At 71.8% G+C, this 57,398-nt stretch carries 50 protein-coding genes, 1 pseudogene and 1 riboswitch (1 of these 52 cut by a window edge); of the genes and pseudogenes, 27 read left to right on the top strand and 24 right to left on the bottom strand.

Annotated features, from left to right (window positions below):
• From ACIPFH_RS32525 to ACIPFH_RS32455, 15 genes and pseudogenes are all read left to right on the top strand, one after another.
• On the top strand, nt 1-173 hold the 3' portion of the coding sequence (locus ACIPFH_RS32525) for a carbohydrate ABC transporter permease (protein WP_401832135.1). 727 nt of this gene lie to the left of the window's left edge; 173 of the gene's 900 nt are visible here — the last part of the coding sequence; the start codon falls outside the window, past its left edge; its stop codon occupies nt 171-173.
• Nucleotides 173-1,459 (top strand): polysaccharide lyase family 1 protein, encoded by a 1,287-nt coding sequence (locus tag ACIPFH_RS32520; protein WP_401832134.1) that lies wholly within the window; start codon nt 173-175, stop codon nt 1,457-1,459. The genes ACIPFH_RS32525 and ACIPFH_RS32520 overlap by 1 nt, the downstream gene beginning before the upstream one ends.
• The gene (locus ACIPFH_RS32515) at nt 1,456-2,634 is read left to right on the top strand and encodes a Gfo/Idh/MocA family protein (RefSeq protein WP_401832132.1); all 1,179 of its coding nucleotides are present in this window, start codon (nt 1,456-1,458) and stop codon (nt 2,632-2,634) included. The genes ACIPFH_RS32520 and ACIPFH_RS32515 overlap by 4 nt, the downstream gene beginning before the upstream one ends.
• Complete coding sequence (locus ACIPFH_RS32510) at nt 2,634-3,524, top strand: PmoA family protein (protein ID WP_401832129.1); 891 nt, start codon at nt 2,634-2,636, stop codon at nt 3,522-3,524. Before ACIPFH_RS32515 ends, ACIPFH_RS32510 begins: the two co-directional genes overlap by 1 nt.
• Nucleotides 3,521-5,032 carry a family 43 glycosylhydrolase gene (locus ACIPFH_RS32505; RefSeq protein ID WP_401832127.1) on the top strand — a complete coding sequence of 504 codons (1,512 nt, stop codon included), beginning with the start codon at nt 3,521-3,523 and terminating at the stop codon, nt 5,030-5,032. The genes ACIPFH_RS32510 and ACIPFH_RS32505 overlap by 4 nt, the downstream gene beginning before the upstream one ends.
• A 41-nt stretch (nt 5,033-5,073) precedes the next feature.
• Nucleotides 5,074-6,132: pseudogene (locus ACIPFH_RS32500) on the top strand (polysaccharide lyase family 1 protein); the annotation flags it as partial.
• Between the two features lie 88 nt (nt 6,133-6,220).
• Entirely contained in the window at nt 6,221-7,558 is a 1,338-nt protein-coding gene (locus ACIPFH_RS32495) for a sugar ABC transporter substrate-binding protein (RefSeq protein ID WP_356254262.1), read from the top strand.
• Between the two features lie 102 nt (nt 7,559-7,660).
• Nucleotides 7,661-8,455 (top strand): rhamnogalacturonan acetylesterase, encoded by a 795-nt coding sequence (locus ACIPFH_RS32490; protein WP_401832125.1) that lies wholly within the window; start codon nt 7,661-7,663, stop codon nt 8,453-8,455.
• A gap of 60 nt (nt 8,456-8,515) precedes the next feature.
• Nucleotides 8,516-9,841: a polysaccharide lyase family 1 protein gene (locus ACIPFH_RS32485; RefSeq protein ID WP_401832123.1), complete on the top strand. Its 1,326-nt coding sequence runs from the start codon at nt 8,516-8,518 to the stop codon at nt 9,839-9,841.
• An 83-nt stretch (nt 9,842-9,924) separates the two neighbouring features.
• Complete coding sequence (locus ACIPFH_RS32480; RefSeq protein ID WP_401832121.1) at nt 9,925-11,073, top strand: pectinesterase family protein; 1,149 nt, start codon at nt 9,925-9,927, stop codon at nt 11,071-11,073.
• A 4-nt stretch (nt 11,074-11,077) separates the two neighbouring features.
• Nucleotides 11,078-12,106: a pectinesterase family protein gene (locus ACIPFH_RS32475; RefSeq protein ID WP_401832631.1), complete on the top strand. Its 1,029-nt coding sequence runs from the start codon at nt 11,078-11,080 to the stop codon at nt 12,104-12,106.
• Nucleotides 12,093-13,298, top strand: a complete 1,206-nt coding sequence (locus ACIPFH_RS32470; protein WP_401832120.1) for a dienelactone hydrolase family protein — start codon at nt 12,093-12,095, stop codon at nt 13,296-13,298. The genes ACIPFH_RS32475 and ACIPFH_RS32470 overlap by 14 nt, the downstream gene beginning before the upstream one ends.
• Nucleotides 13,299-13,419: 121 nt before the next feature.
• A complete protein-coding gene (locus tag ACIPFH_RS32465; RefSeq protein WP_401832117.1) occupies nt 13,420-14,532 on the top strand; it encodes a chondroitinase-B domain-containing protein in 1,113 nt (370 codons plus the stop codon).
• Between the two features lie 134 nt (nt 14,533-14,666).
• The gene (locus tag ACIPFH_RS32460) at nt 14,667-15,464 is read left to right on the top strand and encodes an HAD family acid phosphatase (protein WP_401832115.1); all 798 of its coding nucleotides are present in this window, start codon (nt 14,667-14,669) and stop codon (nt 15,462-15,464) included.
• A gap of 240 nt (nt 15,465-15,704) precedes the next feature.
• On the top strand, nt 15,705-16,859 hold the full coding sequence (locus ACIPFH_RS32455; protein ID WP_401832114.1) for a right-handed parallel beta-helix repeat-containing protein: 1,155 nt from the start codon (nt 15,705-15,707) through the stop codon (nt 16,857-16,859).
• A 22-nt stretch (nt 16,860-16,881) separates the two neighbouring features.
• Here ACIPFH_RS32455 and ACIPFH_RS32450 read toward each other — a convergent pair whose 3' ends face one another.
• Nucleotides 16,882-17,754: a hypothetical protein gene (locus ACIPFH_RS32450; protein ID WP_401832112.1), complete on the bottom strand. Its 873-nt coding sequence runs from the start codon at nt 17,752-17,754 to the stop codon at nt 16,882-16,884.
• Nucleotides 17,751-18,320, bottom strand: a complete 570-nt coding sequence (locus tag ACIPFH_RS32445; RefSeq protein ID WP_401832110.1) for a SigE family RNA polymerase sigma factor — start codon at nt 18,318-18,320, stop codon at nt 17,751-17,753. Before ACIPFH_RS32445 ends, ACIPFH_RS32450 begins: the two co-directional genes overlap by 4 nt.
• Before the next feature lie 310 nt (nt 18,321-18,630).
• Here ACIPFH_RS32445 and ACIPFH_RS32440 point away from each other — a divergent pair, with 310 nt between their 5' ends.
• Nucleotides 18,631-20,082 carry an NCS2 family permease gene (locus ACIPFH_RS32440; RefSeq protein WP_401832108.1) on the top strand — a complete coding sequence of 484 codons (1,452 nt, stop codon included), beginning with the start codon at nt 18,631-18,633 and terminating at the stop codon, nt 20,080-20,082.
• Between the two features lie 63 nt (nt 20,083-20,145).
• Here ACIPFH_RS32440 and ACIPFH_RS32435 read toward each other — a convergent pair whose 3' ends face one another.
• The 3 genes from ACIPFH_RS32435 to ACIPFH_RS32425 form a co-directional block, all read right to left on the bottom strand.
• Nucleotides 20,146-21,603, bottom strand: coding sequence for a peptidoglycan D,D-transpeptidase FtsI family protein (locus ACIPFH_RS32435; protein WP_401832106.1), 1,458 nt, complete (start codon nt 21,601-21,603; stop codon nt 20,146-20,148).
• Between the two features lie 175 nt (nt 21,604-21,778).
• Nucleotides 21,779-22,249, bottom strand: a complete 471-nt coding sequence (locus ACIPFH_RS32430; protein WP_401832104.1) for a GNAT family N-acetyltransferase — start codon at nt 22,247-22,249, stop codon at nt 21,779-21,781.
• Between the two features lie 3 nt (nt 22,250-22,252).
• The gene (locus ACIPFH_RS32425; RefSeq protein WP_328482671.1) at nt 22,253-23,026 is read right to left on the bottom strand and encodes an IclR family transcriptional regulator; all 774 of its coding nucleotides are present in this window, start codon (nt 23,024-23,026) and stop codon (nt 22,253-22,255) included.
• A 139-nt stretch (nt 23,027-23,165) separates the two neighbouring features.
• On the opposite strand from ACIPFH_RS32425, the gene ACIPFH_RS32420 reads away from it, so the two are divergent.
• The 5 genes from ACIPFH_RS32420 (at nt 23,166) to ACIPFH_RS32400 (ending at nt 28,046) form a co-directional block, all read left to right on the top strand.
• Entirely contained in the window at nt 23,166-24,695 is a 1,530-nt protein-coding gene (locus ACIPFH_RS32420; RefSeq protein ID WP_401832102.1) for an aldehyde dehydrogenase (NADP(+)), read from the top strand.
• A gap of 141 nt (nt 24,696-24,836) precedes the next feature.
• Nucleotides 24,837-25,445, top strand: a complete 609-nt coding sequence (locus tag ACIPFH_RS32415; protein WP_356254221.1) for a DUF1349 domain-containing protein — start codon at nt 24,837-24,839, stop codon at nt 25,443-25,445.
• A gap of 128 nt (nt 25,446-25,573) precedes the next feature.
• Nucleotides 25,574-26,077, top strand: coding sequence for a GNAT family N-acetyltransferase (locus ACIPFH_RS32410; protein WP_401832099.1), 504 nt, complete (start codon nt 25,574-25,576; stop codon nt 26,075-26,077).
• Between the two features lie 103 nt (nt 26,078-26,180).
• Nucleotides 26,181-26,897 (top strand): DsbA family oxidoreductase, encoded by a 717-nt coding sequence (locus tag ACIPFH_RS32405; RefSeq protein ID WP_401832096.1) that lies wholly within the window; start codon nt 26,181-26,183, stop codon nt 26,895-26,897.
• 96 nt (nt 26,898-26,993) lie between these two features.
• Nucleotides 26,994-28,046: an aminotransferase class V-fold PLP-dependent enzyme gene (locus tag ACIPFH_RS32400; protein WP_401832094.1), complete on the top strand. Its 1,053-nt coding sequence runs from the start codon at nt 26,994-26,996 to the stop codon at nt 28,044-28,046.
• A gap of 91 nt (nt 28,047-28,137) precedes the next feature.
• On the opposite strand, the gene thpD is transcribed toward ACIPFH_RS32400, so the two are convergent.
• The 6 genes from thpD to ACIPFH_RS32370 all read right to left on the bottom strand — a co-directional run bounded on the left by thpD (nt 28,138) and on the right by ACIPFH_RS32370 (nt 33,579).
• Nucleotides 28,138-29,025, bottom strand: coding sequence for an ectoine hydroxylase (thpD, locus tag ACIPFH_RS32395; RefSeq protein WP_401832091.1), 888 nt, complete (start codon nt 29,023-29,025; stop codon nt 28,138-28,140).
• A 5-nt stretch (nt 29,026-29,030) separates the two neighbouring features.
• The gene (locus ACIPFH_RS32390) at nt 29,031-29,435 is read right to left on the bottom strand and encodes an ectoine synthase (RefSeq protein WP_356254206.1); all 405 of its coding nucleotides are present in this window, start codon (nt 29,433-29,435) and stop codon (nt 29,031-29,033) included.
• A 45-nt stretch (nt 29,436-29,480) separates the two neighbouring features.
• A complete protein-coding gene (gene ectB, locus ACIPFH_RS32385) occupies nt 29,481-30,752 on the bottom strand; it encodes a diaminobutyrate--2-oxoglutarate transaminase (RefSeq protein WP_401832088.1) in 1,272 nt (423 codons plus the stop codon).
• 111 nt (nt 30,753-30,863) lie between these two features.
• Nucleotides 30,864-31,370: a diaminobutyrate acetyltransferase gene (gene ectA / locus ACIPFH_RS32380; protein WP_401832086.1), complete on the bottom strand. Its 507-nt coding sequence runs from the start codon at nt 31,368-31,370 to the stop codon at nt 30,864-30,866.
• 258 nt (nt 31,371-31,628) lie between these two features.
• Nucleotides 31,629-32,156, bottom strand: coding sequence for a DinB family protein (locus ACIPFH_RS32375; RefSeq protein WP_401832084.1), 528 nt, complete (start codon nt 32,154-32,156; stop codon nt 31,629-31,631).
• 301 nt (nt 32,157-32,457) lie between these two features.
• Nucleotides 32,458-33,579, bottom strand: a complete 1,122-nt coding sequence (locus ACIPFH_RS32370) for a pyridoxal-phosphate-dependent aminotransferase family protein (protein ID WP_401832081.1) — start codon at nt 33,577-33,579, stop codon at nt 32,458-32,460.
• A gap of 162 nt (nt 33,580-33,741) precedes the next feature.
• Here ACIPFH_RS32370 and ACIPFH_RS32365 point away from each other — a divergent pair, with 162 nt between their 5' ends.
• From ACIPFH_RS32365 to ACIPFH_RS32345, 5 genes are all read left to right on the top strand, one after another.
• Complete coding sequence (locus tag ACIPFH_RS32365) at nt 33,742-34,605, top strand: transporter substrate-binding domain-containing protein (protein ID WP_401832079.1); 864 nt, start codon at nt 33,742-33,744, stop codon at nt 34,603-34,605.
• A 4-nt stretch (nt 34,606-34,609) separates the two neighbouring features.
• Nucleotides 34,610-35,443, top strand: coding sequence for an amino acid ABC transporter permease (locus ACIPFH_RS32360; protein ID WP_356257310.1), 834 nt, complete (start codon nt 34,610-34,612; stop codon nt 35,441-35,443).
• Complete coding sequence (locus ACIPFH_RS32355) at nt 35,440-36,234, top strand: amino acid ABC transporter ATP-binding protein (RefSeq protein WP_401832076.1); 795 nt, start codon at nt 35,440-35,442, stop codon at nt 36,232-36,234. The genes ACIPFH_RS32360 and ACIPFH_RS32355 overlap by 4 nt, the downstream gene beginning before the upstream one ends.
• Nucleotides 36,235-36,260: 26 nt before the next feature.
• The gene (locus ACIPFH_RS32350) at nt 36,261-37,352 is read left to right on the top strand and encodes an amidohydrolase family protein (protein WP_401832073.1); all 1,092 of its coding nucleotides are present in this window, start codon (nt 36,261-36,263) and stop codon (nt 37,350-37,352) included.
• Between the two features lie 166 nt (nt 37,353-37,518).
• Nucleotides 37,519-38,544: an SCO1860 family LAETG-anchored protein gene (locus ACIPFH_RS32345; RefSeq protein ID WP_401832070.1), complete on the top strand. Its 1,026-nt coding sequence runs from the start codon at nt 37,519-37,521 to the stop codon at nt 38,542-38,544.
• A 126-nt stretch (nt 38,545-38,670) separates the two neighbouring features.
• Here the strand turns inward: ACIPFH_RS32345 and cobC are convergent, their stop codons facing one another.
• From cobC to cobM, 6 genes are read right to left on the bottom strand one after another with little or no spacing between them, the layout of a single operon-like run.
• Nucleotides 38,671-39,777, bottom strand: a complete 1,107-nt coding sequence (gene cobC / locus ACIPFH_RS32340; protein WP_401832068.1) for an Rv2231c family pyridoxal phosphate-dependent protein CobC — start codon at nt 39,775-39,777, stop codon at nt 38,671-38,673.
• Nucleotides 39,767-40,693 carry a sirohydrochlorin chelatase gene (locus ACIPFH_RS32335; protein WP_401832065.1) on the bottom strand — a complete coding sequence of 309 codons (927 nt, stop codon included), beginning with the start codon at nt 40,691-40,693 and terminating at the stop codon, nt 39,767-39,769. Before ACIPFH_RS32335 ends, cobC begins: the two co-directional genes overlap by 11 nt.
• Nucleotides 40,690-41,292, bottom strand: a complete 603-nt coding sequence (locus ACIPFH_RS32330; RefSeq protein ID WP_356257295.1) for a precorrin-8X methylmutase — start codon at nt 41,290-41,292, stop codon at nt 40,690-40,692. Before ACIPFH_RS32330 ends, ACIPFH_RS32335 begins: the two co-directional genes overlap by 4 nt.
• Nucleotides 41,289-42,998 (bottom strand): precorrin-3B C(17)-methyltransferase, encoded by a 1,710-nt coding sequence (cobJ, locus tag ACIPFH_RS32325; RefSeq protein ID WP_401832062.1) that lies wholly within the window; start codon nt 42,996-42,998, stop codon nt 41,289-41,291. Before cobJ ends, ACIPFH_RS32330 begins: the two co-directional genes overlap by 4 nt.
• Nucleotides 42,995-44,245, bottom strand: coding sequence for a precorrin-6y C5,15-methyltransferase (decarboxylating) subunit CbiE (cbiE, locus tag ACIPFH_RS32320; RefSeq protein ID WP_401832059.1), 1,251 nt, complete (start codon nt 44,243-44,245; stop codon nt 42,995-42,997). The genes cobJ and cbiE overlap by 4 nt, the downstream gene beginning before the upstream one ends.
• Nucleotides 44,242-45,060, bottom strand: a complete 819-nt coding sequence (gene cobM, locus ACIPFH_RS32315; protein WP_401832057.1) for a precorrin-4 C(11)-methyltransferase — start codon at nt 45,058-45,060, stop codon at nt 44,242-44,244. The genes cbiE and cobM overlap by 4 nt, the downstream gene beginning before the upstream one ends.
• A 99-nt stretch (nt 45,061-45,159) precedes the next feature.
• Here cobM and ACIPFH_RS32310 point away from each other — a divergent pair, with 99 nt between their 5' ends.
• Nucleotides 45,160-45,933 (top strand): ZIP family metal transporter, encoded by a 774-nt coding sequence (locus ACIPFH_RS32310; RefSeq protein WP_401832056.1) that lies wholly within the window; start codon nt 45,160-45,162, stop codon nt 45,931-45,933.
• Between the two features lie 17 nt (nt 45,934-45,950).
• On the opposite strand, the gene cobI is transcribed toward ACIPFH_RS32310, so the two are convergent.
• The 7 genes from cobI to ACIPFH_RS32275 are packed head-to-tail and all read right to left on the bottom strand — an operon-like array spanning nt 45,951 to nt 56,944.
• Complete coding sequence (cobI, locus tag ACIPFH_RS32305; protein WP_401832054.1) at nt 45,951-46,682, bottom strand: precorrin-2 C(20)-methyltransferase; 732 nt, start codon at nt 46,680-46,682, stop codon at nt 45,951-45,953.
• Nucleotides 46,679-48,151: a cobyrinate a,c-diamide synthase gene (locus tag ACIPFH_RS32300; RefSeq protein WP_401832053.1), complete on the bottom strand. Its 1,473-nt coding sequence runs from the start codon at nt 48,149-48,151 to the stop codon at nt 46,679-46,681. Before ACIPFH_RS32300 ends, cobI begins: the two co-directional genes overlap by 4 nt.
• Before the next feature lie 4 nt (nt 48,152-48,155).
• Nucleotides 48,156-48,755, bottom strand: coding sequence for a cob(I)yrinic acid a,c-diamide adenosyltransferase (gene cobO, locus ACIPFH_RS32295; protein ID WP_401832051.1), 600 nt, complete (start codon nt 48,753-48,755; stop codon nt 48,156-48,158).
• Nucleotides 48,755-50,794, bottom strand: coding sequence for a putative cobaltochelatase (locus ACIPFH_RS32290; protein ID WP_401832049.1), 2,040 nt, complete (start codon nt 50,792-50,794; stop codon nt 48,755-48,757). Before ACIPFH_RS32290 ends, cobO begins: the two co-directional genes overlap by 1 nt.
• Nucleotides 50,791-54,447 (bottom strand): cobaltochelatase subunit CobN, encoded by a 3,657-nt coding sequence (cobN, locus tag ACIPFH_RS32285; RefSeq protein WP_401832048.1) that lies wholly within the window; start codon nt 54,445-54,447, stop codon nt 50,791-50,793. The genes ACIPFH_RS32290 and cobN overlap by 4 nt, the downstream gene beginning before the upstream one ends.
• Nucleotides 54,444-55,976: a cobyric acid synthase gene (locus ACIPFH_RS32280; protein WP_401832045.1), complete on the bottom strand. Its 1,533-nt coding sequence runs from the start codon at nt 55,974-55,976 to the stop codon at nt 54,444-54,446. The genes cobN and ACIPFH_RS32280 overlap by 4 nt, the downstream gene beginning before the upstream one ends.
• The gene (locus ACIPFH_RS32275; RefSeq protein ID WP_401832042.1) at nt 55,973-56,944 is read right to left on the bottom strand and encodes a cobalamin biosynthesis protein; all 972 of its coding nucleotides are present in this window, start codon (nt 56,942-56,944) and stop codon (nt 55,973-55,975) included. The genes ACIPFH_RS32280 and ACIPFH_RS32275 overlap by 4 nt, the downstream gene beginning before the upstream one ends.
• Nucleotides 56,945-57,041: 97 nt before the next feature.
• A riboswitch (cobalamin riboswitch) is annotated at nt 57,042-57,185 on the bottom strand.
• Nucleotides 57,186-57,398 lie beyond the last annotated feature (213 nt).

Here is a 57,398-nt window from a genome sequence, read left to right as displayed (position 1 = left end):
AGACCAAGCAGACGATCCCCGTCGGCCTCAACACCCTGATGAGCGCGGACAGCGTCGACCTGGGCGCGCTGGCCGCGGGCGGCATCATCGCCGCCGTCCCCGTGGTGATCGTCTTCGCCTTCATCCAGAAGTGGCTGATCACCGGCTTCAGCGCGGGGGCGGTGAAGGGGTGATGATCCGTCGGATCACGGTGGTCGCGGCCGCGCTGGGACTGCTCTGCGCCTCCGCGCGGGCCGAGGCCCGGGACATCTCCCGCGACACCCTCGCCGCCGACGACGGCTGGGCGGCGTACGGCACCGGCACCACCGGAGGCGCGGCCGCCGACGACGCCCACGTGTACACCGTCACCGACCGCGCCGGACTGGTCCGCGCCCTCGACGGCGGCAGCGACACCCCGAAGATCATCAGGATCGCCGGGACGATCGACGCCAACACCGACGACGACGGCGACCACCTGGACTGCGCCGACTACGCCACCGACGGCTACGGCCTGAAGAAGTACCTCGCCGCCTACGACCCCCGCACCTGGGGCGCCGCCAGGCCGAGCGGTGCGCAGGAAGAGGCCCGCCAGGCGTCGGCGGCCGCGCAGGCCGAGCGGATCGTGCTGCCCGTCGGCTCCCACACCACCCTCGTGGGCCTCGGCGACGGAGCCGTCCTGAAGGGCGCGAGCCTCCAGGTCAGGAACGCCGACAACGTCATTCTGCGCAACCTCGACCTGCGCGACGCCTACGACTGCTTCCCCGTCTGGCAGCCCAACACCGGCGGCCTCGGCGACTGGAAGACGGCCTACGACAACATCTGGCTGACCGGCGCGACACACGTCTGGGTCGACCACGTCACGGCCTCCGACAAGGGCCACCCGGACTCCGCCGAGCCCACCTACTTCGCCCGCAACTACCTCCGCCACGACGGTCTGCTCGACATCACCAACGGCTCCGACCTGGTCACCGTCTCCTGGAGCCGGTTCGCCGGGCACGACAAGGCGATGCTCATCGGCAGCGGCGACACCGCCACCGGCGACCGCGGCAGGCTCCGGGTCACCCTGCACCACAACCAGTTCGAGTCGGTCGTGCAGCGCGCGCCGCGCGTCCGCTTCGGACAGGTGCACCTCTACGACAACCGGTACGTCGTCCCCGAGGGAGCCGAGTACCGCTACTCGTTCGGCGTGTCGACCGAGTCGGCCGTCCACGCCGAGAACAACGCCTTCCACACCCCCGGCCACGTGGAGGTCGCCGACCTGGTCAAGAGCTGGAACGGCACCGCCCTGCACCAGAGCGGCACCCTCTTCAACGGCTGGCCCGTGGACCTCCTCGCGATCCACAACGCCTACAACAGCGGCAGCGAGCGCGATCTCACGGCGGACGTCGGCTGGACGCCTACCCTGCACGGAAAGATCGACAGCGCCGCGGTGGCCGACCGCGAGGTGGCACGCGGCGCGGGCGCAGGGAGGATCCCATGAGCACCGCCGAACCGATGAGCAGCCCGGTCCCGATCGTCCTCGCGGGCGCGCGCGGCCACGGCCGCTGGCACCTGGACAACATCCGCCGGCTCCAGGACAAGGGCATCGTCCGCCTGGCGGGCGTCTGCGAGCTGACCCCGCTGACCGCGGCGGAGCTCCCCGAGGGCCTCGGCGCGCCCGAGCAGTCCGCCGACTTCGGCGCGCTGCTGGACACCACCGGCGCCCGGATCGCCGTCATCTGCACTCCGATCCCCACCCACACCAACCTGGCCCTGACCGCCGCGCGCAGGGGGGTGCACCTGCTCCTGGAGAAGCCGCCCGCGCCGTCGTACGCCGAGTTCCGCCGGATGGCCGACGGGGTCGCCGAGGCGGGTGTGGTCTGCCAGATCGGCTTCCAGTCGCTGGGATCGCACGCCGTGCCCGCGATCCGCGAACTGATCCGCGACGGTGTGATCGGTGAGGTCGCCGGGGTCGGCGGCGCCGGCGCCTGGGCCCGCGCCGAGGCGTACTACCGGCGGGCTCCCTGGGCGGGCAGGCGGCGGCTGAACGGCGTCGACGTGATCGACGGGGCGCTTACCAACCCCCTCGCGCACGCCGTCACCACCGCCCTCGCGCTGGCCGGCGCCACCCGCGCCGACGACGTCACGGGCATCGAGACCGAGCTGGCGCACGCCAACGCCATCGAGTCCGACGACACCTCCTGCGTCCGCGTCAGCACGGCCGACGGCCGCGAGATCGTCGTCGCGGCCACGCTGTGCGCCGAGGACCCGGACGACCCGTACGTCGTCGTGCACGGCAGCCGCGGCCGGATCACCTACTGGTACAAGCAGGATCGCGTCCTGCTCCAGCGGGCCGGCCACGGCCCCGAGGAGTCCGAGTACGGCCGCACCGACCTGCTGGAGAACCTCGTCGAGCACCTCACCGACGGGACGGAACTGCTGGTCCCGCCCGCCGTGACCGAATCGTTCATGCGGGTCGTGGAGGCGATCCGGGTCGCCCCCGACCCGGTACAGGTGCCCGACGACGCCTGGCGCCTGCTGCCCGACGAGGAACGGCGGGTCGTCCCCGGCATCGACGGCCTCGTCGCGGCCGCCGCCGACACCCTCGCCCTCTACTCCGAACTGGGCGCCCCCTGGGCGTTCACGACCGCGCATCCGAAAGAGGTGAGCCCCTGATGACCGCAACCGCACCCGACGCACCGGTCGTCCTGCGTGTCGCCGGCCGCCCGGTCGCCCGCTACGTCACCCGGCCCGAGCTGCCCGCCCGGCTCTCCCCACGCCCCTACCTGCACCCGGTCACCACCCTGGCCGGCACGGCGGTCACCGAACTGAGCCCTGCCGACCACGCACACCACCTCGGCGTCGGTGTAGCCGTACCCGACGTCGAGGGGCACAACTTCTGGGGCGGACGCACCTACGTCCGGGACCGGGGACCGACCGAGCTCGACAACCACGGAGCCCAGCGGCACAGCTCCTTCCAGCTCCGCGACCCGGACGGCTTCGTGGAGGAGCTGCGCTGGATCGCCTCGGGAACGGAACTGCTGCGCGAGCGCCGTACGGTCGCGGCCACCGAACTCACCGACACCGCATGGGCGCTGGACTTCACCTTCTCGCTGACCAACGTCACGTCCGGCCCGCTGACCATCGGCAGCCCGGCGACGAACGGTCGCCCCGGAGCGGCCTACGGCGGCTTCTTCTGGCGGGCCCGCAAGGAGCACACGCCCCCCGAGGTCTTCACCGCCGGCACGGAGGGCGAGGCCTCGGCGCACGGCGCCCGCGCCGACTGGCTCGCCCTGGCCGGACAGGGGTCCTCCCGCTCGGGCGGGGCCGGGAGCGGGGGAGACTGGACGCTCGTCTTCGCGGGGGCCACCGGCACCACCCGGCACGACCCCTGGTTCGTCCGCACCGCCGAGTACCCGGGCGTCGGCTCCTCACTGGCTTCGGAGGCGAGGCTGCCGGTTCCGCCCGGCGAGACGGCCGTACGCCGGATCGTCACCGTCGTCGCCGACGGCCGCCTGGACCGGGACGAGGCGGCGGCACTCGTGCGGAAGGCGGTCAGCCAGTGACGTACGAGACGTACACCAACCCCGTCCTGAACGCGGACTGGTCCGACCCGGACGTCGTGCGGGTCGGCGACGACTTCTACCTCACGGCCTCCAGCTTCGGCCGCGTCCCCGGCCTGCCGCTGCTGCACTCGCGCGACCTGGTCAACTGGACGCTGGTCGGTCACGCCCTCGACCGCCTCGAGCCGGCGGACGAGTTCAGGTCTCCGCGGCACGACTGCGGGGTGTGGGCTCCTTCCCTGCGACACCACGACGACCGCTTCTGGATCTTCTGGGGCGACCCCGACCAGGGCATCTTCCAGATCAACGCCCCGCAGATCAGAGGCCCCTGGTCCCGCCCGCTGCTGGTGAAGGAGGGCAAGGGCCTCATCGATCCGTGCCCCCTCTGGGACGAGGAGACGGGCGAGGCCTATCTCGTGCACGCCTGGGCCAAGTCCCGGGCGGGCGTGAAGAACCGGCTCACCGGTCACCGTATGCATCCCGAGGGGACGGCCGTCCTCGACGAGGGCAAGGCGATCGTCGAAGGGGACCGGATACCCGGCTGGTTCACGATCGAAGGGCCGAAGCTCTACCGGCACGACGGCTGGTTCTGGATCCTGGCGCCCGCCGGGGGAGTGGAGACCGGCTGGCAGGGCGCCTTCCGGGCCCGGGACTTCTTCGGCCCGTACGAGGAGCGGATCGTCCTGGAACAGAAGGACACCGAGGTCAACGGCCCGCACCAGGGCGGCTGGGTCCGCACCGCGGCAGGCGAGGACTGGTTCCTGCACTTCCAGCAGCGCGGCGCCTACGGCCGTGTCGTCCACCTCCAGCCGATGCGCTGGGACGACGGGGGCGGCTGGCCGGTGATCGGCGACGACGGCGCCCCCGTACCGGAGCACAGGCGTCCCGGTCTGCCGGCGGGGCCGCCCGCCGCGCCCGCCACCGACGACGACTTCCCCGGCGGACGCTTCGGCCGCCAGTGGTCGTGGACGGCCAACCCCCAGGACGGTTGGGCGACACAGCACTCCGCCGACGGACTGCGCCTGACCTGCGTGCGGACGGCCGACGCGCACGATCTGCGCACCCTGCCGAGCATCCTCACGCAACGGCTGCCCGGGCTCCCGTCCGTCGTGGAGGCGGAGCTGGAGCTGCACAGCGAGGAGCCGGGAGCACGCGCCGGACTCGCGGTCCTCGGCGACGCCTTCGGCTGGATCGGGCTCCAGCGGGGCGCCGACGGAGCCGTCCACCTGGTGCACCGGTTCGCGGAACCGGTCGCCGAGAGGGAACGGGACGCGGCCCACCCGCGGCTCGCCCCCCGGGGACGAGCGCGGCTGCGGATCGAGATCGGCACCGGGGCACGCTGCCGTTTCGCGTACGACATCGGCGACGGCCTGCGCTACTCCGGTCCTGTCTTCGCCGCCACGCCCTGGCGCTGGGTCGGTGCCCTGCTCGGCCTCTTCGCCCTCGCGCCCACCGGAACGGGCCACGCGGGGGCGGCCACGTTCAGCGAGTTCCGCGTCAGACCGCTCTGACGCTCCGCCTCATCACTTCCGTACGCCTGTTGGGAGCCGCAATGACGCACTTCCCTAGCAAGCGCTTGCCAAGACCGGGTGCGGTCCTGGCGGCCGTCGCCGGCCTGCTGGCGGCGCTCGGCCTCGGTTCCGTCGGACAGGCGAAGGCCGCCGACGAACCGGGGACGGCCGTCACCCGGGCCGCTGCGGCAGCCCGCTGGACCGACCGCGCCCACGGGTTCGCCTCCCTCGCCGGCGGCACCACCGGAGGCGCCGGCGGCAGGGTCGTCACCGTCACCGACCAGGCCTCGCTCGCGAGGTACGCGGCCGCCGAGGAGCCGTACGTCATCCGGGTCGAGGGCGCGGTGGCGGTCGAACCCTTCGGCTCCGACATCGTCGTGACCTCGAACAAGACGATCATCGGCGTCGGCGACACCGGCGAGATCGTGCACGGGGAACTGCACCTGAACCCCGGTACGCACAACGTGATCATCCGCAACCTGACGATCCGCGACTCCTACGTCGAGGGCGACTGGGACGGCAAGACCACCGACTTCGACGCCGTCCAGATGGACACCGCCGACCACGTGTGGATCGACCACAACCGCTTCACGCACATGGGCGACGGACTGCTCGACATCCGCAAGGACAGTCAGTACGTCACCGTCTCCTACAACCGCTTCGACACCCACAACAAGGCGTTCGGCATCGGCTGGACGACCAACGTGCTCACCCAGATCACCATCGACCACAACTGGTTCACGGGCACGAAGCAGCGCAACCCCTCCGCGGACAACTGCGCGTACGCCCACCTCTACAACAACTACCTCTCGGCCCAGGTGGCCGACGGGGACCCGGTGTGGACGTACGGGAACTGGTCGAGGGGCCGCACGAAGATGGTCATCGAGAACAGCTACTTCGACGGGGTCCAGCACCCCTACCAGGCCGACGCCACCGCCGAGTTGGTGCAGCGCGGGTCGATCCTGCGGAACACGGGCGGACGCACCGACGAATGGGGCGCGGCCTTCGACCCGCGCGCGTTCTACGCGTACCGCCTGGACCCCGCGGCCGCCGTTCCCGCGCTGGTCACCCGGTTCTCCGGACCGCAGAAGCGGATCGGCGGCACACCGTGAGCCCGTGCCGGCCCCACCCACCGACCCCCCACAACTTCATATCTCCGTCGGGATCCAGAAGAAGAGAGCCGAACACATGAAGAGCAGCATCCGCAGAAGCAGGCGCGTCGCCCTGGCCGTCGCGCTGGGCTCCGTGCTCGCGCTGACCGCCACCGCCTGCGGCGACGACGGCAGCGGCGGCGCGGGGGACAAGGGAGGCGAGGGCTCCGGCAAGGGGGAGATCACCTTCTGGGACAACAACGGCGGTGTGCGTACCGACGTCTGGAAGGAGATCATCGCCGACTTCGAGAAGGCCAACCCCGACATCAAGGTCAACTACGTCGGTGTGCCGTCAGACAGCGTCCAGTCCAAGTACGACACCGCCATCCAGGGCGGCGGGCTGCCCGACGTCGGCGGGGTGGGCACCGCGATGCTCGCCGAGGTCGCCGCGCAGGGCGCCCTCGAACCGCTGGACAGCCGGATCTCCAAGAGCACGCTGAACGGCAAGCTCAACCAGAAGTTCCTGGACGGCGTCAAGGCGGCGGGGATCGACGGCAAGACGTACTCGGTGCCGACCTCCGCGAACAACGGCACCCTCTGGTACCGGACCGACCTGTTCCAGCAGGCCGGTCTCGACGCCCCGACGACCTGGACGAAGTTCTACGCGGCCGCCGACAAGCTCACGAACAAGAAGAAGAACGCGTTCGGGTACACCATCCGCGGTGGCGCGGGGTCCATCGCCCAGGCGCTGGACGCCACCTACGGGCAGAGCGGGATCACCGAGTTCTGGAGCGGCGACAAGACCACGGTCAACGACCCGAAGAACGTGGCCGCGCTGGAGAAGTACGTCGGCCTGTTCAAGAAGGACACCCCGTCCGCCGACGTCAACAACGACTTCACCAAGATGGTCGCCCAGTGGGACTCCGGCACCATCGGCATGCTGAGCCACAACCTGGGCTCCTACGGCGACCACCAGAAGGCGCTGGCCGGCAAGTTCAAGGGCATCCCGGCGCCGACACAGGACGACGGCACGCGGGTCCAGGTGTCCAACCCCGTCGACGGACTCGGCCTGTTCAAGGCGAGCAAGAACAAGACCGCCGCCTGGAAGTTCATCGAGTTCGCCGCGTCGCACGAGTCCAACAGCAAGTGGAACAAGACGGCCGGGCAGGTGCCGGCGAACTCCGAGGCGGCGCAGGACAGCTGGGTGCAGGAGTCGGAGCCGACGAAGCTGGCCGCCGAGGCGCTGGCGGGCACCACCACGAAGATCGTGCAGCTGCCCTACTACCTGCCCGACTGGAACACGATCTCCAAGGCGGACAACGAGCCGAACTTCCAGAAGGTGCTGCTCGGGAAGCTGAGCCCGAAGGACTTCCTGGACACGTTGGCCGAGCAGCTGAACACCGCTCAGGCCGACTGGAAGAAGAACCACGGATAACACGGGTGGTCTGGGGCGTGGGGCGGCCGCCGGTCCGCCTCGGCTGATCGCGCGGTCCCCCGCGCCCCCTCAAGGACAGAAGACTTCGAGAGGTGCACGTTCGTGTCACTTACCCGCAGGCAGGTCACCTCGGCGGCACTCGCCGCCGTCCCCCTCGGCGTCGCGGCGGCCGGTACCGCCCAAGCCCAGGGACGCAAGCGGACGATCTACATCGCCGGTGATTCCACCGCTGCCCAGAAGTACTCCGACGCCGCTCCCGAGACCGGCTGGGGCATGGCGCTGCCCTTCTTCCTGCACGGGGACCGGCCCGTCGCCAACCACGCCGTGAACGGGCGGAGTTCGAAGAGCTTCGTCGACGAAGGCCGGCTGGACGCGGTGCTCGCCGCCATCCGGCCGGGTGACTTCCTGCTGATCCAGTTCGCCCACAACGACGAGAAGACCACGGACCCGGCCCGGTACACGGAGCCCTGGACCACGTACCAGGACTACTTGCGGCAGTACATCGGCGGCGCCCGCGCCAAGGGGGCGCGGCCCGTGCTCGCCACGCCCGTCGAGCGGCGCAGGTTCGACGCCGGGGGGAACGCGCTGCCCACGCACGGCGAGTACCCGGCCGCCATGCGCGCGCTCGCCGCCCAGGAGCGGGTGGCGTTGCTCGACCTTCAGGCCCTGTCGCTCGCGCTGTGGCAGCAATTGGGGGTCGAGGAGACGAAGACGTACTTCAACTGGACCGACACCGAGCAGGACAACACGCACTTCAATCCGCCGGGGGCGATCGCCGTGGCGCGGCTCGTCGTGCGTGAGCTGCTGCGGACGCGGGTGCTCGCGCCGCGTGACGTCGTCCGGCTGCACGACGAGATCCCCACGTCCTGGATCACCTGGCCCGCACCGCTCGCCTGAGGCCCCGCACCGCTCGCGCATCGCCCGCACCGCCGTTCGCAACAAGAGGAGACCCGCACAGTGCGTACACAGATATGTCATGGACGCGTCATAGCTGCTCTGGTGGGGTGCACCGCGCTGGTGCTCACCGTCACCGGAACGGCCTCCGCCCAGTCCGCGTCCCACACCGCGACCCGCGACCTCGGCCGGCAGGTCCTGGGCGCGAACGACGGCTGGGCCGCCTACGGGACGGGAACCACGGGCGGGTCGGCCGCCGACGCCGACCACGTGTACACCGTCACCACCTGGGCCGGGTTCAAGGCCGCCCTTGCCGCCGGCGGCAGCGCGCCGAAGATCATCAAGGTGAAGGGCGTCATCGACGCCGTCGCCGAGGGCTGTGACGCCTTCGCCGCGCCCGGCTACGACTTCGACGCCTATCTCGCCAAGTACGCGCCCGGGACCTGGGGCCTCGACACCGACCTGAGCGCCGAGCCCGACGACAGCCCGGAGGGACTGCGACGTGCCTCCGCCGCCGCGCAGGACACGGCCATCAAGGCGAACATCCCCGCCAACACCACCATCGTCGGCATCGGCAGGAACGCCGGCTTCAAGGGCGTCAGCCTTCAGATCAAGGCCGTCGACAACGTGATCATCCGGAACCTGGCCTTCGAGTCGCCCATCGACTGCTTCCCGCAGTGGGACCCGACCGACGGCACGAAGGGCAACTGGAACTCCGAGTACGACACGGCCGTCGTCTACGGCTCGACACATGTGTGGCTGGACCACAACACGTTCACCGACGGCTCGCACCCGGACAGTGCCGCGCCGACCTACTTCGGCATGCTCTACCAGCAGCACGACGGCGAGCTGGACATCGTGAGGGGCGCCGACTACGTCACCGCCTCCTGGAACGTCTTCACCGACCACGACAAGACGATCCTCATCGGCAACAGCGACAGCGAGTCGACGGCGGTCGGCGACCGGGGGCACCTGAAGGTGACCTTCCACCACAACCAGTTCTCGAACCTGGTCGAGCGCGCCCCCCGGGTCCGCTTCGGACAGGTCGACTCCTACAACAACCACTTCGTCGCCGACGAGTCCTTCGCCTACAGCTTCGGCATCGGCAAGGAGTCCCGACTCGTCGCCCAGCACAACGCGTTCACGCTGCCGCAGGGGGTCGGCGCGGGCAAGGTGCTGAAGCGGTGGAACGTGTCGCCGCTCACCGCCACCGACAACTACGTCAACGGCAAGCCCACCGATCTGATCGCCGTGCACAACGCGGAGATCCCGGGCGAGGTCCTGGAGTCCGGCGCGGGCTGGACGCCGACCCTGCGCACCAAGGTCGACCCGGCGAAGGCGGTCCCCCGGATCGTCGACTGCGGCGCGGGCGCCGGACGCCTGGGCTGATCCCCCCTACGACGGCCGGGGCGGGCGGCGCCCGTCGCCGCCCCGGCCCCCTCAGCAGAGCCGCACCGCCAAGGAGCACCCGCATGCCCTCGCCCCGACAGCCCCGACCCGCCCGCCTCCCGCTCTCCAGGAGAGGATTCCTGACGGCGACCGCCGGTACGGTCGCCGCCCTCGGCCTCGCCTCCGCACCCGCGCGGGCCGCCACCACCGCACGGCGCGGTCCGTTCGGCCGCCACGGCTCGCCGGCCGCCCGTCCCACCCCGCGGACCCTGTACGTCGACCCGCTCGGCCGGGGCGACTTCACCGGCGTCCGGGACGCCGTCGCCGCCACCACCGGCAGCGGCTGGACCCTGGTCCTCGCCCCCGGCACCTACCGGGAGACGGTCGCCCTCGACGTCACCCGCACCGACGCCACCTGGATCGGCGCCTCCGAGGACCCCCGTGACGTCGTGATCGTCTACGACAACGCGGCCGGCACCGCCAAGCCCGGCGGCGGCACCTACGGCACCACCGGGTCGGCCACCACCACCGTGCAGGCCGACGGCTTCACCGCCCGCTGGATCACCTTCGCCAACGACTGGCTGCGCGCAGACCACCCCGACATCACCGGCACCCAGGCCGTCGCCATCAAGGTCCAGGGCGACCGCAGCGCCTTCCACCACTGCCGATTCCTCGGCCACCAGGACACCCTGTACGCCGACTCCATCGCCCTCACCGCCTTCGCCCGCCAGTACTACGCGCACTGCTACGTCGAGGGAGACGTCGACTTCGTCTTCGGCCGGGCGACGGCCGTCTACGAGCACTGCCACTTCCGCACCCTGAACCGCACCGACCTGACCACCGCTCCCTACGGCTTCGTCTTCGCCCCCTCGACGGCGGGCGTCAACCCGCTCGGGTACCTGGTCACCCGGGGCCGGATCAGCAGCGAGGCGCCGGACGCGTTCTACAAGCTGGCCCGCCCCTGGGTGCCCAGCTCCGACACCACCGCCCGCCCGAGCCTCACCGTCCGCGACACCCGCCTGGACGCCGGGATCGACGCCGTCGCGCCCTACACCAACATGTCGGCCTCCTTCCCGTGGCAGAGCCAGCGGTTCGCCGAGTACCGCAACAGCGGGCCGGGAGCGCGGATCACCGTCCCCGAGAACCGCCCCCAACTCACCGCGGAGCAGGCGCGATCGGCGACCCGTGCGGCCTATCTGGGCGACTGGGAGCCCTGGAAGAGGGAGTGCTGAGATGCTGCGCCGACGCACCCTCCTCGCGGGCATCACGGGCGCTGCCCTGAGCACCGCGACCCCGGCCCACGCCCGGTCCCGCCGCATCCTGCACGTCCGCCCCGGCGACTCCCTCCAGGCCGCCGTGGACGCCGTCGACGGCCCCGGCCGGACGATCGTCGTGCACCCGGGGACGTACCGGGAAGTCGTCAACGTGCCGGCCGAAAAAGGCGGGTTGACGATACGCGGCGCCTCCCGCGACCCGCGTGCCGCCGTCCTCGTATACGACAACGCCAACGGGACTCCGAAACCCGACGGGTCCGGTACCCACGGCACCGCGGGATCCGCCACCTTCACCTCCGCCGCGCCCGGCCTCACCGTCCGCGACCTCACCCTCGCCAACGACTGGCTGCGCGCCGACCACCCGGAGATCACCGGCACCCAGGCGGTGGCCGCCTACGTCACCGGGGACCGCACGCACTTCGACCACGTGCGCCTGCTGGCCCACCAGGACACCCTCTTCGCCGACACCACCGCGCTGGACGCCTTCGACCGGCAGTACTTCCACCGCTGCTACATCGAGGGCGACGTCGACTTCGTCTTCGGGCGTGGCCGGGCCGTCTTCGACGCCTGTCACTTCCACACCCTCCAGCGGGACGTGAGCTTCACCCCCAAGGGCATGGTCTTCGCCCCCGCCACCGCCCGGGCCAACCCCTACGGCTTCCTCACGCTGCGCGGCCGGATCACCTCCGGCGCCGAGGACGCGGCCTACAAGATCGCCCGCCCCTGGGTGCCGTCGTACGAGACGACCGCCTGGCCCTCGCTGGTCGTACGGGACACCTGGATCGGTTCCGGGATCGACGCGGTGACCCCGTACACCAACATGCGCGAGGCCTACCCCTGGCAGACCATGCGCTTTAGCGAACACGCCAACTCCGGTCCGGGCGCGGCGATCTCGGTGCCGGAGAACCGGCCGCAGCTGACCACCGAGGAGGCGGCCACGCACACCCGGCGGACGTATCTCGGGGACTGGAGGCCGTATGGCCGCCCGTGACCCGGCCCTGGGACGGCGGGCGTTCGTGGTCGGCGGCGGAGCAGCGCTCCTGGCCGGGGGAACCGCCACCGCCGACGCGCGGGCCGCTGCTACGGACGGGCAAGCAGCCGTCACGGACGGGCGGACCGCCGTCGTGGAGGGGCCGCTGCCCGCCTTCCACCCCGCCCTCAAGGCCGAGCTGGACTTCCCCCTCGCCTGGGGAAGGTCCCCCATCCGCGGCTTCCATGCCTGGCGCCGGGCCGCCCGCGCCAAGGTCGAGGAGCTGCTGGTCGTCGGGCGGGAGGACCGGACCCCGTACGCTCCGGAATACAGCGACCGTCGACAACAGGACGGACACACACGCGAGTTGGTGACGCTCTCCCTCACCCGTCACGAACGCGTCCGCGCCGCTCTCCTCACCCCGGACGGCCCCGGCCCCTTCCCGGCCGTGCTGCTCCTGCACGACCACGGGGCGAAGTTCGACATCGGGAAGGAGAAGCTCGTCCGGCCCTGGTACGACGACACGCGGCTCGCCTCCGCGCAAGGCTGGTCGGAGCGGTACTTCAGCGGGCGGTTCGTCGGCGACGAACTGGTCCGGCGGGGCTACGTCGTGCTGTGCGCGGACGCCCTCGGCTGGGGCGACCGAGGACCCCTCGCCTACGACCAGCAACAGGCCCTGGCCTCCAACTTCTTCAACCTCGGCTCCTCACTCGCCGGACTCATGGCCCGCGAGGACGCCCGGGCCGCCGGTTTCCTGGCCGGCCTCGACCGCGTGGACCCGGACCGGGTCGCGGCCGTCGGGTTCTCCATGGGAGCCTTCCGCGCCTGGCAGACGGCCGCGCTCAGCGACGACCTCGCGGCCGCGGCGGCCGTCTGCTGGATGACCGGCCTGAAGGAAGTGATGGTGCCCGGCAACAACACCCTGCGCGGGCAGTCCTCGTACTACATGCTCCACCCCGGGCTTCCCCGGTTCCTCGACTTCCCCGACGTGGCGAGCATCGCCGCACCCAGGCCGATGCTGTTCTTCGACGGCGGGCTCGACCCGCTGTTCCCCGCCGACGGCGTCCGCACGGCCCACGACAGGCTGCGCACCGTCTGGCGGTCCCGTCACGCCGAGGAGCGGTTGCACCTCAAGAGCTGGCCGGACCTCGGCCATGTCTTCGTCGACCGCATGCAGGACGAGGTCTTCACCTGGCTCGACACCGTCCTGTGAACCGTCCCGCCGCTCCATCCCCCGAAGAGCGCCCCCCTGCCCGAACGACGCTCATCCCCTGAACGGCGCTCATCCCCTGAACGGCGCTCACCCCATGAACGACGGAAAGGACCCGCACTCCATGTCTCGTCGTACCGCTCTCACGGCCGTCGCCGCCCTCACCCTGGGCGCCGGACTCGCCGCCCTGCCCACCCAGGCGCAGGCCGCCACCGTGGTGGTCAGCAACTCCACCGACCTGTCCAACGCCATCAAGAACGCCACCGCGGGCACGGTCATCCAGGTCCGCGCCGGCACCTACTACCCGACCGCCACCCTCCAGTCCACGGCCAACGGCACCTCCTCCTCGCCCGTCACCCTCACGGCGTACGGCTCGGAGACCGTGAAGATCGACGGCTCGTCGCTCCCCGACGGCGACTGGATCTTCAAGCTGACCGCCGACTACTGGAACGTCTCCAACATCACCTTCCAGAACTCCCCGGACAGCGCGGTCGTCTGCCAGTCCTGCACCGGCACCAACTGGAACAACATCAGGACCATCAACGGCGGCGACTCCGGCTTCACCCTCACCGGAGACGGCACGGTCAACAACACCGTGAAGAACATCGACAGTTACGGCAACTACGACGCCGCGAACCACGGCGAGAACGCCGACGGCGTCGCCGTGAAGTTCGGCTCCGGCACCGGCAACCTCATCACCGGCGCCCGCCTCTACAACAACTCGGACGACGGGATCGACTTCTGGTCCTTCTCCTCGCCCGTCACCATCGAGCACACCTGGTCCTTCGGCAACGGCGCCAACCGCTGGTCCGACTCGGCCTTCGCGGGCGACGGCAACGGCTACAAACTCGGCGGCGACGGCGAGGTCGTCGCGCACGTCGTCAACAACTCGGCCGCCTGGGGGAACGCCGGAAACGGCTTCACCGAGAACTCCAACACCGGCGCCCTCGTCCTCAACCGCACCACCGCCTACGCCAACAGCAAGTGGGGCTACTACTTCGCCACCAGCTCCGCCAAGCTCGGCAAGAACCTGGCCGTCGGCAACGGCGGCGGCTCGGTCAGCAAGGGCTCGAAGGTCACCTCGTCCGGCAACAACTGGGACTCGGGCGTCTCCACGCCCGCCTTCAGGTCGACGGACGCGAGCACCACGTACAACGCCCGCAGTTCGAGCGGCACGCTGCCCGCGACCACGTTCCTGACGACCGGGTCGACGACCATCGGAGCGACCATGAACTGACGGGCCATCGGGTCGTCCGGGCGCCCGATCCGATCGCCCGTTCCAGGCCCTTGACTTGATTTTTGCCGCTGAACGGGTCTCGATCGGGCAACGGGTCTCGCGCTCACCCGTGTGACGCGCGTAGAAAGCGTGTCATGCATAAGCCACTGCGCATCGCGGCCGTCGCCGCGGCCTGCGCCGTCGCCGGCGCCGCCCTGTATGGCGCCGGCGCGGCGACGGCCGGTCAGTCCACGGCCAACTCCACCCACGAGCCCTACAACATCGGGCTCCTGGTGAAGGACATCGACACCTACTACGGCACCGCGCCGGACGCGAACGGCGTGTACCAGGCGTCGCCGTCCAGCCCGTACGCCAAGGACCTCGCGAGCATCGACAAGGCCGCGAGGAAGTACATTGACAAGGCCGCCCGCAAGGCGGTCAGGAAGGGCGAGAAGCCCGCGGTCGTCTTCGACGTCGACGACACGCTGCTGCTCAGCCTGGACTACGAGAAGCGGTACAACTACACGTACAACTCCGCGACTTGGGCGGCGTACGTGAACAAGGCCGACCGCCCCGCGGTGTTCGGCAGCCCCGAACTCGTGCAGTACGCCGAGAAGCAGGGCGTCGAGGTCTTCTACAACTCGGGCCTCAGCGAGGCGCAGCGTACGGCCGCCGTGGAGAACCTGAAGAAGGTCGGCGCCGACGTCAACCTCGACGCCGACCACATGTTCCTCAAGAACGCGGCCGCCCCGCCGTCGTACCTGAGCGCCTGCGCCACCCCGGGCGCCTGGACCTGCACGACCGTCCAGTACAAGTCCGGCACCCGCAAGCACATCGAGCACGACCTCGGCTACGAGATCATCGCCAACTTCGGCGACCAGTACTCCGACCTCGATGGCGGCTACGCCGACCGGACGTACAAGCTCCCGAACCCGACGTACTACGTGGGCTGACCTTCCGCGCGGGCTGAAGTACCGCGCGGGCTGAAGTACCGCGCGGGCTGAAGTACCGCGCGGGCTGAAGTACCGCGTGAGTCGGCGTTGTGCGTCGGCTCGCGTACGCGAAAGTTTTTCGATCTCTTTCGCGTGGCGCGGCAACCTGCCGCGCCCCTGGTGGCGACAGAGGTGCGGGAACGGACCGGGGCGGCCCCTCCGGCCCGTTCCCTCCCTCTCCCCACCCGAAAGGAACGCCCCGTGCGCATGAGCACCGGACGCCACCGCAGGACGAGCACCCTCTCGATCGCCGCCGCGGTGGCGGTCTCGGCAGGGGCGGGTGGCGTCCACCTCGGCCTGGCGAACGGCGGTGCCGAGGCCGCCTCGCCGACGGTCACCGTCTCCACCACGGCCCAGCTGGAGTCGGCCGTGCGCAACGCGGTCGCCGGCGCCGTCATCCAGGTCCGCGGGGGCACGTACTACCCGACGGCCACCCTCATGTCGACGGCGAGCGGCACGGTTGTGGACCGGATCACGCTCCGGGCGTACGGCAGCGAGAAGGTGCGGATCGACGGCTCCAAGCTGCCCGCCGGATCCTGGCTCGCCGGGATCCACGGCAGCTACTGGACCGTGCAGAACCTCACCTTCCGGTCCTCCCCGGCCCAGGGCCTCGTCGTCACCTCGTCGACCGGGGGCATCTTCAAGAACCTGGTCACCGGCGACAACGGCGACACCGGCTTCACCCTGCGCGGCGACAACACGGTGAACAACCTCGTGCAGAACCTGGACAGCTCCGGCAACTACGACGCCGCCGGGCACGGCCGGAACGCGGACGGCATCGCCATCAAGTTCGGCTCCGGAAGCGGCAACCGGATCTCCGGCGCCCGGCTGTACGACAACTCGGACGACGGCCTCGACCTCTGGCAGTTCTCCACGCCGGTCACCATCGAGCAGTCGTGGGCCTTCGGCAACGGGGAGAACCGCTGGAACGACTCCGCGTTCGAGGGCAACGGCAACGGGTTCAAGCTGGGCGGCGGGGGAGTGTCCGTCGCGCACCTCGTCGAGGACAACGCGGCCTGGGACAACGCGCTGAACGGTTTCACCGAGAACTCCAACACGGGGGCGATCGTGCTGAACCGCAACACCGCCTACGCCAACATCGAGGCGGGGTTCTACTTCGCCACCGGCAGGGCCCGGCTCGCCCGGAATCTCGCGGTGGGCGACAAGGGCCGTCCGGACAACCTCGGTTCGTCGGCCGTCTCCGCCGCGAACAGCTGGGACGGTGGGGTCGGTACGCCGGCCTTCGTGTCGACGGACGCGACGACCGCGTACGGCGCCCGGAAGGCGGACGGCTCGCTGCCCGCGACGGCCTTCCTGACCACGGGCTCGACCGCCATCGGCTCGAAGATGAACTGACCGGGCCGACCGGCGGGGTGCTTCAGGAGTCGCCCTCGTCGTCCTCGTGCGAGGCGAAGTCGCCTCCCACGGCGCCCTGTTGCCCGTCCGAGCCGCCGGTGACCGCGTAGGTGTCGTCCTTGGCGTCACGGCCGCCGCGGTCGTGGTCGTACTGCCCGGCGAACACCCACTCGCCCTTGGCCACCGTACGGCCCTCCTTGAGCACCCAGGTGTAGACCAGGAAGCCGTTCCGCTCTGCCACCGAGAACCTGAAGTCGTCCTCGGGCAGTGAGCGCCATGCGCCCGCCGACGACACCCCGCCGGTCTGCGCGACCTTCAACTGCACGGTCAGCCCGGTCAGTACCGTGGACGTCTTCAGCGTGACGTTGCTCTGCGCCCAGAAGTCGTTGCTGTGCGGGTCGACCGAACCGTCCGACCACAACGGACCGTCCTCGTTGTCGGCCGTCGCCGGAAGCAGCGCGGCCGGGGGCGCGGAGGGCGTCGCCCCGGAGCTCTGCGACGGGGCGGTGCTCGGCTTCGCCGGGTCCTTCGCACCGCCGCCGGAACTCGGCGTGGCCTTCGGCGAGGCCGGCGGACGGCTCGTCGCGTCCGGGGACTCGACCGGCGGCGGGGAGACGGAGACCGTCTGCTGCGCCGGGGTGTCGTCCTTCACGGCGGACGCCACCGCGTAGCCGCCGACCGCGAGCATGCCCGCGACCGCGGCCGTGGCCCCCACGATCCGCGCCCAGCCCCACAGCACCGGGCGGCTCGCCCGGTGATCGGACCGTTCCTGTCCCTGACCCGCCATGCCGCGCTCGACGCGCGCCAGGATGCGCGCCCGGTCGGGCTCGTGCGCCTCGGCCGCCTCGTGCAGCCGGGCGCGCAGATCGTCGTGCACGTCCCGCTGCATCGTCATCGGTCCCTTCCTGAGGCCGAGGCCTCACCGGTGCGCACCATGGCAGGCATCTTGAGCGGAGCTCCCTTGACACCGAGCAGCTTCTGAAGCTCGGCCATTCCCCTGGAGGTCTGGCTCTTCACGGTACCGACCGAGACCCCCAGGGCGAGCGCCGTGTCCTTCTCCGAGAGGTCGAAGGCGTGCCGCAGCACCACGCAGGCCCGTTTGCGGAACGGAAGTCTACGCAGCGCCGACTGGACGTCCACCACGCCCGCGATGTCGGGGTTCTCCGTCTTCTCCTCGCGCTGCGACCAGAACAGCGCGATCCTGCGGCGCTCACGGACGGCGCTGCGGATGCGGGTGCGGGCGAGGTTGGCGACGACGCCGCGGGCGTAGGCCACCGGATGGTCGGCCGCGCGCACCCGGTCCCAGCGGTTCCACAGCGCGAGGAGCGCGTCCGCCGCGAGATCGTCGGCGGCGTCCGCCTCACCGGTCAGCAGGTGGGCGAGGCGGGACAGTTCGGCGTAGTGGCGGTCGAAGAAGGCATGGAATTCCACGGAGGCGGCGTCGTCGACGACTGTGCCCACGGGTGACCTCTTCTCGCTACGACTGGTACGGCTGGTACGACTGGTACGGCTTCCGGCGTCTGACGGGGTGCGCCTGTGCATGTCATGTGAATGACATGGGGAGGCCCCGGGGAGGCGGCCGGGGCGAGATCGGGAAGCGTAGCAGTGATCGATTACTCGGTTCGGTACGGGGGTTCGAACATCATGTGGCAGACCGAACGTCTCCGGAGCCCGATTCCGTAACACGGCGAAAACCTGAAGACGGTTCAACGCGTGAACAATCCAGCCAGCATCCGCACCCAGATCATTCAGGCACCTAGGAGCACCAGCCATGTCCGAGACGAAGAAGGCGGCCGACCGGCCGAGCACCTCGCCACCCGCGGCGAGCAGCGTCGACCGGTTCTTCAGGATCACCGAGCGGGGATCCACCTTCGGCCGGGAGATACGCGGCGGCTTCGCCACGTTCTTCACCATGGCCTACATCCTTGTCCTGAATCCCATCATCCTGGGCAGCGCCAAGGACAAGTTCGGGCACCAGCTCGACGCCGTCCAACTCACCACCGCCACCGCCCTGGTGGCCGGGGTGATGACGATCATCATGGGCGTCGGCGGCAACCTGCCCCTCGCGCTCGCCGCGGGCCTCGGCCTGAACGCGGTCGTCGCCTTCCAGATCGCCCCGCTGATGAGCTGGGACGACGCGATGGGCCTCATCGTCCTCGAAGGCCTGCTCATCTGTGTGCTGGTGGTGACCGGACTGCGTGAAGCCGTCATGCACGCCATCCCGCAACCGCTGAAGCAGGCGATCAGCGTCGGCATCGGCCTGTTCATCGCCTTCATCGGGTTCGTCGACGCCGGCTTCGTCAGCCGCATCCCCGACGTCGCGAACACCACGGTCCCCGTGCAGCTCGGCGCCACCGGCACCCTCACCGGCTGGCCGGTGCTCGTCTTCTGCCTCGGCGTGCTGCTGACGATCGGGCTGCTGGCCCGCAAGGTCAAGGGCGCGATCCTGATCAGCATCGTGACGATGACGGTCCTGGCGATCGTCATCAACTCGTCCGCGGACATCAAGTCCTGGGGACTGACCACGCCGTCGTGGCCCGACAAGATCGTCGACACCCCGGACTTCGGGCTGCTCGGTCACTTCAGTCTGTTCGGCGCGTTCGGCGAGACCGGCGTCATCACGGTCGTCCTGCTGATCTTCACCCTGATCCTGTCCGACTTCTTCGACACCATGGGCACCGTCGTCGGCATCAGCGCGGAGGCCGGACTGCTGGACGCGAAGGGCGACGTGCCCAACCTGGGCCGGGTACTGCTCATCGACGGCGCGGCGGCGGTCGCGGGCGGCGCGGCCTCGTCGTCCTCGGCGACCTCCTACATCGAGTCGGCCGCCGGCGTCGGCGAGGGAGCGCGCACCGGCTTCTCCAACCTGATCACCGGCGGCCTGTTCGCCCTGGCCCTGTTCCTGACCCCGCTGCTCACCATCGTCCCGCTCCAGGCGGCGGCCCCCGCCCTGGTCGCCGTCGGCTTCCTGATGATGACCCAGGTCAAGAGCATCGACTGGGACAAGTACGAGATCGCCATCCCGGCGTTCCTCACCATCGCCGTGATGCCGTTCACCTACTCGATCACCAACGGCATCGGCGCGGGCTTCGTCGCGTACGTCGTCATCAAGACGGTGCTCGGCAAGGCGAAGGAGATCCACTGGCTGCTGTGGGGGGCCTCGGCGCTGTTCGTGGTGTACTTCGCGATCGACCCCGTCGAGCAGATCCTCGGCGTGCGGTAGTTCCTGGGGACAACCCGCGCACCCCCCGGCCGGGAGCGGTTCCCGGCCGGGGGTCTTCCGCGCTCAGTTCTTCAGCGCCGCTTCCATCATCGCCCTGGCGACCGGGGCGGCCAGCCCGTTGCCGCTGACCTCGGAGCGCGCCGCGTCGGACTGCTCGACCACGACCGCCACGGCGACCTCCTTGCCGGAGGAGTCGGACTTCCCGAACGACGTGAACCAGGCGTACGGCGCCTTGCTGTTGTTCTCGCCGTTCTGCGCCGTGCCCGTCTTGCCGCCGACGGTGACGCCGTCGATGACCGCGTTCGTGCCGGTGCCCTTCTCGACGACCGTCTGCATCGCCGACCGCAGCTGCTCGGCCGTGCCGGAGCTGACGATCTGCGTGGCCGACGCCTCGTCGTCGTAGTCCTCGAGGACGTCGCCGCCGCCGTCGGTGATCTGCGAGACCATGTGCGGCGAGACGAGCTTGCCGCCGTTGGCCAAGGCGGCCGACACCATGGCCATCTGCAACGGCGTCGCGGTCACGTCGAACTGGCCGATGCCGGTCAGGGCGGTGGACGACGCGTCCATGCCGGACGGATACACGCTCGCGTACGCCCGCACCGGCACGTCCTGGCTGTCGTCGTTGAAGCCGAACTTCTCGGCCGTCGCCCGCAGCTTGTCCTGTCCGAGCTGGACGGCCATGTGCGCGAACACGTTGTTGCAGGAGTACTGCAACGCGACCCGGATCGTGGCGTCCTCGCAGGGCGCGGACGTGTTCTCGTTCTTCAGGACCGTGCGCGTGCCCGGCAGCGTGTACGGGTCCTGGCTGTCGGTCTTCTCGTCCACCGACGAGTACAGCCCGTCCTCCAGCGCGGCCGCCGCCACGACCAGCTTGAACGTCGAGCCCGGTGCCAGCGGCTGCCGCAGCGCCCGGTTGGTGAGCGGCTTGTCGGAGTCCGCGTTGAGCTTCTTCCAGGCTGTCCCGGCGGTGTTGGCGTCGGTGAGCGACGACGGGTCGTACGACGGGGTCGACACGACCGCGAGGATCTGGCCGGTCGCCGGGTCGATCGCGACGGCCGCGCCCTTCTTGTCGCCGAGCGCGTCGTAGGCCGCCTTCTGCACGCCGGGGTCGATCGTGGTGATCACGTCGCCCGGGTCCGCCCGCTTGTTCGTGACCGTGTCCAGCGGGGTCTTCAGGCGGGTGTCCGTGCCGTTGAGCAGGTCCGCGTAGACGCCCTCCAGCTGGGTCGGCGCGTAGCTCTGGGAGGCGTAGCCCGTCACCGCCGCGTACAGCTCGCCGTTCGTGTACGTGCGCTTGTATCTGAGGTCGCCGTCCGTGGTGACGGCCGAGCCGGTGATCGCCTTTCCGGCCACGATGATGTTCCCGAGCGGCTCCGCGTAGGTCAGAATCGCGTTGCGCCGGTTGCTCTTGTCGTCCGCGAGTGCCTGGCCCTCGTAGAACTGCACCCAGGTCGCCCTGAGCAGCAGGGCGAACACCAGCAGCAGCGCGAAGACCGAGGCGCGCCTGATCGTCTTGTTCATTGCGAACAGAAGGACGAACGGGATGGAGGCAATCGTTCCCGTCCGCCCGTTTTCTCATCGTCCGTTAATCCGAGGCCGGTTGGCTCGCGCCGGGTCCGTCCGAGGCGCCGGTTGGCTCGCGCCGGGTGCGCCCGAGGCCGGCCGATCCGCGACCGATTCGGCCGGACCGCCTCGCTCAGGTCTCCAGCCGCAGCACGATCTCCTCGATCTCCCCGCCGCGCGCGTTCGCGTAGTCGGTGGCCCGGGCGGTGGGCCGGAAGCCGCACTTCTCCAGGACGCGGAGGGAACCGGCGTTGTCGGCCGCCGCCCGTGCGAACAGCGGGCGCTCCGGGACCTCGGTCACCAGCGCCCGCAACGCGTCGGTCGCGATGCCCCGGCCCCAGTACGCCCGGTCCACCCAGTACGTCACCTCGCGCTCGCCAGGCTCCCCGTACACCGCCGCGCTGCCGACGACGTCCCCGTCGGCCAGGATCGTGCGCGGCACGGCGGCCGAGGCGCGGATCCTCGCCCAGTGGGCGTCGAACGCGTCCCGGTCGGCCGGATCCTTCGCGGTGAACGCGGCCATGCGCAGGGACTCGGGGTCGTTCATCTGCCGGAAGAACACCGGCAGATCGCTGTCGTGGACCTGGCGCAGGGTAATCAGCATGCCTCAGAGCCTACGGGTGGCAAGGGTGAGCCGGTCGCGTGCGTCGAACAGCGCGTCCTTCACCAGCTGCTCGTGCGCGGGTGTGAGCCTCGCCACCGGCACCGAGCAGCTGATCGCGTCCCGGGCGGGCGTGCGGTACGGAATCGCCACGCCGAAACAGCGCAGGCCGAGCGTGTTCTCCTCGCGGTCCACCGAGAAGCCCTGATCGCGGATCTGGTGGAGCTCCTCGATGAGCTTCTCGCGGTCCGTGATCGTGTGCTCGGTCAGCGCGGGCAGCGTCTCCGGCAGCAGCTTGCGGACCTGCTCGTCGGTGTACGTGCTCAGCAGCGCCTTGCCCAGGGAGGTGGAGTGGGCGGGGAGCCGACGGCCGACCCGGGTGAAGGGACGCAGGTAGTGCTGGGACTGGCGGGTGGCGAGGTACACGACGTTCGTGCCGTCGAGCCGGGCCAGGTGGATGGTCTCGGTGGTGTCGTCCGAGAGCCGGTCCAGGGTGGGGCGGGCGGCCGCGACCACCTCGTCGCCGTCGATGTACGACGTGCCGACGAGCAGCGCCCGCACCCCGATGCCGTACCGCGTGCCCGTCGCGTCCGTCTCCACCCAGCCCAGCTCCACCAGGGTGCGCAGCAGCATGTAGAGGCTGGACTTCGGATACCCGACGGCCTCCTGGACCGACGCGAGAGAATGCATTCCTGGGCGGCCGGCGAAGTATTCCAGCAGCTCAACCGTCCGCACCGCGGACTTGACCTGCGCTCCGCCCCCCGTCTCGCCAGCCGACATCGCCCTTGACCCCTTCGTTCGACGGGAAATACGCTCCGACAGCATATTCATCATCAGAGACAGCGTTCAGTATATCGAACGACCCTGATGAATGAGCCAGTACCAAACGTGGTCAGAACCAAGCGTGGAGGGACCCGCGGTGGCAGCAGCACCAGTCTGGAGTGTCGACCCCCGAACCGGGAAGCAGCGTGAACAGGTCGCGGTGGAGGCCACGGCCCAGGAGGTCGACGCCGTCGTCCGCGCCGCCCAGGAGGCGCGCGGCTTCCTCGCCGACCGTACCGTTCGCGCAGCCTTCCTGCGTTCCGCGGCCGACCGGCTCCAGGCGGCCAAGGACACGCTCGTGGAGGTGGCCGACGCGGAGACCGCGCTCGGCCCGGTCCGGCTGACCGGAGAGCTCGCCCGCACCTGCTATCAGCTGCGCGCGTTCGCGGACATCGTCGACGAGGGCGCGTTCCTCGACATCGTCATCAACCATCCCGACGACACCGCCACCCCGCCCATCCCCGACCTGCGCCGCTACAAGGTGCCGCTCGGGGTGGTGGCCGTGTACTCGGCGTCCAACTTCCCCTTCGCGTTCTCCGTCGTCGGCGGTGACACCGCGAGCGCGCTCGCGGCGGGCAACCCGGTCGTCGTCAAGTCCCACCCCGACCACCCGGGCCTGTCCGAGCTGGTCGCCAAGGTGGTGCGCACGGCCGCCGCCGACCACGGCATCCCGGGGGGTGTGCTGGGTCTGGTCCACGGTTTCGAGGCCGGCGTCGAGCTGATCAAGCACCCGCTGGTCGCCGCCGCCGGTTTCACCGGGTCGATCCGGGGCGGGCGCGCGCTGTTCGACGCGGCCGCGGCCCGCCCGGTGCCGATCCCGTTCCACGGCGAGCTGGGCTCGCTGAACCCCGTCGTGGTGACCGAGGCGGCCGCCGTCGAGCGGGCCGAGGCCATCGGCGCCGGCCTCGCCGGGTCCATGACGCTGGGTGTCGGCCAGTTCTGCGTGAAGCCGGGGCTGGTTCTGGTGCCGTCCGGTGCGGCCGGCGACGGGCTGGTCAAGTCGCTCACGGACGCGGTGAGCGACACCGACGCGGGCGTGCTGCTCGACCACCGGATGCGCGACAACTTCATCGCCGGTGTCGCCGAGCGGGCCGAACTGCCGGACGTGGAGTCGCCGGTGACGCCCGGCGCGGGCGGGGAGCACACCGTCAGCGCGGGGTTCCTGACCGTGCCGGCCTCGCGGCTGGCCGCCGAGGGCGCCCACGACCTGCTGCTCGAGGAGTGCTTCGGGCCGGTCACCGTCGTGGTCCGCTACGACGACGAGGGCGAGGTCAAGGCGGTGCTGTCGCGTCTGCCCGGCAACCTCACGGCGACCGTCCAGCTGTCCGAGGAGGAGGCCGCGGGCGAGGGCCGGGGCGGGGAGATCCTCGCCGAGCTGACCCCGCTGGCCGGACGCGTGCTGGTGAACGGCTGGCCCACGGGCGTCGCCGTCGCAGCGGCCCAGCACCACGGGGGGCCGTACCCGGCCACCACCTCCACGTCCACCTCGGTCGGTGGAACCGCCATCGAGCGGTGGCTGCGGCCGGTCGCCTATCAGAACGCTCCCGCGGCGCTGCTGCCGGTGGAGCTCCGGGACGAGAACGAGCTGGGGCTGCCCCGCCGGTTCAACGGGCGCCTGGAGCGATAGCGCTCCGCGCGAGCGTCTTCGGGGGTGCGGTGGATCGCCGGGCGCAGGTCCGGCGGGTGGCTTGGCGCGCCCACGCGGCCGAGTCTCGGATCGATACGTCCCCGCGCCCCCCTGTCGGCACTCACCCCGGATAATCGGGCCATGGACGTCTCCCTTCCCGAACTGCCCTTTCCTCTTCGTACCTATGGCCCCGACGGGCACTGGTCCCACGAGCACGGAGTGCTCACCGGGTGGGCCGGGGCCCGGCAGGACCGGTTCGTGCCGCCCACCGGGGACGGGGTGGAGCCCGCCGCCGACGCGCCCCGGCTGCTGGGGGCGCCGGAGGGCGACTTCCAGCTGATCGCGCGCGTCACCGTCGGGTTCAACTGGGCCTTCGACGCGGGGGCGTTGTACGTCCAGGTCGGGGAGCGGGCCTGGGCCAAGCTCTGCCTGGAGTACTCCCCGGACGTGGCCACCGTCTGCACGGTGGTCACCCGGGGGCACTCGGACGACGCCAACTCCTTCACCGTGGAGGGGAGTTCGGTCTGGCTCCGGATGAGCAGGACCGGTCGGGCCTTCGCCTTCCACGCCTCCCGGGACGGCAGGCGCTGGACCTTCGTCCGGCTGTTCACGCTGGGGGAGGAGAAGGAGACCGGTGCGGCCCTGGTCGGCTTCATGACGCAGTCCCCGATGGGCGAGGGGTGCGTCGTGACGTACGACCACCTCGAGTTCAGGACCGAGTGGCCGGACGATCTCAGAGACGGAAGCTGACCGGTCGGAACCGGGAGGGCCCCCGGGACCGGTAGGACGCCCGGGACCGGTAGGGCGCGGACCGGGAGGGTGCCCGGAACCGGGAAGGCGCCCGGAACCGGGAGGAAGGCCCGCACGTCCTCCGCTGCATGATCGGAGAACGAGTCACTGGACACCGGGTGATCCGCACCGCCCTCCCCGCCGAGGCCGAGAAGGTCGCCGAGCTGCACGCGCGCGCCCGCGCGACGTACTACCCCGACGGGATCCCGCAGGACGGTACCGACTGGCCCGCCGTCTGGCGCGCGGCCATCGAGCGGCCCGACGGCCAGGTGCTGTGCGTCGTCGACCGGGGCGGGATCGTCGGCCTCGCGTCGTTCCGCACGCCGGAGGGCGCGCCCGCGCACACGGTCAAGCTGTTCCAGTTCCACGTCGACCCCGACCACTGGCGTGCGGGGATCGGGACGGCCCTGCACACGGCCTGCGTCGAGCACTGGAGGGCGGACGGCCGGCGCACGGCCGTGCTCGACGTGCATGTCGACAACTGGCGGGCCCAGGCCTTCTACGCAGGTCAGGGCTGGCACCCGGACCCGGAGAACCCGCCCGCCGAGGGCGACCACCACCGCTGGCTCAGGTATGCGGTGACCGGGGAATGAAAACACCTGCTTGAACGTTCATGCACTCGGCGGAGGAAACCTCCGCGCGGGCCTCCGGCCGGGAGCCCGCGTACCAGTCGCACGACCTGGAGAGAGCCGAGACATGCGCGTCGAGATCTGGAGCGACATCGCCTGCCCCTGGTGCTATGTGGGCAAGGCCCGCTTCGAGAAGGCGCTCGAGGCCTTCCCGCACCGCGACCAGGTCGAGGTGGTCCACCGTTCCTTCGAGCTGGACCCGGGCCGCGCCAAGGATGACGTCCAGCCCGTGCTGGCCATGCTCACCAAGAAGTACGGGATGAGCGAGGCGCAGGCGCAGGCCGGCGAGGAGAACCTGGGCGCCCAGGCCGCCGCCGAGGGCCTCGACTACCGCACCCGGGGCCGCGATCACGGCAACACCTTCGACATGCACCGCCTGCTGCACTTCGCCAAGGAGCAGGGCAGGCAGGACGAGCTCATCCAGATCCTCTACCGGGCCAACTTCGCCGAGGAGCGCTCCCTCTTCTCCGAGGGACACGACCGGCTCGTGGAACTGGCCGCCGAGGCCGGTCTCGACGCCGGGGCCGCCCGCGAGGTCCTGGCCGACCCGGCCGCGTACGCCGACGAGGTCCGCGCCGACGAGCGCGAGGCCGGCCGGCTCGGCGCGAACGGCGTGCCCTTCTTCGTCCTCGACCGCGCCTACGGCGTCTCCGGCGCCCAGCCCGCCGAGGTCTTCGCGCAGGCCCTGACCCAGGCCTGGGGCGACCGCTCCCCGCTGAAGCTGATCGACGACGGCGGCGCGGAGGCCTGCGGCCCGGACGGGTGCGCGGTCCCGCAGCACTGAAACCCGCAGGTGAGAGTCGATCTATAAGTGGTGCTTAGCGGTATCACGTAAAAATCGGCAATGGACGAGAGGTTCCCCGGGTCCCACAGTGGACCCATGGAGACCTTCGAGAGCCTCGTCCGCGCCGAGTTCACCCCGAAGACCACGTACCTGAACACGGCGAGCAACGGCCTGCTGCCGGCCCGTACCGTCGCCGCCCTGCACGAGGCGGCGGTACTGCGCGCCGAGGGCAGGCCGCTGACCCCGCTGTACGAGGACGTGGAGGCCTGCCGGGCCGCGTACGCCCGGCTGGCCGGCGTCCCCGCGACCCGGGTGGCGCTGGGCGCCTCGGTGGCCGCGCACACCGGCGTGATCGCCGCCTCGCTTCCCGCGGGCGCCGAAGTGCTCACCGCCGAGGACGACTTCACCTCCGTGCTGAACCCGTTCCACGTCCGCGGAGATCTCAAGGTCCGTGCCGTCCCGCTGGAGCGGATCGCCGAGTCCGTCCGCCCCGGCACGGCGCTGGTCGCGGTGAGCGCCGCCCAGTCCGCCGACGGCCGGCTCGCCGACCTGCCCGCTCTGCGCGAGGCGGCCCGGACGCACGGCGCACGCACCTACGTCGACTTCTCGCAGTCCGCGGGCTGGCTCCCGACGGACGCCGACGCCCACGACTTCTCCGCCGCCGTCTCCTTCAAGTGGCTGCTCGGCCCGCACGGTGCGGCCTTCCTCGTGGTCCCGGAGGACTTCGGCGGGCTGTCACCGATCCTCGCGGGATGGGTCGCGGGGGAGGAGCCCTGGAACAGCTGCTACGGACCGGTGACCGAACTCGCCCACTCCGCACGGCGGTTCGACCTGACGCACGCCCTGTTCGGCTACGCCGGACTGCGCCGCTCCCTCGAACTGGTCGAGGAACTCGGCGTGGAGGCGATCGGCGCCCACGACCTGTCCCTCGCCGACCGGTTCCGCGCCGGACTCGCCACGCTCGGCCACCGCCCCGTCCCCGCGCCCGGCTCCGCGATCGTCTCGGTGCCCGGACTCGGCTCCCGCCAGCCCGGGTTGGCCGACGCCGGCATCCAGGTCTCCAACCGCGCCGGCCACCTGCGCGCCGCCTTCCACCTGTTCAACACGGCCGCCGACGTCGACCGCCTGCTGAACGCCCTGGCGGCCTGAGGCCCTCGGCGCTCGAACAGGCCCGGGCGCCCTCCCCGATGCGGGTGAGGGCGCCCGGGCCTGCTCGACGCGTCCGGCGGGGAAAGCCCGTTCACCGCACGGGAGTGAAGTCCCGTGCGCCGATGAACTCCGGCCTGCGGATCGGCGCGGAGAACGGCTCCACGGCCGCGTTCTCCACGCTGTTGAACACGATGAACACGTTGCTGCGCGGGAACGGCGTGATGTTGTCGCCGGACCCGTGCATGCAGTTGCAGTCGAACCAGGTCGCCGAACCGGCCCTGCCCGTGAACAGCTTGATGCCGTAGTCACCGGCCATCGCGGTCAGCGCCTCGTCCGACGGGGTGCCCGCGTCCTGCATCTGGAGCGACTGCTTGTAGTTGTCCTTGGGCGTGGCGCCCGCGCAGCCGAGGAACGTCCGGTGCGAGCCCGGCATGATCATGAGCCCGCCGTTGGTGTCGAGGTTCTCGGTCAGCGCGATCGACACGGACACCGTCCGCATGTTCGGCAGACCGTCCTCGGCGTGCCAGGTCTCGAAGTCGGAGTGCCAGTAGAAGCCCCCGGCCCCGAAGCCCGGCTTGACGTTGATCCGCGACTGGTGGACATACACGTCCGAGCCGAGGATCTGCCGGGCCCGCCCGACGACCCGCTCGTCCCGCACGAGGGCCGCGAACACCGGGCTGAGCCTGTGCACCTCGAAGACGGACCGGATCTCCTTGGACCTCGGCTCGACGATCGACCGCTCGTCGGCCCGGATCTCCGGGTCGGCGACGAGCCGCTCCAGCTCCCGTCGGCAGACGGTGACCTCGTCGTCGCTGATCAACCGGTCGACGGCGAGGAAGCCGTCGCGCTCGTACTCCTGGAGGTCGGCCGTCGGGATCGGGCCGGGCGTGTCGGGGGAGCCCCAGACGACGGGGTCCTGGCGGGGGACGGACACCTCGGTGGTGCCACGGGTGGGGTAGAGATCGGTGAGGGTGGTCATGACGCTCACACCTCCTCGGGCTCGGTCAGCAGGGGGTACACGCCGTTCTCGTCGTGGTCCTCCCGGCCCGTGACGGGCGGGTTGAACACGCAGATGCAGCGGAAGTCCTCCTTGACGCGCAGCGAGTGCCGCTCGTGCCCGTCGAGGAGGTACATGGTGCCGGGCGTGATGCGGTGCGTGAGCCCGGTCTCGTGGTCGGTCAGCTCGGCCTCGCCCTCGACGCAGACGACGGCCTCGACGTGGTTCGCGTACCACATCGACGTCTCGGTACCGGCGTACAGAATCGTTTCGTGCAGCGAGAACCCGACCCGTTCCTGGGCGAGCACGATGCGCTTGCTCTCCCAGGTGCCGGACGCCGCCCGCACATGCCGGTCGGTGCCTTCGATGTCCTTGAACGAACGGACGATCACGGTGGTGCGATGCCTCCTAGGTAGGTGGAACAGGGTCCGAGGGCGTCAGACGGTCTCCCGTACGGCGCGCGCGACGACGCTGAGGCCCTCGTCCAGTTCCTCGGGGGTGATGGTCAGGGCCGGCAGCAGCTTGACGACCTCGCTCTCCGGGCCGGAGGTCTCGATCAGCAGCCCGAGTTCGAAGGCGCGCTGCGCGACCCGTCCCGCCCGCGCCTTCTCGTTGAACTCCAGGCCCCACACCAGACCGCGGCCGCGGTACTCCTTGATGTCGGCGAGGTTCTCCTCGGTGATCGAGATGAGCCCCTGCTCGATCTGCTCGCCACGCGCCCGGGTCTGCTTCTCCATGGCGGACCCGTCGGCCCAGTACGTCTCCAGAGCGGCGGTGGCGGTGACGAAGGCCGGGTTGTTGCCGCGGAAGGTGCCGTTGTGCTCGCCCGGCTCCCACACGTCCAGCTCGGGCCTGAACAGGCAGAGCGACATGGGCAGTCCGTAGCCGCTGATGGACTTGGAGACGGTCACGATGTCCGGGACGATCCCGGCCTCCTCGAAGGAGAAGAAGGCCCCGGTGCGCCCGCATCCCATCTGGATGTCGTCGACGATCAGCAGCATGTCCTGCCGCTCGCACAGCTCCTTGAGCGCCCGCAGCCACTCCGGACGGGCGACGTTGATGCCGCCCTCGCCCTGTACGGTCTCGACGATCACGGCGGCGGGCTTGTTGAGCCCGGACCCCTGGTCCTCGAGCAGCCGCTCGAACCAGAGGAAGTCGGGGACCTGGCCGTCGAAGTAGTTGTCGAACGGCATGGGCGTGCCGTGCACCAGCGGGATCCCGGCACCGGCCCGCTTGAAGGCGTTGCCGGTCACGGCGAGCGACCCCAGGGACATCCCGTGGAAGGCGTTGGTGAACGACACGATGGCCTCGCGTCCCTTCACCTTCCGCGCCAGCTTCAGCGCGGCCTCGACGGCGTTGGTGCCGGTCGGGCCCGGGAACATGACCTTGTAGGGCAGGTCACGGGGCCGCAGCACCAGATCCTGGAAGGTCTGGAGGAAGGACCGTTTGGCGACGGTCGACATGTCGAGCCCGTGCGTGACGCCGTCCCGCATCAGATAGTCGACCAGCGCCCGTTTCAGCACGGGGTTGTTGTGGCCGTAGTTGAGGGACCCGGCACCGGCGAAGAAGTCCAGGTACCGGTGACCGTCCTCGTCGTACATGCTGCTGCCCTGCGCGCGGTCGAAGACGGCGGGCCAGCCGCGGCAGTAGCTGCGCACCTCGGACTCGAGGGTCTCGAAGACGCTGAGGTCGGGCTGGGTGATGGTCACGACGAAAACACTCCTCGGTGTGGGGTCGGAAGGAGAGCGGGCAGGGTGCGGGGGCGGTGTGTGTGGTCGGTCCGTGTGTGGGGGCGGGGGCGGGGGTGGGGGTGCGGGGGTTCAGAAGGAGAGGGGGCCTATGCGGTACAGGACCTCGGGGTCGTGCGGGCCGTCGGGGAACAGGCCGGCGCCGAACAGCACCTCGCGGGTGACGCTCGCCCCGTGCCGCTCGGCGAACGAGGTGAACAGCCGCTCGGAGGCGGTGTTTCCCGGCGTGATCGTCGTCTCCACGGTGGTGAGCGGGCGTTCGGCGGCGAGCCGCGACGTCAGTCCGTCCAGCAGCGCGGCGGCGAGGCCGCGACCGCGGTGCGCGGAGTCGACGGCCACCTGCCAGACCAGCAGGGTGCGCGGGTCCTCCGGCCGTACGTACCCGGTGAGGAAGCCGACCGGCTCGCCGCCTTCGGCGCGTGCCACCGCCGAGGTGGCGGCGAAGTCGCGGCACCACAGCAAGTAGCTGTAGGAGGAGTTCAGGTCGAGCGTTCCGGATTCCTTCGCGAGACGCCAGAGCGCGGCTCCGTCTTCCACCGACGGGCGGTCGATACGTAGGTCTGCTTGTGCGGCAGTCATGCGGATTGAACTTACCCAGGGAAATTCGAAAACGCATGGAGAGGCCGTGGTGATTCAGTGATGCCGCAGGGGTGAATTGCCGTTTCATCCGGTTTTGCACCGCGCAAAAGGTGCATACTGTCACGCTTGTGCAATGCGTCACGCGCTTGTGACCCATCCGGAAATTCCCGCGTTTAGGTGCGGGGAATCCGGGCAGGAGAACTCGGGCAAGCTATCGGCGAGAAGATACTCGGGGGGAATTCACTAATTACCGTGAATTCAGACTCCGGTAACCCCGTCGATGCGCTCACGGAGAATGTCCGCATGGCCGTTGTGCCGGGCGTACTCCTCGATCATGTGGAGGAGCGTCCAGCGCAGGCTGACCTCCAGCCCGGCCATCGGCCCGTCGAGGATCCGGCCGGTGGCCTCCAGCGGCTGCCCGGCGATCAGTTCGCGCCCGCGCGCGATCTCCCGCCGCCAGACGGCCAGCACCTCGTCGAGACCCCGCCCGGCGTCGAGGGCGTACCCGGTCGCCTCCTCGAAGACGGGCGGCACGTCGAGTCCGGCGAACGCCCGCTGGAACCAGTTCCGTTCGACCTCGGCGACATGCTGGACGAGCCCGAGCAGGGTCAACCCGGACGGCTCCGCGGCCGGCAGCCGGACCTGTTCGTCGTCCAGCCCCGCGCACTTCAACTCGAGCGTGGCCCGGTGGAACTCCAACCAGCTCTGGAGCATGGGGAGTTCGTCACCGGTCAGCAGCGGGACGGGGCGGCCGTCGGGGAGGGTGAGAGGGGTCTCGGTGGTCATGCGGAGCAGCATGGCAGGCGGCACCGACAAGCGAGTTCCCCCAGTCCGTCCGGCAGCGGACCTGCCCCTGCCGCCCCACTCCGGACCAGCGCTTGCCGCCAGGCTCCGGTGCGGCGGCGGGCCCGCGCTCCGGTGCGGCGGCGAGTCGGCGCCCGCCGTGCCGCCGGGCTCAGGTGCGGCGGTGGGCCCGCGCTCCGGTGTGGCGGCGAGTCGGCGCCCGCCGTGCCGCCGGGCTTAGGTCCGGCGGTGGGCCCGCGCTTCGGTGCCTGTGGCCCGGGCCGGTGCGGCGGCGCATCGGTGCCTACCGCCAGGCGTCTACCACGCCCCGCCGGGCTCCTTCCAGGTCCACGTGCGGCCCCCGCTCCGCCAGCGCCGCGCCCAGAGCCGCCAGGCATCCCTGGACCACGCCCACGGTCGCGTCGCCTCCGTAGTGGTTGACCCGGATCATCTCCTTGGCCAGCGCGCCCCCGCCCGCGGCCAGCGGCAGCGCGGGGTCGCTCGCCAGCGCCCGGGCCACCAACTCCGAGGCCGCCACACCCGGCGGCGTCCGCAGGGTCGTGGCGACGGGCGCCGCCTCCGCCGCGTCACGCACGTACGGCTCCAGGCCGCCGCCCAGCGCCACCGCACCCGCGCGCGTCGCGGCGGCGGCCGACGCGTGCCGGGCCATCACCGTCTCCAGCCCCTCCGCCTCGATCCGCTCGACGCACGCCTCCAGCGCCAGCATCTCCAACTGCGCCGGCGCGTGCAGCAGCGTCCTGCGGCCGCCGTCGACCCACCGCTCCTTCCAGTCCAGCAGGGACAGGTAGGACCGGCGCGGCGCCCTCGGGTTCGCGGCCATCCGCGCCCACGCCCGCTCGCTCACCGACACCGCCGACACGCCGGCCGGACCGCCCATGGCCTTCTGCGCGCCGATCACGCACAGGTCCACGCCCCACGCGTCCGGCAGCACCGGCTCCGCGCCGATCGAGGCCACCGCGTCCAGGTAGAACAGCGCCCCGTGCTCCCGCACCACCTCGCCGATCTCGGCGACCGGGTTGGTGTTGCCGGTCGCCGCCTCCGCGTGCACCAGCGACACGAAGTCGATCTCCGGGTGCTCGGCGAGGGCCTCGCGGATCCGCGTGGCCGTCACCGCCGTGTGGAAGGGCACCGCCAGGTCGATCACCGTGGCGCCGCAGTCCCGCAGCCAGTCCCCGAAGGTCTGCCCGTACGGGCCGGTGATCACGTTCAACGCGGTCGTCCCCGGACCGGCCGTACCGCGGATCGCGCCCTCCAGCGGCAACAGCGCCTCGCCCTGCATGATCACGACGTCCTGCCGGGTGTCCAGCAGCCGGGCCACCCGGTCCTCGATCGAGGCGAAATGTGCGGCGTTCAGCGGGGCAAGATCCAGGAACGGGTGTGTCACGGCGGTGCTCTCTTCACTCACTGGGTAGAGGTGACGAGACTAACCGGCACGCATCCCGTCCTCCCCGCTCTCCCCGCTGGTGACTTCCCAGGTCGAACGGCCCGGTAGCCATCGGTTTGATTTGAGAGCCTCAAACTTCTCCTTATAATCGGAACCCATAGTTTCCTTACAGGAAGGCCCGCCGTGAACACCCTCCCCGGCCGCCGGACCCGCGTTCTGGCCGCCACCACCATGACGGCCGGAATGATGCTCGTGGCCGCCTGCACCTCCACCGATGACGGCGGCAGCGGCTCCAGGACCGCCGCCGGCGGGGTCGAGCTCGTCAAGGCGGGCCAGCTCACCACCTGCACCCACCTGCCCTACCCGCCCTTCCAGTCGGAGATCGACGGCAAGGTGCAGGGCTTCGACGTCTCGCTGATCGACCTGGTCGCCAAGGACCTGGGAGTGAAGCAGGTGATCAACGACACCCCCTTCGAGAACTTCAAGACCGGCGCCTTCCTCAACTCCGGTCAGTGCGACCTGGCCGCGGCCGGCATGACCATCACCGACGAGCGCAAGAAGAACGTCGACTTCTCCGACCCCTACTTCGACGCCACCCAGGCGGTCCTGGTCGACAAGGGCGCGGGCGTCACCTCGCTCGCCGACGTGAAGTCCAAGGGCGTCAAGCTGGGCGCCCAGGCCCAGACCACCGGCGAGGACTACGCCAAGAAGCAGGGCTTCGACCCGGTCTCCTTCGAGTCCTCCGACGCCGTCCTCAACGGTCTGCGCACCGGCCAGGTCAAGGCCGTCGTCATCGACTACCCGGTCGTGCAGGGCTGGCTGAAGGACAAGGCCAACGCCGACGCCTTCAAGATCGTCGACAACCTCGACACCGGCGAGCAGTACGGCTTCACGGTGAAGAAGGGCAACGCCAAGCTGGTCGCCGCGATCAACAAGGCGCTGACGGACGCGAAGGCCGACGGAACCTACAAGAAGCTGTACGAGAAGTGGATCGGCCCGTACGACGAGTCGGTCGCCTCCCCGTCTGCCGCCGCCTCGGCCTCCTGACCCCATGGCCGATACCGACGTACGACTCCAACCGAAGAAAAAGGGCCTGACCCGGCGCCAGAAGCGCCGCCTCTCGCGCGGCGCGCAGTACGTCGTCTTCGTCGCCGCCGTGATCGTCTTCGCGGTCACGGCGGACTGGGGCCGGCTGAAGAACCAGTTCGCCCAGTGGGACATCGCGAAGGAGATGTTCCCGGACGTCATCACACTGGCGCTGAAGAACACCGTGCTGTACACGGTGTCCGGCTTCGTCCTCGGGCTGGTGCTCGGTCTGGTCATCGCCCTGATGCGGCTGTCCTCCGTGGGCCCGTACCGCTGGGTGGCCGGCGTGTACATCGAGATCTTCCGCGGTCTGCCCGCCCTGCTGATCTTCGTCTTCATCGGCGTGGCCGTGCCGCTGGCCTTCCCCGGCACCGAGATCGTCGGCGGCACCTACGGCAAGGCGGCCCTCGGGCTCGGCCTGATCGGGGCCGCCTACATGGCGGAGACGTTCCGGGCCGGCATCCAGGCCGTGCCCAAGGGACAGCTGGAGGCGGCCCGGTCGCTGGGCTTCTCGCCCGCCCGCGCGATGGTCTCGGTCATCATCCCGCAGGCGTTCCGGATCATCCTTCCGCCGCTCACCAACGAGCTGATCATGCTCTTCAAGGACTCCTCCCTGGTCCTGCTCCTCGGGGTGACCCTGGAGGAGCGCGAACTGTCCAAGTACGGCCGTGACCTGGCCAGCACGACCGCCAACTCCACGCCCATCCTGGTCGCCGGCCTGTGCTACCTGCTGGTGACCATCCCGCTCGGCTTCGTCGTGCGGCGCATGGAGGCGAAGGCCCAGGAGGCCGTGAAATGAGCCGACCGGAGATCGAAGTCCGCGACCTGCACAAGTCGTTCGGCGCCAACGAGGTGCTGCGCGGCATCGACCTGGAGATCGGCCAGGGTGAGGTCGTCTGCGTGATCGGCCCGTCCGGCTCCGGGAAGTCGACGCTGCTGCGCTGTGTGAACCTGCTGGAGGAGCCCAGCAAGGGCCAGGTCTTCGTCGGCGGCACCGAGCTCACCGACCCCGACGTCGACATCGACGCCGTACGCCGCCGCATCGGCATGGTCTTCCAGCAGTTCAACCTGTTCCCGCACCTGTCGGTGACCGAGAACCTCACGCTGCCGCAGCGCCGGGTGCTGCGGCGCGGCAAGGTGGAGGCGGCGAAGGTGGCCGCCGAGAACCTGGAGCGGGTGGGACTGTCGGAGAAGGCGACCGCCTACCCCGCCTCCCTCTCCGGCGGTCAGCAGCAGCGCGTCGCGATCGCCCGTGCCCTGGCCATGGGCCCCGAGGTGATGCTGTTCGACGAGCCGACGTCGGCACTCGACCCGGAGCTGGTCGGCGATGTCCTCGCGGTCATGCGGATGCTCGCCGACGAGGGCATGACGATGATGGTCGTCACCCACGAGATGACCTTCGCCCGCGAGGTGGCCGACCGGGTCGTCTTCATGGACGGCGGGGTGATCGTGGAGGACGGCGACCCGGCCGAGGTCATCGGCAACCCCCGCCACGAGCGCACCCGGCACTTCCTCTCCCGCCTGCTGGACCCCGCGATGGCCGACGTGGAGGAGGGCACCTCCGACCAGGTGGGCGAGCCGGAGCGGTAGGCGGCGCAGTGGTTAGGGTGCACCGCATGAGCGATCGCGCGGTGCTGCACGTGAAGGGCCGGATCCTGACGGGGTCCGACGAAGTCCGCGACGAGTTGTGGGTCGTCGACGGCCGGATCTCCTACGACCGTCCCGTCGGCGCCCGCGACGTCCGGACCGTCGAGGGCTGGGCCCTGCCCGGTCTGGTCGACGCCCACTGCCATGTGGGCCTGGGCGCGCACGGCTCCGTCGACCGGGACGTCGCCGAGAAGCAGGCGCTGGCCGACCGCGAGGCGGGCACCCTGCTGATCCGTGACGCGGGTTCGCCCTCCGACACCCGATGGGTCGACGACCGCGAGGACCTTCCGAAGATCATCCGGGCGGGCCGGCACATCGCCCGTACCCGCCGCTACATCCGCGGTTACGCACACGAGATCGAGCCCGACGACCTGGTCGAGTACGTCGCCCGGGAGGCCCGGCGCGGTGACGGCTGGGTCAAGCTGGTCGGCGACTGGATCGACCGCGAGGTGGGCGACCTGGCACCGAGCTGGCCACGGGAAGCGGCCGAGGCCGCCATCGCGGAGGCCCACCGCCTGGGCGCGCGGGTCACGGCGCACTGCTTCGCCGAGAACTCGCTCCGCGACCTGGTCGAGTCGGGCATCGACTGCGTCGAGCACGCCACGGGCCTGACCGACGACCTGATCCCGCTGTTCGCGGCACGCGGTGTGGCGATCGTCCCGACTCTCGTCAACATCGCCACGTTCCCGAACCTGGCCGCCGGCGGCGAGTCCAGGTTCCCGCGCTGGGCGGCCCATATGCGGCGCCTGCACGAACGCCGTTACGACACCGTGCGCTCCGCCTACGACGCCGGTGTCCCGGTCTTCGTCGGCACGGACGCCGGCGGCACGCTGCCCCACGGTCTGGTGGCGGCGGAGGTCGCGGAACTGGTGACGGCGGGCATCCCTCCGGTGCGGGCGCTCTCGGCGACCACCTGGGGCGCACGCGAGTGGCTCGGGCGCCCCGGTCTGGTCGAGGGCGCCCCGGCGGACCTGGTGGTCTACGAGACGGACCCGCGCGCCGACGTACGAGTGCTGGCGGCTCCGCGCCGGGTGGTACTCGACGGCACGGTGGTGAGCTGAGAGCGCTGTGACGCGGGCGGTTGTGGAGAACGTGCGTGCCGATGGATTCGAAGACACGCACGGAAAACTCACGTTGGAGTGAACTCGCGTCACCCTGCTGACCGTTCACCCCTCGTACGTAATTCTTGCGGGGTCCCGAGGCATTTCTCTTCTGGGGGTCCCACCCTTGAACGGCAACAACTTCCCGCTGCCCGCACGCGCCCGTCGCGTCGCCACCGTCGTGGCGGTCACGGCCCTGGCCGCAGGTCCCGCGGCCCTGGCCGGCGCGGGCACCGCCCACGCGACCTCCGGCCAGGGCCGGGCGAGTGCGTCCGTCCTGCGCACCGGCCTCGACGTGGCCCTGCTCGACAAGACCGTCGACGTCCCGCTCGCCGTCTCCCTGAACGAGGTGCGGGCTCCGCGGAGCGCCGAGAAGACCGCACTGACCGCCGAGTTGGACGGCGTCGCCGGCGGAAGGCCGTTCAGCGTCCTGCGCGCGGACGTCGCCGAGGCGAAGGCGACCTCGGACGGTGACGGGGCCGAGGCCTCCACCCGCCTCGTCCACGCCAAGCTGCACGTCCCCGGCCTGCCGCTGCTCTCCCTCATCGAGGTCGGCACGGTCACCTCCAGGGCGACCTGCGAGGCCGGGAAGACCCCGGTGGCCGTCTCCAACCTGCTCGGCTCGGTGACGGTCCTGGGCAAGAAGGTGTCGGTGAGCACCGGCGGCACGACGGACGTGAAGGTACCGGGCGTGGGCGAGGTCCGCCTGGACCTGTCGAAGCGCGAGACCACCACCCGCACGGCCGCCGCCACCGCCCTCGAACTCACCGTCTCCGTCAACCCGTTGCACCTCAACGTCGCCGAGGTCACGGGCACCCTGACCCTCGCCGAGGCCACCTGCGAGGCACCCGCCGCGCAGGAACAGGAGCCCGAGCAGGCCCAGGAGCAGAACCAGGCCCAGGAGCAGAACCAGGCCCAGGAGCAGAACCAGGGTCAGGAGCAGAACCAGGGTCAGGAGCAGAACCAGGGCCAGGACCGGGCCGCCGAGCCGAGCGCCGCCCCGGCCGGTGACATCGAGGCCCAGGGTGCGCCCGCCCAGGCGGACCTGGCCCGGACCGGCGGCAGCTCGGTGACCCCCTACCTCGCGGGCGGCGCGGTGGCCCTGCTGGCCGCGGGCGGGGGAGCGGTGGCGCTGGTCAGGCGCCGCGGCTGACCGGACGGGCCGCGGGGGCACGGACCCGGGACGTCCCGCCCGAGCCCGTACCCCGCCCCAGCCCGTGCCTCGCCCGTGTCCGTACCCCGTCCGAGTCCGTGTCCTGCCCGCGTCCCTGCCCCGGCCTCATTCCCGGGTCAGCGCCAGTGCCTGGTCCAGTGCCTGGAGAAAGCGGTTCACCGTCACCCGGTCCCGTACCGCCAGCCGCAGCCACTCCTCGTCCAGCCCCGGGAAGGTGTCCCCGCGCCGGACCGCGAACCCCAGGGTGCGCAGCCGCCGGCGGACGGCGTCGGCCCGGGGCAGCCGTACGAGGACGAAGGGGCCGTCCGCCGGTCCCACCACCCGCACGCCGTCCACGCCGAACTCCTCGAGGCCGGCCACGAGATGCGCCCGGTCCGCGGCGACCCGGTGGGCCGCGTGCGCCGCCTCCGCCAGCGCCTGCGCGCCCATGCACGCCTCCGCCGCCACCAGCGCCGGCGTGGACACCGGCCACAGCGGCTGGGCCCGCTCCAGCTCGGCGACGGTCTCCGGCGCGGCGAGCACGTAGCCGATCCGCAGCCCCGCCAGCCCCCAGGTCTTGGTCAGGCTGCGCAGCACCACCAGACCGGGCACGTCCGTCCGTCCGGCGAGGGCCTCCCGCTCGCCCGGCACCGCGTCCATGAACGCCTCGTCCACCACCAGCGTGCGCCCGGGCCGGGCCAGCCGGCGGATCGTCTCCGCGGGGTGCAGCACCGATGTGGGGTTCGTCGGATTGCCGATCACCACCAGGTCGGCCCGCTCGGGAACGGCCGCCGGATCCAGCCGGAACCCGTCCTCCGCACGCAGCACCACCCGGTCCACGCTGTGCCCGGCGTCATGCAGCGCCGCCTCCGGCTCCGTGAACTGCGGGTGCACGACGACGGGCCGCCGGACCTTCAGGGCGCGCGCCAGCAGCACGAACGCCTCCGCCGCGCCCGCCGTCAGCAGCACCCGCTCGACGGGCAGCCCGTGCCGCGCCGCGACCGCCGCCCGCGCGGCCCGCCCGTCCGGGTAGGCCGCGAGGCCGCCCAGGGACGCGGCGACGCGCTCACGCAGCCAGCGCGGAGGCGTGTCCGCGCGGACGTTCACCGCGAGGTCGACGAGCGCCGAGCCGTCGTCGCGCACCTCGGCGTCCCCGTGGTGGCGCAGGTCGTGGCCGCCGGCGTGCCCCTGGGCGGCACCGTGGTGATCGCCGGCGGGCCCCTCAGCGCGCATGGGAGTGGGTGTGTCCGTGGTGGTGGCCGTCGTGGTGGTGGCCCTCGTCGTCGGGGTGGAAGTGCGGCTGCTGCGGCAGTCCCACCTTGTCCTCGAAGCCCGGCAGCGCGATCCGGTACACGCACGAGTCGCAGTTCATGCGCAGGTCGCCCCCGACGGCCTCCTCGTACCGCTCCATCACCAGGTCGAGCAGTTCCGGCTCGGGACCGATGACGTCCGCCGACCGCACCTCGACCTCCGGGTGCGCGGCGGCCCAGCCCTCGGTCTGGTGCCGCACCCGGTCCGGCAGGATCCCGGTGAACAGGAAGTAGGGGAGGACGACGATCCGCCGCGCGCCCAGCTTCACGCAGCGGTCGAGTCCGCTCGGCACGTCGGGCGCGGCCAGCGACACGAACGCGGTCTCCACGCCCGCGTACCCGCGTCCCTCCCACAGCAGCCGCGCCGCCTTGTACACCTCGGCGTTGGCGTCCGGGTCCGTCGAGCCGCGCCCGACCAGCAGCACGGTGACGTCGGCCAGGTCCTCGGGGGCACGGTTCCCGGTACCCAGCGCCTCGGCCAGCCGCCGCTCCAGCACGTTCAGCAGCGCCGGGTGCGGGCCCAGCGGACGCCCGTACGTGTAGGAGATGCCGGGGTGCCGCTCCTTCTCGCGGGACAGGGCCGCCGGGATGTCGCCCTTGGCGTGCCCGGCGGACACCAGCATCAGCGGGACGGCGGCGAAGCGCCGTACGCCGCGCTCCACCAGCTCCGTCACCGCCTCGCCCAGCGGCGGCGGGGACAGCTCGATGAAGCCGCCCGCGACGGGCAGCTCGGGGTGGCGGCGGCCGAGTTCCCGTACGAAGTCGCGGAACGCCTCGGCTCCGGCTTCGTCCCGGGTGCCATGGCCGGCGATGAGCAGGGCGGGCGGCGGGGTGATCACTGTTTCTCCTCGGAGGGCGAAGCGGGGGGCGAAAGAGGTGTGTACAGCAGGGCGTTGAGCGCGGCGGCGGCGACCGCCGACCCGCCCTTCTCGGACACGTTGCTCACGGCGGGCAGGCCGCTGTCGCGGAGCGCGGCCTTCGACTCGGCCGCGCCGACGAAGCCGACGGGCAGGCCGATGACCAGCGCGGGGGAGGCGTCGAGCGTCAGCAGCTCCTCCAGGGCGGTCGGCGCGCAGCCGATCACCCAGAGGGCGCCGGGCCCGACCTCCTCGTACGCCAGCCGGATCGCGTGGGCGGACCGGGTCAGCCCGGGACCGGACCTGGCGTCCTTGAGACGGCAGACGGTGTCCCGCCGGGTGATCCCGGCGGCCACCATCTCCACGTCGACGACGACGGGCGCCCCGGCGTGCAGCGCGGTGTGCGCCTTCGTCAACTCGCCCTCGTCCAGCACGAGATCGCTCGCGTACTCCAGATCGGCGGCGGAGTGGATGACCCGCTCCACCACCGCCCGGCTCAGCGGCGCGAAGTGCGAGGTGTCCAGGCGGGCTCGCAGCCGCCGGAACGACTCCTGCTCGATCGGGTGGACCACACGGTTCACAGCGCGCCCTCCGTGGAGCCTGACCGGGAGTCTTCCTGCCAGCGGTAGCCGCGGGGCGTCACCATGCGCCCCGCGATGTTCCGGGTCGCCGTGTTGCCCACCGTCACGACCGTCATCATGTCGACCCACGCCGGGTCGAGTTCCTCCAGGGTCGTCAGCCTCGCGCTCCCGTCCGGGCGCGAGGCGTTGCGTACGACTCCCACCGGCGTCGTCGGCTCCCGGTGCCCGGCGAGGATCGACAGCGCCTTGGGCAGCTGCCAGTCACGGCCCCGGGAACGGGGGTTGTAGAACGTGACGACGATGTCCGCCTCGGCCGCCGCCCGCACCCGCCGCTCGATGACCTCCCACGGCGTGTGCAGGTCGGACAGGCTGATCGACACATGGTCGTGGCCCAGGGGCGCGCCGAGGATCGCGCCGGCCGCGAGCGCGGCGGTCACCCCGGGCACGCCGATCACGTCGATGTCGTCGGACGCCTCGGCGAGCGCGGGGGAGGCCATCGCGTAGACGCCCGCGTCCCCGCTGCCGATCAGTGCGACGGCCTGTCCGCGCCGGGCCTCCTCGACGGCGGTCCGGGCCCGTTCCTCCTCGGCCCCGAGCCCCGACTCCAGGATCCGGGTGCCGGGCCGCAGCAGGTCGCGGATCTGGTCGACGTACTGGTCGAGGCCGACGAGCACCGAGGCCCGCTCCAGCTCCGCCCTCGCGCGGGGCGTGAGCAGGTCCCGCGCACCGGGACCGAGCCCGACGACCGCGAGCCGCCCGCGCCCCGGCCGCCGGACGACCGCGCAGGTCGCCGTCGCGGGAACCCCGGCCGACTTCCGCTTGGGGACCAGGAGTTCGCCCCCGCCGATCAGCGCGGCCGCCTCCGCCACGGACGGCGTGCCGACGGCGGCGAGCGGGGCGTCGGACGGGTTCGGCACCTCGACGCCCGCCAGCTCCTCGGCGGAGTACGTCACCACGGGCACGCCGAGCCGCCGGGCGGCCTCGACGATGCCCGGTTCCCCGGCCTTGGCGTCGACGGTGGCGAGCTCGGCGAGGCTGCGGACGGACAGCCCGGCCTCCCGCAACACGCCCTCGACCAGCTCGAGCACCTCGTCGACCGGAGCGCCCTTGGACGCGCCCACGCCGACGACGAGGGACGGCGGACGCAGCAAGACCTCACGCGCGCCGGGCTCGGCCGCCCGGTCCGTCAGCCGCACGGTGTGGGCCGCCCCCCGCTGCGCGAACGGCACCGGCGGCAGCGGCCACGCCACCTCGGCGTCCAGCGATACCGGCTCACCGTCCAGCAGGGCCCGCGTCACGCCGGCCACATCGCCCTCCACGGGAAGGCCGAGGGTGTCGAGACCGGGGATGCCGACGGCGTCCGTGGCCGTGGTCACCACCGGCTGCGCACCCAGCAACCCGCCGACGGACAGCGCGAGTTCATTGGCGCCGCCGCCGTGCCCGCCGACCAGGGACACGGCGAACCGCCCGGCCTCGTCGACGCACACCACACCGGGGTCGGACGCCTTGTCGCCGAGCAGCGGCGCGACGAGCCGGACGACCGCTCCCGTCGCCAGGAAGCACACCAGTTGCTCGCACTCCGCGAACGCCCGCCGGACGGCGTCCCCGACGGGTCCGTCGTACACGCGCGTGCGGTCCGGCCAGGCCGCGGCCAGCCGGTCGCGCGCCGCCGCCCCCGCCGCGGTGGCGGAAATGAGGCCGATCACTGAGCAACTCCTTCTTCAGAGAGGGGGGTTCTGGTCCCCCACAGCAGGAAAACCGGATTGGTCGCCGCGAGCCGGGTCACGTCACCCGGCAGCGGTGCCAGCCGCGAGGACTGCAGGAGCACCCCGTCGACGTCGAACCCGGTGTCCGTGAGCGCGGCGCGCACCGCCGGAACCCGGTCGAGCGCGGCCAGCGCGACGACCACGGTCCGCCGGGCCCGCCGCGCGCACACCCCGACGATCGCGGGCAGCTCGCCCCCGCCGCCGCCGACGAACACGGTGTCGGGGTCGTCGAGTCCGGCCAGCGCGTCCGGCGCGGCGCCGTGCACCACCTGCACGTCGACGCCGTGCGCGTCGGCGTTGGCGCGGATCCGCGCGACCCCGTCCGCCGTCTTCTCGACCGCGCTGACGGCGGCGCCGAGCCGCGCGCACTCCACGGCCACGGATCCCGACCCGGAGCCCACGTCCCAGACCAGATCGCCGGAGCGCGGCCCGAGCCGGGCCAGGGCCAGCGCCCGCACCTCGAACTTGGTGATCATCGAGTCACGGTGGGCGAAGTCGCCCTCGTCCAGCGCCCACCCGCCGGGCCGGATCCCGGGCCCGGCCAGGGTCCGTACGGGACCCGACGCCCGCGTCTCGTCCAGGCACAGGACGACACTCACCGCCGTACCCCAGTCGCGTCCGGCGGCCTCGGCGGGGGAGACGCGCTCCACGCGCTCGCCCGCCGGGTCGCCCAGCGCGGAGGCGACGACGAGCACCCGACCGGGAGCGCTGCGCGCGAGCGCGGCCCCCAGCTCGGCGGGCCCCGCGCCCGGCCCGGTCAGGACGGCGACCTTCGGGTGCGCCCGGCAGACATGGACCGCCGTCCGCGGATCCCGCCCGTGCGCGCTGACGACGACGGCGTCGTCCCAGGTCAGCCCGATCCGTGCGAAGGCGGTGGCCACGGACGAGACCCCGGGCCGGACGTCCAGCCGGTGCGCCCCGAACCGCTCGGCCAGGGCCCGCACGATCCCGAAGAACCCGGGGTCGCCGGAGGCCAGCACGACCACACGCCGGTCCTTCCCGACGTACTCCCCGATGGTGTCGAGGGCCGGGGCGAGCGGACCGAGCACGATCCGCTCGGCGGACGCGGGCAGGCGCGCGGCGTCCAGGTGCCGCCGCCCGCCCACGACGAGTTCGGCCCCGGCGAGCGGCTCCGCTCCGGGCGCGGCCCCCGTCCCCGTTCCGATGACGGTGATCGGCCGGCTCACGTACTGGCACCCCGAGTCCGCAGCGCCCGGCGGGCCTCCGGGTCGGCCTTGCGATAGCCGTGGAAGTGACCGGGGTGGTACAGGTGCGAGCGGGTGCCGTGCGCGTCGAGGGCCGGGCCGACCAGGAACAGAGTGTGCTTCCAGAGCTTGTGCTCCTTGACCGTCTCCTCCAGCGTCCCGATCGTGCACTTCACGACCAGCTCCTCCGGCCAGGTCGCCTGGTGGGCGATGACCACCGGGGTGGCGGTCGGGTAGCCGCCCTCCAGCAGCTCCCGCACCAGCTGCCCGCTCCGGGCGGCCGAAAGGAAGATCGCCATGGTCGTGCCGTGCCTGGCGAACTCCCGCACCTCCTCGCCGGGCGGCATCGGCGTCTTGCCCCCGCCGAGCCGGGTGAGGACGACGGACTGCGCGACCTCGGGGATCGTCAGCTCGCGCCGGGCCAGCGCGGCGACGGCCGAGAACGAGGACACACCGGGCACGATCTCGGTCTCGACGCCGATCTCCTCGCACCGGTCGAGCTGCTCCTGCGTACCGCCCCAGAGCGCGGGGTCGCCGGAATGGATACGGGCGACCTTCAGCCCCTCCCGGCGGGCCCGCTCGTACACGGCGACGACGTCCTCCAGGGACATGGTCGCCGAGTCGAGGATCTCCGCGCCCTCGCGCGCGTGCTCGAGAACCTCCGCCTGGACCAGGCTCGCGGCCCAGATCACGACGTCGGCGTCGGCGATGGCACGCGCGGCGCGGAACGTCAGCAGGTCGGCGGCGCCGGGGCCGGCACCGACGAAGGTCACCTTGCCGGTGGGGGCATCGGCCATGGGTTCGGGTCCTCTCATAGCGGGCTTTGTCCGTGTTTTCCGACGTCAGTGGACGGCGCGGATGTGCGCGATCGGGGGTTGATCGGATAGCAAGGGCCTATGGCGGTCTTCGTCGCGCTCGGCGCGTTCCTCATGACGCTGGCCGGCGGCTGGACGGCACAGCGCGTGACCGACCGCCGTCACCTGGTGCTGGGCCTGGCCGGCGGCCTGATGCTGGGCGTCGTCGGCCTGGATCTGCTGCCGGAGGCCCTGGAGGCGGCCGGCACGGAGGTCTTCGGCGTCCCGGCCGCCCTGCTGCTCTTCGTGGCGGGCTTCCTGGTGGCCCATCTGGTGGAACGGCTGCTGGCGGCACGCCAGGCCGCGCACGGCGCCGAGGAGCACGTCCACCCGGCTCCGCCGCACGAGCACGTCGGCCGGGGGGTTCCCGACGGCCGGGCCCCCGAGGTGGGTCTGACCGCGGCCGCCGCGATGGTCTTCCACAGCGCCATGGACGGCGTGGCGATCGGCGCGGCCTTCCAGGTGGGCGGTGGCATGGGAGCCGCCGTGGCCCTGGCGGTCGTCGCCCACGACTTCGCGGACGGCTTCAACACGTACACGATCACGAGTCTGTACGGGAACGCCCGCCGCAAGGCCCTGTTCATGCTGTTCGCCGACGCGGCCGCACCGGTGGTGGGCGCGGCCTCGACGACCTTCGTCAGCATCCCGGAGCAGTTGCTCGGCGGCTACCTGGGCTTCTTCGGCGGCGCGCTCCTGTATCTGGCCGCCGCCGAGATCCTCCCCGAGGCCCACCACGAACACCCCGCCCGGTCGACCGTGCTGTGCACGGTCGCGGGCGCGGCCTTCATCTGGCTGGTGGTGGGCCTGGCCTCGTGACCCGAGGGCGGACGGACTCACAGCTTGCCGCCCCGGCCGCCCTCGCGCCGCGCGGGCGCGATGAGCGTGGAGAGGTAGGGAAGCGGCTCGCCGTCCAGCTCCCCGGCGGGCCGGATGGACTCCTCCGCAAGACCGAGCGCCGACCCCCACACGGCGTCCCCGATCCGCCCGGTCTCCCGCAGCGCCTCGGCGACCTCGGCGGCCTGCCGTCCGAACTTGTAGGCGACGACGGTCCCCGGTCCGGCGAGCGCGTCCTTCAGCACGGCCGAGCCCGCGGTCACCGGCACCAGCGTCAACGGCTCGGTGCCCTCGGTCAGCACGGCACCCGACCGTGCCGCGAGGTCCTGCATGGCGGTGATGCCCGGCACGGTCTCGATCACCACGCCCGGCACCGACTCCACGATGGTCTGCGCGAGATAGGTGAAGGTGGAGTACACGTTGGGGTCGCCGATGGTCGCGAAGGCGACGCGGCCGTGCTGCCGCAGCAACCCGGCGACCCGCTCCCCGGCGGCGTCCCAGGCGGCCTCCCGCCGTGTCCGGTCGGTCCGCTCGTTGAGCGCGAAGACGACCCGGACGATCTTCTCCTGCGGCACGTAGTGCAGCACGGTGGCCTCGGCCCGCCCCCGCTCCCCGCTGTCCATCACGGGCACGACGACGACCTCGGCGGCCCGCAGCGCGTTGACACCCTTGACGGTCACCAGCTCCGGATCCCCGGGGCCCACCCCGACTCCGACCAGTCTGCTGCTCATGACGTCCGGCACCTCTCCACGAACCGACGGGCCACACCGGGCTCGGACGCCCAGTGCGTGTGCAGATAACTCGCGTGCACACCGCGCTCCACAAATCCTTCGACCCGCCGCGGGGCCAGCACCCCCCAGGCGGGAGCCGCCCCCGAGCCGGGCTCGACGACGGTCCGGTGGAACTCGTGCCCGCGCATCCGCGTCCCGGCCACGGCCAGCACACTGTCGCTCACGGCCACGGCGTCCCGATACCCGAGCGTGAGCCGCCCGCTCATCCGCGCGGTGGCGTCGAGCACCCCGCACATGGGCTGCCCGTCCAACTCCCGGCACAGGTACAGCAGCCCGGCACACTCGGCGGCGACCGGGCCACCGGACTCCACGAGGGCGACGACCTCCTGGCGCAGCGCCTCGTTCCCGGACAACTCGGCGGCGTACACCTCGGGAAACCCACCCCCGATGACCAGCCCACGGGTCCCTTCCGGAAGCCCCTCGTCCCGAAGCGGATCAAAGACGACGACCTCGGCCCCGGCAGCGGCAAGCAATTCGGCATGCTCGGCATAGGAGAAGCTGAACGCAGGCCCCCCGGCAACAGCGACCCGCACCCTGCCGCCCGGGCCGTTCTCACTCAGCCCGTCCGGCGTTCGGGGACGAGGCCTTTCAGGCCGAAAGCGGGGGTCTGGGGGCGCTGCCCCCGGGGTCGGGACGGGGAGGGGCGGCGGGGGCTGCGAAGCCAGCGCCTCGGCCGCATTCCAGGCCGCACCCGACAAGACCCCCGCACCACGAGCCAGCGCGACCAGGGCCTCAAGATCGCACCCTTGGGAAACCTGCGCCCTCATGGCCGCGACGGAGTCCACCGCCGCAGCCCGCCGCTCGGCGACCGGCACCAACCCCAGATGCCGGGACGGCGTGTCCACCTGAGCCACCCGCCGCAACACGCCCAGCACCGGCACCCCCGCCGAGTCGAGCGCCTCCCGCAACAACTCCTCGTGCCGATCGGAAGCGACCTTGTTCAAGATCACGCCTCCGATCCGCACCTCCGGATCCCAGGAGGCGAAACCGTGCACGAGCGCGGCCACGGACCGCGACTGCGACGAAGCGTCGACCACGAGCACGACCGGCGCCCGCAGCAGCTTCGCCACATGGGCGGTGGACGCCAGTTCACCCTCCCCCGCGGCCCCGTCGAACATCCCCATGACCCCCTCGACCACGGCGATGTCACACCCGCGCGCGCCATGCGCGAACAGCGGCCCGATCAGCTCCGGCCCGCACAGATACGCGTCGAGGTTGCGCCCCGTCCGCCCGGTCGCGAGCGAGTGGTATCCGGGGTCGATGTAGTCCGGCCCCACCTTGTGCGGGGACACGGCGAGCCCCCGCGCGGCGAACGCGGCCATCAGCCCGGTGGCGACGGTGGTCTTGCCGCTGCCGGAGGACGGCGCGGCGATGACCAGCCGGGGGACGGAGGACGGGGAGGTCAGCACGGCGTCACCACTCGATACCCCGCTGCCCCTTCTGGCCCGCGTCCATCGGATGCTTGACCTTGGACATGTCGGTGACGAGGTCGGCGATGTCGACGAGCTTCTCCGGCGCGTTCCGCCCGGTGATCACGACGTGCTGGGTGCCCGGCCGATGGCGCAGCACGTCGACGACCTCGTCCGTGTCGACCCATCCCCAGTGCATCGGGTACGCGAACTCGTCGAGCACGTACAGCTTGTACGTCTCGGCCGCGAGATCCCGCTTGACCTGCTCCCAGCCCTCGCGGGCCTTCTCCTCGTTGTCCATCTGCGAGTCCCGCTGGACCCAGGACCACCCCTCGCCCATCTTGTGCCAGTCGACGGAACCGCCCTCCCCGGACGCTCCCAGCACGCGCAGCGCGTTCTCCTCGCCGACCTTCCACTTCGCCGACTTGACGAACTGGAACACCCCGATCGGCCATCCCTGGTTCCAGGCCCGCAGCGCCAGCCCGAACGCGGCGGTGGACTTGCCCTTGCCCACCCCCGTGTGCACGACGACCAGCGGCCGGTTACGACGCTGACGGGTCGTCAGTCCGTCGTCCGGCACGACACTCGGCTGCCCCTGAGGCATTACGCGGCCCTCCTCGAAGTCCCCTGCACGTCCCTGACCAGCCCGGCGATGGAGTCGGCCCGCAACTCGTCCAGCGTCACAGCGCTGCCCCCCAGCTCGCCCGCGAGCTGCCCCGCGAGCCCCAGCCGCACGGGCCCCGACTCGCAGTCGACGACCACGGAGGCGATCCCCTCGGCGGCGAACAACCGTGCCGCCCGCCCGGCGAGGGCGACCGGTTCCGCCCCACCGGTGGCCCGTCCGTCCGTCACCACGACCACCAGAGCCCGCCGCGCCGGATCCCGCAGCCGTTCCACCCGCAGCACGTCGTGCGCCTTGAGCAGCCCGGCGGCGAGCGGCGTCCGCCCGCCGGTGGGCAGCGACTCCAGCCGCACGGCGGCGGCGTCCACCGACGAGGTGGGCGGCAGCGCGACGTCCGCGGCCGCCCCCCGGAAGGTGACCAGCCCCACCTTGTCGCGCCGCTGATAGGCGTCGAGCAGCAGCGACAGCACGGCACCCTTCACCGCGCCCATCCGCTGCCGGGCCGCCATCGACCCGGACGCGTCCACGACGAACAGCACGAGGTTCCCCTCGCGCCCCTCCCGGGTCGCCTGCCGCAGATCGTCCCGGCGCACCACGAGCCCCGGCCCGGACCGTCCCCGCGCCCGCTGATGGGGGGCCGCGGCCTGCACGGTCGCCGCCAGATGCAGCTTGGTGAGCGTGCCGCGGGGCCGTCGGGCTCCGGTGGTCCGCCCGTGTTCCGTCCGCGCCCGCGACCGCCGCCCGGTGGCGCCCTCGCCGATCCCGGGCACGCTCAGCGTCTTCGTACGGAACGGCTCGGCGGCCCGTACCGCGGACTGCTCCCCGGCGCCGGAACCGGCCGGCTGCGGCTGCCCGCCCTCACCGGCCTCTTCGGTCCCGCCGCCCTCCTCGGCCTCGGGACGGGCGGCCGTGTCGTCGCCCTGCGGACCGTCACCGTCGGACCGCGGCGGCTGCCCGCCGTCTCCGCCGCCCGGGCCGTCGGGGTCGGGATCGGGGTCCTCGTCGTCCGCGCCGCCGAACTCCTCCAGCGTCTCGTCGAGCTTGTCCTCGTCGAGTCCCGGCGCGTCGAACGGGTTGCGGCGCCTGCGGTGCGGCAGCGCGAGCAAGGCCGCCGTCCGCACGTCCTCGGCGAGCACCTCGGTCCGTCCCGCCCACGCGGCCAGCGCGGTGGCCGTCCGCGCCATCACGATGTCGGCCCGCATGCCGTCCACCTCGAAGGCGGCGCAGGTCGCCGCGATCTGCCGCAGCGCTCCGTCGCCCAGCCGCACCGACGGCAGCAGGGCGCGCGCCGCCACGATCCGACCGCGCACGGTGCTCTCCTCCTGCGCCCACCGCGTGGCGAACCCTTCCGGATCGTCGTCGTAGGCGAGCCGCCGCCGGACGACCTCCACCCGCTGGTCGGGCTCGCGCGAGGCGGCCACCTCCACCGTCAGCCCGAACCGGTCGAGCAACTGCGGCCGCAGCTCGCCCTCTTCCGGGTTCATGGTCCCGACGAGCAGGAACCGCGCGGCGTGGCGGACGGAGACGCCCTCGCGCTCCACGTACGAGGCGCCCATCGCGGCCGCGTCGAGCAGCAGGTCGACCAGGTGGTCGTGGAGGAGGTTGACCTCGTCGACGTACAGGATCCCGCGGTGCGCGTCCGCGAGGAGTCCCGGCTCGAAGGCCTTCACGCCCTCCGCCAGCGCCCGCTCGATGTCGAGGGCGCCGACCAGCCGGTCCTCGGAGGCGCCGACGGGCAGTTCGACCATCCGGGCGGCCCGGGTCTCGAACGCCCCGGGCTCGTGCGGCCCGTCCGGGCAGGCGGGGTCGGGGGAGCCGGGATCGCAGGAGAACCGGCAGCCGGCGACGACGTCCAGCGTGGGCATGAGCGCCGAGAGGGCGCGCACGGCCGTGGACTTGGCGGTGCCCTTCTCACCACGGACCAGCACACCGCCCACCGCCGGCGAGACGGCGTTCAGCAGCAGCGCGAGCCGCAGGTCGTCCTGGCCGACGACGGCCGTGAACGGGAACGGGGTACTCACTTCTCGTTGCCCTCCAAGTCGCCTTCGAGCTCCAGGTACGTGGCGCGCAGCCGCTCGATCGTGTCGGCGTCCGGCTCGGCCCACAGCCCGCGGTCGGCGGCTTCGAGGAGCCGCTCGGTGATGCCCCGCAGGGCCCACGGGTTGGACTTCTTCATGAAGTCCCGGTTCTCCGGGTCGAAGACGTACTCGGCGCTGAGTTTCTCGTACATCCAGTCGTCGACGACCCCTGCCGTGGCGTCGTAGCCGAAGAGGTAGTCGACGGTCGCCGCCATCTCGAAGGCGCCCTTGTAGCCGTGCCTGCGCATGGCCGCCATCCAGCGCGGGTTGACCACCCGTGCCCGGAACACGCGGTGCGTCTCCTCGCCGAGGGACCGGGTCCTCACCTGGTCCGGGACGGCCGAATCGCCCACGTAGGCCTCGGGGTTGGCGCCCGTCAGGTGCCGCACCATGGCGACCATGCCGCCGTGGTACTGGAAGTAGTCGTCGGCGTCGACGAGGTCGTGTTCGCGGGTGTCCACGTTCTTGGCCGCGACGGCGATCCGCCTGAACGCCGTCTCCATGTCCCCGCGTGCCGCCCGCCCGTCGAGCCCGCGCCCGTAGGCGTAGCCGCCCCAGACGGCGTACACCTCGGCCAGGTCCGCGTCCGAGCGCCAGTTGCGGGCGTCGATCAGCGGCAGCAGACCCGCCCCGTAGGCCCCCGGCTTGGAGCCGAAGATACGGGCCGTCGCGCGCCGCCGGTCGCCGTGTGCGGCGGCGTCCTCGTCCACGTGGGCGCGTACGAAGTTGGACTCGGTGGGCTCGGCCAGCTCGGCCACCGCCCGCACCGCGTCGTCGATCAGCCCCACCACGTGCGGGAACGCGTCCCGGAAGAACCCGGAGATGCGGACGGTCACGTCGATGCGAGGCCGGCCGAGTTCCGCCAGGGGCACCACCTCGAACCCGGTCACCCGGCGCGAGGCGTCGTCCCACACCGGGCGGCAGCCCAGCAGCGCCAGGATCTCGGCGATGTCGTCGCCCTGGGTGCGCATCGCGGAGGTGCCCCAGACCGTCAGGCCGACGGACTTCGGGTAGTCGCCCGTGTCCTGGAGATACCGCTGCACGAGGGAGTCCGCGAGGGCCTGCCCGACCTCCCAGCTCAGCCTGGAGGGAATGGCCTTGGGGTCGACCGAGTAGAAGTTGCGCCCGGTCGGCAGCACGTTGACCAGCCCGCGCGTCGGAGAGCCCGACGGACCGGCCGGGACGTAACCGCCGTCAAGGGCCTTCAGGATGTGGTCGATCTCGTCCGTCGTCTTCGCCAGCCGCGGTACCACCTCACGGCACGCGAACTCCAACACCGCGACGACGTCCGGGAGTTCGACGCCCACGACCTCGCGTACGAGTGAGGGGACGGCCGACGCCTCCCAGCCGCGCTCCTCCATGCCCTCCGCGAACCGGCGGCACAGCTGCTCCAGGAGGTCGATCGCGTCGGCTGCCGACCGCGAGGGCCCCTCGACGAGCGAGGTCAGTCCGTCCGGCACCTTCACCGGCGCACCGGGCTCGCCCAGCAGCTCCTTCTCGACCAGCCCGAAGTGCTCGGCGAGGCAGGCCCGCAGCCCCGGCAGCGCGTTCGCCTGCCCGCCCCACACCTGCGAGGCGCGCAGCACGGCCAGCACGAGGTTCACCCGCGCCTCGCCGACCGGACCACCACCGAGGATGTGCAGCCCGTCCCTGATCTGCACGTCCTTGATCTCGCACAGATAGCCGTCGATGTGCATGACGAACTCGTCGAAGGCGTCGTCGCCCGGCTGCTCGTCCACATGCAGGTCGTTGTGCAGCTCCGCCGCCTTGACCAGCGTCCAGATCTGCGCCCGCACGGCCGGCGCCTTCGTCGGATCGAGGTCGGAGACGAGCGCGTACTCGTCGAGGAGCTGTTCCAGCTTGGCCAGGTCGCCGTAGGTGTCGGCGCGCGCCATCGGCGGGACGAGGTGGTCGACGACGGTGGCGTGCCCGCGCCGCTTGGCCTGGGTGCCCTCGCCGGGGTCGTTGACGATGAAGGGGTAGACGAGCGGCAGATCACCGAGGACGGCGTCCGGGGCACAGCCCCCGCCCAGCCCGAGCCCCTTGCCCGGCAGCCACTCCATCGTGCCGTGCTTGCCCATGTGCACGATCGCGTCGGCGCCGAAACTGTTCTCCAGCCACCGGTAGGCGGCCATGTAGTGGTGCGACGGCGGCATGTCGGGGTCGTGGTAGATCGCGATCGGGTTCTCGCCGAAGCCGCGCGGCGGCTGGATCATCACGACGACGTTCCCGAACCGGAGGGAGGCCAGCACGATGTCGTCCCCGTCGACGTACAGCGAACCCGGCGGCTCGCCCCACGCCTCGAGCATGCCCGCGCGCAGCCGGGGATCGAGCGTGTCGAACCACGCCCGGTAGTCGGCCAGCGGGACCCGGGCGGGCGCGGCGGCCAGCTGCTCCTCGGTGAGCCATTCCACGTCGTGGCCACCGGCGTTGATCAGCCGGTGGATCAGCTCGTCGCCGTTGTCGGGGTGCCCCGTGACGCCGTAGCCCGCGTCCCGCAGGGCGTCCAGCACCCGGATGGCCGAGGCGGGCGTGTCGAGCCCGACCGCGTTGCCCACCCGCGAGTGCTTGGTCGGGTAGGCGGTGAAGACGAGCGCGAGCTTCTTGTCGCCGTTCGCCTTGTGCTTCAACCGGGCGTGCCGTACGGCGATCCCGGCTACGCGTCCGGCCCGCTCGGGGTCGGCGATGTACACCGGGACGTCGTCCGGGCCCTGCTCCTTGAAGGAGAAGGGGACCGTGATGATCCGCCCGTCGAACTCCGGGATGGCGACCTGCATCGCCGCGTCCATGGGGGACAGGGCGGCGTCGGACGCCTCCCAGGCGCTCTTCGAGGAGGTGAGGCAGAGCCCCTGCAGTACGGGGACGTCGAGCTCGGCGAGCGCGCCGATGTCCCAGGCCTCCTCGTCCCCGCCCGCCGAGGCCTGCGAGGCGTGCGTGCCGCCGGCGGCTAGGACGGTGGCGACGAGGGTGTCGGTCCGCCCGAGGATCTCGTACAGCCCCGGGTCCGCCCCGCGCAGCGAACCGCAGTACACGGGAAGGGCGTTGGCGCCACGTGCCTCGACGGCGTCGCACAGCGTGTCCACGAAGGCGGTGTTGCCGCTCAGCTCGTGCGCCCGGTAGAAGAGCACCCCGATGGTCGGCCGGCCCTCGACGAAGGCACGCTCGCCGTGGACGCCGAACTCGGGCATCTTCTGCGGCTCGACGAACCCCTCACCGGTCAGCAGGACGGTGTCGGAGAGGAAGCGGGCCAGCTCGGTCAGGTTGGCCGGGCCGCCCTCGACGAGATAGCGCAACGCCTCCGCCACCACACCGGCGGGCGCCGACGACTCGGCCATCAGCTCCGCGTCGGGCACGGCCTCGCCGCCCAGCAGCACGGTCGGCACGCCGGACGCCCGGAGTGCGGCGAGCCCGTCCTCCCAGGCCCGCTTGCCGCCGAGCAGCCGTACGACCGCGATGTCGGCGCCGTCGAGGAGCGCGGGGAGTTCCCCCGCGACATCCACCCGGGTCGGGTTGCCGATCCGGTACGAGGCACCGGAGGCGGCCCGGGCCGCCAGCAGATCGGTGTCGGCGGTCGACAACAACAACACTGTGCTCATGCGGGCGCTCCCGGTGGAATGAAAGGCAGTCCTTGCGGCGCGCCCGACTCGATGAGCCGCCGGAGCGCGTCGGTGTCCGCGTGCTGTTCGATCAGGTCGCCGAGCCGGTCGAGCTGTTCCTCGCGCAGCGCGGCGAACGAGGTGTCGGAGGCGGGCACGAAACGACGGCCCGCGGCGGCCGCCACCTCGCGCAGAAAGGCCCGCCGGAATCCGTCCGACTCCAGTGAGCCGTGCCAGTGCGTGCCCCAGGTCTGCCCGACCCGGCAGCCGTCGAGGCTGTGTCCCCGGTCGTCGGAGATGAACGGCTCCCCGCCGGTGACGTCGGCGACCCCGTGATGGATCTCGTACCCCTCGACCGGTTCGCCGAGGGCTTCCCCGACCGGCCGGGTGAGGGTCTTCTCGCGGGCGAACCGCACCCGGACCGGAAGGACTCCGAGCCCCTCCACCCGTCCGAGCCGGCTCTCGACCTCGTCCTCGATGTGTTCGCCGAGGATCTGGAAACCCCCGCAGATGCCGAGGACGGGCCGCTGCTCGGCGGCCCTGCGGAGAATGGCCCGCGCGAGTCCCCGCTCCCGCAGCCACTCCAGGGCCCGCACGGTGCCCCGGGTCCCCGGAATCACCACCAGGTCGGCGTCGGCCAGTTCCTCGGGCCGGTCCACGAACCGCACGACGACGCCGGGCTCGGCGGCCAGCGCGTCCACGTCCGTGAAGTTGGACATGAGAGGGACGGCGCAGACGGCGACCCGCAGGACGTCCTCGCCGACGGGCGGGGCGGTGTTCGACTCCCGCACGGTCCCGCGCAGCGAGACCCTCAGCCCGTCCTCCTCGTCGATCCCGAGCCCGTGCCGGAACGGCAGCACGCCGTACGTCCGCCGCCCGGTGAGCCCGTGCAGCATGTCCAGGCCCGGCTCCAGCAGGGAGACGTCCCCCCGGAACTTGTTGACCAGGAACCCGGCGACGAGCTCCTGGTCCTCGGGCGAGAGCAGGGCGACCGTGCCGAAGAAGGAGGCGAAGACGCCCCCGCGGTCGATGTCTCCGACGACGAGCACGGGCAGCCGCGCGCCCCGCGCGATTCCCATGTTCACGATGTCCGTCCGCCGCAGATTGATCTCGGCAGGACTGCCCGCCCCCTCACAGATCACCGCGTCATACGTGCCCCGCAACTCGGCGAGGCAGTCGAGAACGGTTCCGAGGAGTTTCCGCTGCCGCCCCCCGTGATAGCCACGGGCGCTCATCTCGCCCACCGGTTTGCCGAGCAGCACGACCTGACTGCTCTGCTCACCGCCCGGCTTGAGCAGTACGGGGTTCATCAGCGCGGTCGGCTCCACCCGGCAGGCCTGGGCCTGCATGGCCTGGGCCCGCCCGATCTCGGCGCCCTCGCGCGTCACGAAGGAGTTGAGGGACATGTTCTGCGCCTTGAAGGGCGCGACCTTCACCCCCTGCCGTACCAGCCACCGGCAGATGCCGGCCGTGACGACGCTCTTGCCGGCGTCGGAGGTGGTGCCGGCGACGAGGAGACCCCCGCTCATGACGTACGTCCCTTCGGCTGGTTCTTCGCGACGACGCGCGTGGCGAGGACGCGCGCGGCGACGGTGACGCCGAGCGCGAGCAGGCCGACGCGGCGGGAGAGCCGTGCGGCGCGTTCGATGTCCCGGGCGACGACGGGCCGCCCGGCCGTTCCGTTCAGCACGGGCCGGTGCTCGACCCGCCCCGCGTACGACAGGGTTCCGCCGAGCCGCACCCCGAGGGCGCCCGCGAAGGACGCTTCCACCGGCCCGGCGTTGGGACTCGGATGCCTACCGGCGTCGGCCCGCCAGGTCTGTACGGCGCCCCGCGGATCGTCCCCCGCGAGGGCCGCGAGCAGGGCGGTCAGCCGGGCCCCTGGCCATCCGGCGACGTCGTCGAGGCGGGCGGCGGCCCACCCGTAGCGCAGATACCTCGGCGACCGGTGACCGACCATGGCGTCCAGGGTGTTGACGGCCCGGAACCCGAGCAGCCCCGGCACCCCGCCCACGGCGCCCCACACCAGCGCCCCCACGACGGCGTCGGAGGTGTTCTCGGCGACGGACTCCACGACCGCCCGGGCGATCCCGTCGGCGTCCAGAGCCTGCGGATCCCGCCCGCACAGATGCGGCAGCCGCTCCCGGGCGGCCTCGACGTCCCCCGCTTCGAGCGCCCGCCCGATGGCCCGGGCCTCCCGGACCAGGGAACTGCCCCCGACGACGGTCCAGGCGGCGGCGGAGACGAGGGCGACGGAAGCGGCGGGGGAACGGCGAACGGCCTTCTCGGCGACGGCTCCCAGGGTCACGACCCCGCCGGCGCACACGACGGCATGGAGGGCGCCCCACCCCCGGTGGTCACGCCACAGCAGCCGCTCCACGGCACCGGCGGCCCGCCCGAACGCGGCGACCGGGTGCCCTCGGCGCGGATCGCCGAGCAGCAGGTCGCCCAGGAGGCCGGTGGCGGCGCCGTACGCGTAGAGGCGATCGGCACGCATCGGCTCAGCCGGCCGTGCGGTCGGGCAGCGACCTGGTGCTGTACCTCAACGGCCGAGCGAGCATGGCGATATGTCCTCACTCAGGGTGTCCACGCCCTGGTTCGACGAGACCGGCGGCGAGAGTTCCTGGCTCCCGGGGGTTTCTACCCCGGTGACAGTGGCGGGACCGCGCCGGATTCGCACCGGCTTCCTCTTCTGCCGCCGTACATGGCCCGGGCAGTCCACCACGGGCCCGGAAGAGCCGTCAACTTGCTGTTGACCTGCAGAGGGAGAGTGTGCAGAACCCCACACAGGACCGATCGGAGAGGTCACAAAGACCGAGGGGTGGGGGGGGGGGGGGGGGGCCGCCCCCCCCCCCGGGGGGGGGCGGGGGGGGGGCGGGGGGGGGGGGGGGGGGGGGGGGGGGGCCCCCCCCCCCCCCCCCGCCGCCCCCCCCCCGGCGGGGGCGCCCGGC

It is taken from the genome of Streptomyces sp. NPDC088157 (genome assembly GCF_044741545.1).
Lineage (GTDB): Bacteria > Actinomycetota > Actinomycetes > Streptomycetales > Streptomycetaceae > Streptomyces.
This window is presented reverse-complemented; position numbering and strand designations above follow the sequence as displayed.

What these genes read in the sequence shown, in the direction of transcription:
- ACIPFH_RS32520 (WP_401832134.1), top strand. Translation starts at nt 173, where the DNA reads ATGATCCGTCGGATCACGGTGGTCGCGGCCGCGCTGGGACTGCTCTGC.
- ACIPFH_RS32515 (WP_401832132.1), top strand. Translation starts at nt 1,456, where the DNA reads ATGAGCACCGCCGAACCGATGAGCAGCCCGGTCCCGATCGTCCTCGCG.
- ACIPFH_RS32510 (WP_401832129.1), top strand. Translation starts at nt 2,634, where the DNA reads ATGACCGCAACCGCACCCGACGCACCGGTCGTCCTGCGTGTCGCCGGC.
- ACIPFH_RS32495 (WP_356254262.1), top strand. Translation starts at nt 6,221, where the DNA reads ATGAAGAGCAGCATCCGCAGAAGCAGGCGCGTCGCCCTGGCCGTCGCG.
- ACIPFH_RS32480 (WP_401832121.1), top strand. Translation starts at nt 9,925, where the DNA reads ATGCCCTCGCCCCGACAGCCCCGACCCGCCCGCCTCCCGCTCTCCAGG.
- ACIPFH_RS32470 (WP_401832120.1), top strand. Translation starts at nt 12,093, where the DNA reads ATGGCCGCCCGTGACCCGGCCCTGGGACGGCGGGCGTTCGTGGTCGGC.
- ACIPFH_RS32465 (WP_401832117.1), top strand. Translation starts at nt 13,420, where the DNA reads ATGTCTCGTCGTACCGCTCTCACGGCCGTCGCCGCCCTCACCCTGGGC.
- ACIPFH_RS32460 (WP_401832115.1), top strand. Translation starts at nt 14,667, where the DNA reads ATGCATAAGCCACTGCGCATCGCGGCCGTCGCCGCGGCCTGCGCCGTC.
- ACIPFH_RS32450 (WP_401832112.1), bottom strand. Translation starts at nt 17,754, where the DNA reads ATGACGATGCAGCGGGACGTGCACGACGATCTGCGCGCCCGGCTGCAC.
- ACIPFH_RS32440 (WP_401832108.1), top strand. Translation starts at nt 18,631, where the DNA reads ATGTCCGAGACGAAGAAGGCGGCCGACCGGCCGAGCACCTCGCCACCC.
- ACIPFH_RS32435 (WP_401832106.1), bottom strand. Translation starts at nt 21,603, where the DNA reads ATGAACAAGACGATCAGGCGCGCCTCGGTCTTCGCGCTGCTGCTGGTG.
- ACIPFH_RS32430 (WP_401832104.1), bottom strand. Translation starts at nt 22,249, where the DNA reads ATGCTGATTACCCTGCGCCAGGTCCACGACAGCGATCTGCCGGTGTTC.
- ACIPFH_RS32425 (WP_328482671.1), bottom strand. Translation starts at nt 23,026, where the DNA reads ATGTCGGCTGGCGAGACGGGGGGCGGAGCGCAGGTCAAGTCCGCGGTG.
- ACIPFH_RS32415 (WP_356254221.1), top strand. Translation starts at nt 24,837, where the DNA reads ATGGACGTCTCCCTTCCCGAACTGCCCTTTCCTCTTCGTACCTATGGC.
- ACIPFH_RS32410 (WP_401832099.1), top strand. Translation starts at nt 25,574, where the DNA reads ATGATCGGAGAACGAGTCACTGGACACCGGGTGATCCGCACCGCCCTC.
- ACIPFH_RS32405 (WP_401832096.1), top strand. Translation starts at nt 26,181, where the DNA reads ATGCGCGTCGAGATCTGGAGCGACATCGCCTGCCCCTGGTGCTATGTG.
- ACIPFH_RS32400 (WP_401832094.1), top strand. Translation starts at nt 26,994, where the DNA reads ATGGAGACCTTCGAGAGCCTCGTCCGCGCCGAGTTCACCCCGAAGACC.
- thpD (WP_401832091.1), bottom strand. Translation starts at nt 29,025, where the DNA reads ATGACCACCCTCACCGATCTCTACCCCACCCGTGGCACCACCGAGGTG.
- ectA (WP_401832086.1), bottom strand. Translation starts at nt 31,370, where the DNA reads ATGACTGCCGCACAAGCAGACCTACGTATCGACCGCCCGTCGGTGGAA.
- ACIPFH_RS32375 (WP_401832084.1), bottom strand. Translation starts at nt 32,156, where the DNA reads ATGACCACCGAGACCCCTCTCACCCTCCCCGACGGCCGCCCCGTCCCG.
- ACIPFH_RS32360 (WP_356257310.1), top strand. Translation starts at nt 34,610, where the DNA reads ATGGCCGATACCGACGTACGACTCCAACCGAAGAAAAAGGGCCTGACC.
- ACIPFH_RS32355 (WP_401832076.1), top strand. Translation starts at nt 35,440, where the DNA reads ATGAGCCGACCGGAGATCGAAGTCCGCGACCTGCACAAGTCGTTCGGC.
- ACIPFH_RS32350 (WP_401832073.1), top strand. Translation starts at nt 36,261, where the DNA reads ATGAGCGATCGCGCGGTGCTGCACGTGAAGGGCCGGATCCTGACGGGG.
- cobC (WP_401832068.1), bottom strand. Translation starts at nt 39,777, where the DNA reads ATGCGCGCTGAGGGGCCCGCCGGCGATCACCACGGTGCCGCCCAGGGG.
- cobM (WP_401832057.1), bottom strand. Translation starts at nt 45,060, where the DNA reads ATGGCCGATGCCCCCACCGGCAAGGTGACCTTCGTCGGTGCCGGCCCC.
- ACIPFH_RS32310 (WP_401832056.1), top strand. Translation starts at nt 45,160, where the DNA reads ATGGCGGTCTTCGTCGCGCTCGGCGCGTTCCTCATGACGCTGGCCGGC.
- cobI (WP_401832054.1), bottom strand. Translation starts at nt 46,682, where the DNA reads ATGAGCAGCAGACTGGTCGGAGTCGGGGTGGGCCCCGGGGATCCGGAG.
- cobO (WP_401832051.1), bottom strand. Translation starts at nt 48,755, where the DNA reads ATGCCTCAGGGGCAGCCGAGTGTCGTGCCGGACGACGGACTGACGACC.
- cobN (WP_401832048.1), bottom strand. Translation starts at nt 54,447, where the DNA reads ATGAGCACAGTGTTGTTGTTGTCGACCGCCGACACCGATCTGCTGGCG.
- ACIPFH_RS32280 (WP_401832045.1), bottom strand. Translation starts at nt 55,976, where the DNA reads ATGAGCGGGGGTCTCCTCGTCGCCGGCACCACCTCCGACGCCGGCAAG.
- ACIPFH_RS32275 (WP_401832042.1), bottom strand. Translation starts at nt 56,944, where the DNA reads ATGCGTGCCGATCGCCTCTACGCGTACGGCGCCGCCACCGGCCTCCTG.